Source organism: Variovorax sp. 54 (assembly GCF_002754375.1).
GTDB lineage: Bacteria > Pseudomonadota > Gammaproteobacteria > Burkholderiales > Burkholderiaceae_C > Variovorax.
The window spans coordinates 6594984-6642361 of the sequence record NZ_PEFF01000001.1; the positions used below are offsets into that span (position 1 = coordinate 6594984).

The window sequence follows — 47378 nt, forward strand, 5'->3', positions numbered from 1 at the left end:
GGTGTTCCTGACGGTGAACGCGGGTGCACGCCCGGTCGGTGCGGCGCTCGGCGGCCTGGTCGGTGCGATGTGGGGCGAACCGGCCTGCCTGCTGCTGGCGCTCGCGGGCTTCGTGCTGCAGGCTGCGATCATCTTCGGCTCGCGCATCGCGGGGCTGCAACGGCTGCCGGTGCCAGCGGCCTGAACACTCCCGCTCAGAACAGCGAACGCGTTCCGCTCGGCGTGGCGCCTTCGATGTCGAGCATGCGCAGCTTGGTCAACGCACCGCCGCCCGCCGAAAAGCCGCCCGGCTTGTTGCCCGCGGCCAGCACGCGATGGCATGGCACGACCGGCGCGAAGGGGTTGTGGCCCATGGCCTGACCGACCGCGCGCGAGAGGCCTTTATCGCCAAGCTCTTCGGCCACCTCGCCGTAGGTGCGCGTCTGCCCCGGCGGAATGCGCCGCGCGATCGCGTAGACGCGCTGATGGAATTCGGACACGCCGCGCATGTCGAGCTCGATGTCGCACAAGTCGTCGGTCGCACCTTCGAGCAGCGCCTGCACGCCTGCGATGGCGTGCAGCGCACGCTCCGACGGTGGCGCTTCCTCCAGCTCGGGAAAGCGCCGGTGCATGCGCGCACGCGTCGCAGCTTCGCCCCGCTCTTCAGGCAGTTGCACGCCGACCAGACCCTGCGGCCCCCAGGCCAGCGCACAGGCGCCGATGGCGGTCGGGAACAAGGCAAAGCCGGATTCGACAGGGGATGCGGCAGTCATCGAAGCATTGTGATTCAAGGTTGAAAAACGAGGCACGGGCAAGCGCGCGAAGCCCTCTTCCGCAGAAGAGAAAAAGTACCAGCCAAACACCCCGAAATACCAGACTTTCACTCCGCGCTTCGAGGCGTTTCCGCTCATCGTTTCGAACGGACCGAACGTCGGTCAGACGTTGTCGGGCATGTGCATCGGCCACTAGTCTCCGCACCGAACCTGTGAGTCGAAATTCTTAAAAAACCAGGGAGGCCTATGGGCATGAGACGACGCGATTTTTCGCGGGAGGCGCGGCTGCGCGAGCAACTCGGACTGACGGCCATCGAGTTGATGGTCACGATCGCAATCCTGGCGATCCTGATCGGGATCGCGGCACCGTCGATGACGCGCTTCATCGTGCAGTGGCGCCTTGCCAACGCCGTCAACGCGCTGACCGGTTCGTTTCGCATCGCGCGCACCGAAGCCATCGCGCGAGCGCGGCCGGTTGTCATCTGCCAACTGGGTGCAGGCACCGCCACCGCTTGCGCAACCGGTGCAGGCGCCAAGAACCTCGCGGATGGCTGGATCGTCTTCGTCAACAACGACCGCGACGCCACCTCGGACTATTCCGGGTCAACGGGCGACGAATTGCTGCTTCGCCAGGATGCGCTACCGGGCATCGCGAACATCGCGAACTCGGGACGCTTTGTCTTCCTGCCCAACGGCCTGATGCAGTCGGGCGCCGCCGGCATTCAGTTCGATGCAACCGGCCTCAAGGCGGCCGACAACCCACCGTGGATGCAGAAGATGCTCTGCATCAGCAGGGTCGGCCGCATGCGTTACCCAACGGACGGCACCGATTGTTCCGGTGCTAGCAACGAATGAAACCCAACCTCCACTGCATACAGCGAGGCGCCACCCTCATCGAGGTGCTGGTCGCCATGGTCATCCTGTCCGTCGCCCTGTTCGGCATGGCGGGGCTGACCTCGGCGGCCCTCAAATACAACCAGTTCTCCCGCATGCGCGCCACCGGCCTGAGTCTGGTGAATGACTACGCGGAGCGCGCCCGCGCCAACCTCGCCGGTTTTGCCGCCTACGCCCACGCCAAGGCCTACAACGCAAGCGTGCGCGAGGCTGCAGCCAAAGATCCCACATCAGCGCCGGACATCTGCAAGGTCGACACCTCCGTGCCCGCCAATCCGATCAACAACTGCGGCGCGGCCATCGCCAAGTACGACCAGTTGCAGTGGCTTACCAACGTCGCCAACCGCCTGCCGGGAGGCACTGCGTACGTCACCGCCGACCTGACCGCAGCCCCCTCGGGCGTGAAAGGCCTGCCCGCCACGCGCATGCTGAACGTCTGGCTGATCTGGAGCGCCATCGAGGAAGGCGCCGGCTTCGGACCGCAGGGGCCGCTGCAGCAGTTCTGTCCCGCCGGTGCCAACATTGCAACCGGGGCTTCGGTGAACTGCATGTACTTCCGGATCATGCTATGAGCGCCGCCTTCGTTTCTCCCGCATGCGTGCGTCACCGATCCAGCGGCTTCACGCTGATCGAGCTGATGGTCGCTTTGACGCTCGGGCTGGTGATCCTGGCCGCGGCCCTGTCTGTCTTCGCAACCTCCAGCCGAAGCAGCCAGTTGTCGGAGCTCGAGACGCAATTGAACGAGGACGGCATCCTCGCGCTCAACCTGATCCAGCAACAGCTCAAGCAGGCCGGCTACTCGCAGCAACTCATTCCGAGTAACGGCGCGACGGTCATGGGCAACTATGCCGGTCCCGCCGTGCGCGGTTGCGACGGCGGATTCACCGACGCTGGGGTTGCCTTCGACAAGCTCTCGTGCGTCACAGGCAATGGCAGCGATGCCATCGCCATCCGCTACGAAGCCAACATCGACAACACCATGCCCCAGCTCACCGCCTCGACGCTGGCGACGAACTGCCTGGGCAACGCCATCAACGCCGCGACACCGACGCAGGTGAGCCCGCCCCCCACACCGGCCCCCGGCACGTTGCCGCCGGGCAACTACACGCTGGCCGACAACCGCTATCTGGTGACGGTGGCGAACACGGCCCCCATGCTGTCTTGCCGCGGCATGGAGAAGGGCAATGCCGGGAATGCCGTCGGCACCTCGCAGCCGCTGCTCGCCAATGTCGAAAGCATGCAAATCCTCTACGGCGTCGCCAGCCTCCCCAGTGCCGAACTCGCGGCCACCTACGACCCGATGCGGCATCAGATCGTCAACTACCTCGATGCCTCCGGCGTCGACCTCCTGCCCACCACTGGCGTGCTGGCCGACAACACCGAAGACCGCTGGAGCCGCGTGCTGAGCGTGCGCGTGTGCCTGCAGATGCGCAGCGACCGGCCCGTGCGCGACGCGCCCGTCGGTGGCCTGACCTACAAGCAATGCGACAACATCGACGCGACACGTACCGACGGCTACCTGCGCAAGACCTACACCACCACGGTCCTGCTGCGCAATCGCCTGATCGCGCCGTGAACATGACGCACGCCCTCTCTTCTCCGAGCCGCACCGCTGGCAGCCCGCGCGAGCGCGGCGTGGTGCTGATCGTCACGCTGATCTTGCTCGTGGTCCTGTCGTTGCTGGGAACTTTTGCGATCCGCAATGCCACGCAAAGCGAACGCAGCGTCAACGGTATCCGCTTGGCTGAAGTCGCCCGTGAGGCCGCCGAGACGGCGCTGCGCTTCTGCGAACAGGTGGCCATCTTCGACGGCGACGGCCAGGACTACACCCCCTACGCCTCCACCGGCATGCGCGCCAAGATCATCGCCACCACCATCGGCTCCGAGTTCGACCCTAAGGCCGAATGGCGCAAAAGCGCCAGCTGGACGAATAGCAATGCCATCAAGGTTCCGCCCGCCTACTTCACGAACGGCGGCGCCAACAGCGACGCGCAGCCGCTGCGCATCGAACCGCGTTGCGTGATCCAGAGGATCCAAACCAATGGGACGCCCACGCTGACCGGCTACCTGATCACCGCCCGGGGCTTTGCCAACAACGCCGAGTTCGACGGCTCGACCGGGAAATCCACGCTAGGCGCTGAAGCATGGCTGCACTCCGTGCTGACGAGCGACAAATGACCTCATGTCCCTTCTTCACATGACACACCCACGTTCCATTTCCCCACGCTCCGGCCGCGGCTTCACGCTGATCGAAGTCATGGTCGTCGTCGCGATCGTTGCCATCCTGGCGGCCATCGCGATGCCGAACTACCAGGAGTACGTGCGGCGCTCCAAACGCGTCGAGGCCCAGGGCGTGCTGATGGAGGCTGCGCAGTTCATGCAGCGCTACTACTCGGCCAACGACCGCTACACCCTCGCGTCGGGTCAGACCACCGCACAGACCGAGCAAAAGAGCAAAACGGGAAGCCTACTCCCCACGGCCCTGCAGCAGTCGCCCCAGTCAGGCACGCCCAACTACACCATCGCCGTCTTCGCCAGCGACGACCCGCCTGCCTACACCCTCCAGGCCACCCGAACCGGGAGCATGAGCGGCGACCGATGCGGCATGTTGACCTTGAGCGGCCAGGGCACCCGGGGCGTGAAAGACCAGGCCACAGGCCTTGGGGCTGCGGATTGCTGGAAATAAGCCGCACATGCCTCACCCCATGAAGCCCCTCCTCCGAACGTCAGGAAAGATCGCATGACCACCACGCGCCAGACTCTTGTTCCGGCCTCCGCCACAGCGTCGCACATGTTGCGGGCGTTCGTCGGCCTTGCTGCATTGGGTGCTGCGCTACTGCCCTTCGGCACCGCACTCGCAGTGACTGCGCCAAGCCAAGGCCCGCTCTACAACGCCGTGCTAGGCGCCAAGCCCAACCTGATGTTCGTGCTCGACAACTCCGGGTCGATGGCGTTTGAATTTCAGGAAGGCTATTCAGTTGTCGACGACTGTCCAAAAACCGGGACAGTTTGCGAGGGCAAATATGGTTGGTATTCCATGCGATCGAGTGATGTCAACAACCAGTATTACAACCCATCCATCACTTATCTCCCTCGAATCGAGCCAAATGGAGATAAGAAAATCAATGAAATCGAATTCGTTGAAAATCAGTCATCCAGGATATTTGGCTACTATGTAGCAGAAGCAAAATACAAATGGTCTGACGTAAGATATATTCCACTGTATACGGTTTATTCTTCTAATGCCTCCATTCCCAGCGGCAGCAAGTTTACCTATTTCCAATGCAGCCAGGGAAATTGCGCAGACTCATCAAAAAGAACAGTTGTTAATCTCACCTATCCAGCCAGCGCCGAAATCTTTCCTGCTCCGGCCGGGCACAAACGAACGGATTGCATAGAAAATACAAAGGGCTGCACGGCCGGTGAAGAAATAAAAAATGTTCTTAATTGGTACAAATGGTATCGAAGTCGCGCGCTGGCAGTGGGCACCGCAGTGGGGCAGGCAATGCAAAGCTACGACAATAAATTTCGAATCGGATACTCTCAATACAATCAAATTGACTTCAAAAACGAAAAAAGCGAAAGGGCAACCGACATCGTCCGCGGGGTTCGCTACTTCAAAGACGAAAATGAAGCTGACAAGAAGTGGAAAACACAGTTTTACGACTGGCTCTACGGAATAGTTCCAATCTCGGACACGCCGAGCCACAACGCCTTGTTTCTGGCCGCCGATTATTACGATGGCAATCGCAATTCTGCCCGAGGGAATCCGTGGAAAAATGATCCCACAAGCTCAGACCCAACTGACGACAAGAACGATTTAAGCTGCAGGCGCGCTTACGCCATCATGTTGTCCGATGGCGCATGGAATCTTGGCACATCATTGAACGACGATAAAAAATATGCCAGCATTCAAGGGGGAATTTACAGTCGAAATCCACCAAGCAATGAAACCAATTTTCAATTTGACCCCAAAGGTGCCACGGGTTTCGATAGCGCAAATGACGCCATTCGATTGAAAGCGCGGAACCTCTATATTCCCTACGGCGACGAAGGAGTCAGCAGCTACGGGCTTGCCGACCTGACTGCCTATTATTTTTGGCACAAGGACTTCTCCAGCACCCTGCCCAACAACGTTCCCGTCGTGGACAGCCAGCATAACCCCACGTTTTGGCAAAACATGACCACCTACACCATTGGCTGGGGGTTGACGCCATCCGGCAATCGACCGGGTGCGACGACGGGCCTGACCTGGAACCAAATAGAAAAATACAACAATGATTGGCTCGCCGGCAGTCAGGTGACGAAGCCTCAGTGGGCCGTCGGAAACCTGAACCTGGAGAAATCGGCCGCCGCCGATGCCCGACGCGTCGACGACTTTGTCCGTGCCGGCTTCACCGGCGGCGGTCGCGCCTACAGCGTGTACTCGGGCGACGACATGCGCCGAGCCCTGGACAACGCGCTGAGCAGCATGGTCGGTTCCGGCAATGACGCGGGCGCAGCGGTGTCGGGCAACAGCAATGAATTCCAGACGCTGGCAGGCCAGTACAAGTACACGACCGAGTATCAGACGGCAGACAACAGCGGTGACGTCAAGGCCTTCCAACTGGACGCCAACGGCAATGTGGATGCCAACAAGCCGACGCCGGCTTGGTCCGCCAATGCCAAGATGCCGGCGGTGGACAAGCGGGCGATCTTCACCTTGTCGAACTACGACCCCGACGCGCCCCGCAACGCGTTGCGCACGGCGCTGACCTGGGGCACCCGGCTGGACAGCCTGCCAGCCGACCTCAAGACTCTGCTGAACAAGGACACGCTGCAGCCGCCTGACGAGCGCTTCATCCGCTACATGCTGGGCGATGACCCGCAGAAGAATACGAAGGGCACGGTCTACCGGCTGCGCAAGCAGCCCATCGGTGCCTCGGTCAACTCGCCGCCGGTGTTCGTGGGCGGGCGCATCGACATGGGCTACAACACCTACGGGTCTGTCGACGGCAAGGGCTCTTATGCAGCCTACAAGACAAGGAAGACCACGCTGCCCCCCACCATCTTCGCGGCCACCAACAACGGCAAGGTGCACGTGCTGGACGCGGGCCGGAACGCCGCCACGGCCGGCACTGAGCTGGCCGAGTTCATGCCCAAGGGCGCCATGGCTTCGCAGATCGACCTGGCGAATCCGAATTTCCGATTCCGCTACACGCTCGACGGACCACTGGTAGAGCACGACGTGTACGACAAGCCCGCCCCAAGCGCGGACGCAAGCTGGCGCCAATTGGTATTCGGCACGGGCGGGCGCGCGGGCCCTTTCATGTACGGCCTGGAGTCGCCCATGAACGCCGCCGACCGGACGCCGACCCTGAATCACTTTCTTTGGGAGGTGAACAACAAGGCCATCGGCTACGCCGATCTGGCCCACATCACCAACAACCCTGCCGCCGGCCAACTGGACGACGGCACCTGGGTCATGTTGACGGGCAGCGGCCACTACCCGGAAGCCGGCAAGCAGGTCGGGCTGTATGTGGTGGAGGCACTCACCGGCAAGCTCAAGAAGTTCATTCAACTCCCCGCCAGCTACGGCGGCGACGCTACAGGCGGCAACCGCGGCCTGGGCGGCGTGGTTGCGGTGCGGGACACCACCCGCCGCATCGTGGCGGCCTACGCCGGCGACGCCAACGGCAACCTGTGGCGTTTCGACCTGCGAAGCGCCAAGCTCACAGCATCCATTCCCAGGCTGCTGTTCACTACGCCGGAGGGCAAGAAGCAGCCCATCTACGCCGCGCCGACATGGCAGGTTCATCCCGGCGACGGAAAGGCCTGCACCTACAGTGCCACGTCTCAGTGCGGCGCCATCGTGGTGGTCGGCACGGGCATCCTGCTGGACGAAGGCGACCTGACCATGCCGGCCACGAAGCAGGCGCTCTATGGCATCTGGGACCAGACACCGATCGGAGGCGACGACAAGGCCGGGGCCATCCCGGTCAGCGTCGAGAATCTGGTGACACAGACCCTCGATCCAGTAATCAAGTCTGGGGCCGGAATCGAAAAGGGGAAGAACTTCTACCAACTCAGCGCGAATGCCGTCGACTGGACAAAGAAGAATGGATGGCTGCTGAACCTCGGCACGATCACCTACCCCGGCGCGATGGAGAACGGCGAGCGCGTGGTCGGCGACTTGGCCAACCTGGGCAGCAGCGTGATCGTCTCGTCCTTCCTGCCTGAAGACAAGAAGCAAGGCATCGAGTCCTGCACGGCCACGGGCAGCCTGCCCAACATCATCTATGTGCTCGACGCTCTTACCGGCAAGAACAAGAACTCCTTCGATGTCGATGCCAACGGCACCTTCGACGCGTATTCGGCCGTCTCGATCCCCGGCGGCGGTTTCACGCGCGGCAACGTGAATTCGCGCAACATGATCGGCCAGCCCAACGAAGGCCAGCCCGACGGCAAGCCCAGGAGCAGTTGCACCAACGAAACCGGCTACCTTACCGGCGTGGGCGGCACGCAGAGAGTCGGCGATGGCTGCCCGCCGGATTCCCGGGCTTGGCGCCGCAGTTGGCGCCAGGTGGTTTCTCCGCCCTTCTGACACGAACCCGGGGTGAGCGGCGCTGCCAACGCCGCCAATCTCAAAGCATCATGTGCCGCGCCAGCAGCACCGCCACATGCACCGCCTCGCGCTGCGCCCCATCGCCAATCTGGTGCCGGCAGCTCGTGCCGTCGGCCACGACGATCGCATCGGGCCTGGCGCGGATGGCGGGCAGCAGGCTCGCCTCGGCCATCTGCATCGACACCTCGAAGTGGCTCGCTTCGTAGCCGAAGCTGCCGGCCATGCCGCAGCATGAGCTCTCGATCAGCTCGGGCTCGGCGCCCGGAATCAGCTTCAGCACCTCCATGATCGGGCTCACCGCGCCGAAGGCCTTCTGGTGGCAGTGGCCGTGCAGCAGGATGGGCGCGGTGGCGGGCTTCAACGCGAGTTCGAAGCGGCCGGCCTTGCGTTCGCGGGCGATGAACTCCTCGAACAGCAGCGCCTGCTTCGCGACGACTTGCGCCTTGTCGCCGAAGCCCATCACCAGCGTTTCGTCGCGCAGCGTGAGCAGGCACGAGGGCTCGAGCCCGACGATGGGAACACCCGCCTGCGCCAGCGGCAACAGCGCGTCGATCAGCGCCCCGGCGCGCACCTTCGCTTCGTCCACCATGCCGCTGACCAGGAAGGTCCGGCCGCAGCAGTGGTGCCCGCCGCCCTTCTCCACCGTGTGCAGCGCATAGCCTGCGGCGTGCAGCACGCGCGCGGCCGCAAAGACGTTCTCGCTTTCGAAGGTGCCGTTGAAGGTGTCGACGAACAGCACGGCGACCTTTTCGCCGCGCGCCGCAGCAGCCAGCACCGAGGTCTGATCGGAAAACAACCCCGCCGCCACCATGTCCTTGCCGCGCCAGAAGGTGTCGGTGCGCCATTCGGGCAGCGAGCGCTTGGCTGAAAAGCCCAGCATCTTCTCGCCCAGCCATGCCGCACCCGGCACGCGGTTGCGCAGGTTCAGCAGCCAGGGCATGCGGCTCGCGCGGTGCGCGTAGTCGGGCATGTAGGCGACCAGCCTGTCTTTCAGCGTGTGGCCGTGGCGCTTCTTGTAGTGGTCGAGAAACTCGATCTTCATCTTCGCCATGTCGACGCCGGTCGGGCAGTCGCGCTTGCAGCCCTTGCAACCGACGCACAGGTCCATGGTGTCGTGCATGGCCTCGCTGGTGAAGGCGTCGGCGCCGAGCTGGCCCGACAGCGCCAGGCGCAGCGTGTTGGCACGGCCGCGCGTCAGGTGCTGCTCGTCGCGCGTCACGCGGTAGCTCGGACACATGGTGCCGGCGTCGAACTTGCGGCAGTGGCCGTTGTTGTTGCACATCTCGACGGCCTTCGCGAGGCCGCCTGTGCTGTCGCCGCCGGTGCCAGGCGCGGTGGTCAGCTCGGTCACGGGGTCGGCGTTGACGTTCCAGCCCGACCAGTCGAGCACCGGCTTCAGTTCGATGCGGCGGTAGGGCTTCGGCGCCGTGGGCGGCGCAAAGCGGAACAGCGCGCCGTCGTCCATGCGCGGCGGGTCGATGATCTTGCCGGGGTTGAACAGCCCGATCGGGTCGAGCTGCTGCTTGATCGCGCGAAAGGCCTCGTTGATCGCCGGCCCGAACTGCCATTCGATCCATTCGCCCCGGCAGAGCCCGTCGCCGTGCTCGCCGCTGAACGCGCCCTTGTACTTGCGCACCAGCGCGCTGGCCTCTTCGGCAATGGCGCGCATCTTGGCGCCGCCGTCGGCGCGCATGTCGAGAATCGGCCGCACATGCAGCGTGCCGACCGAGGCGTGCGCGTACCAGGTGCCGCGGCTGCCGTACTTCGCGAACACCTCGGTCAGCCCGTCGGTGTATTCGGCCAGGTGCTCGAGCGGCACGGCGCAGTCTTCGATGAAGCTCACGGGTTTGCCGTCGCCCTTGAGGCTCATCATGATGTTGAGGCCGGCCTTGCGCACTTCCCACAGGTTCTTCTGCCGCGCGTCGTCGGCCATCTCGACCACGCTGCCGGGCAAGCCGAGGTCGCCCATCAGCTCGACCAACTGCTTCAGCTGCGGCAGCAGCCCGGCCTTGTCGGCGCCCGAGAACTCGACCAGCAGGATGGCGGCCGGCTTGCCGATCAGCGCCGTTTCCACCGTCGGCTTGAAGGCCGGGTTGGCCAGGCTCAGCTCGATCATCGTGCGGTCGACCAGCTCCACCGCCGTCGGCCCGAGCTTCACGATGTGCTGCGCGGCGTCCATGGCCGCATGGAAGGTCGGGAAGTTCACGATGCCCAGCACCTTGGCGCGCGGCAGCGGCGCGAGCTTGAGCTTCAGGCTGCGCGTGTAGGCCAGCGTGCCTTCGGCGCCGATCAACAGGTGCGCGAGGTTCACGCTGCCGTCGGCGGTGTAGGGCCGCTCGCTCTGGTTGTCGAAGATGTCGAGGTTGTAGCCCGCCACGCGGCGCATCACCTTGGGCCAGTGCTGCGCCATGGCGTCGCGGTGCTCCTGCGCCAGCCCGTGCACGAACTGCGCAATGCCCGCTGCGCGCGCGCCGAGCGTGGTCACCGGACCGAACTCAACCAGCTCGCCACTCGACAGCCACGCGCTCGCGCCCAGCACGTTGTGCACCATGTTCCCGTAGGCGATGGAGCGCGAGCCGCAGGAGTTGTTGCCCGCCATGCCGCCCAACGTGGCCTGCGCGCTGGTCGACACGTCGACCGGGTACCAGAGCCCGTGCGGCTTGAGCTGTGCGTTCAGGTGGTCGAGCACCAGTCCGGGCTCGACCGTCGCCGTGCCCTCTTCCACGTTCACATCGAGCACCTTGCGAAAGTGCTTGCTGTTGTCGATCACCAGCGCCGCGCCCGTGGTCTGGCCGCATTGGCTGGTGCCGCCGCCGCGTGCCAGCACCGGCACCTTCAGGTCGCGTGCGATGTCGATGGCGGTGGCGATGTCGCGCTCGTTCGTCGGCACGAAGGCGCCGACCGGCGTGATCTGGTAGATCGACGCGTCGGTGGCGTAGCGCCCGCGCGAACCGTCGTCGAACAGCACCTCGCCCTGCGTGTCGGTGCGCAGCCGGCGCGCCAGCAGTTCGCAGGTGTCGTTGGGCGGAAGAACGGTTCCGGCTGGCTGCATGTGGCTGGCGGGGTCGATGCGCATGGTGGGTGCTTAGCTCGCGTTGTTGCTCGTGGTCTTGCTCTTGCTCTTGGCAGCGGGATAGATCTGGCCGGCGCGCAGCAGCTCCAGCACGGTGTCGCGCTTGCGCAGCACGTGTGCCGTGAGCACCTTGCGCATGGCCTGCGCGTCGCGCGCGGCCAGCGCCTGCACCATCTGCTCGTGCTCCTCGACCGCGTGCTGCCACTTGGTCTCGTCCTGGTTGGTGCGAAAGCGCAGCGACTGCACGCGGGCGTTGATCGAGCGGTAGGTGTTCGACAGCACCGGGTTCGCCGCCGCGTCGTTGATGGCCGTGTGGATGCGCGCGTTCAGGCTGTAGTAGCCCGACAGGTCGCGCCGCGCGAAGCAGGCCATCATTTCGTAGTGCAGCGCGCGCACCTCGGCCAACTCTTCGTCGGTGATGCGCTTGGCCGCCAGCTCGCCCGACATGCCCTCGAGCATCGCCAGCACCTCGAAGGTGTTGAGCACGTCGGCCTCGGTGAGCTTCACCGCCACCGCGCCGCGGTTGGGCAGCAGGTCGACCAGCCCTTCGGCCGCAAGCAATTTGATGGCCTCGCGCAGCGGCGTGCGCGACACGTTCAGTTGCAGGCACAGCTCGCGTTCGTTGAGCTTGGCGCCGGGCGCAATGCGCCCTTCGACCAGCATGGTGCGCAGGCGCGACGCGACCTGGTCATGCAAGGCCAGCCTGGAGATTTCGATGATTTCAGCGGTCATGTGGTGTTCCCTTGCTTGCATTTTGAATGCAAAAAATAGGCACCACAACCTTGCTTGATAGGTGTAAACCAGCATACATAAATGAATTTTGAATGCAAAACTAGCTTCAAAAGGAGAGCCCATGCTGCAACTCGACATCCATCCCACCGGCCGTCACTTCCTCCAGATTCCCGGCCCCAGCCCGGTGCCCGACCGCATCCTGCGGGCCATGAGCCTGCCCACCATCGACCACCGCGGACCCGAGTTCGGCACGCTGGGTCTGAAGGTGCTCGGCGGCATCAAGGAGATCTTCAAGACGAAGCACCCGGTGGCGATCTATCCCGCGTCGGGCACCGGTGCATGGGAGGCCGCGCTCGCCAACACGCTCAGCCCCGGCGACCACGTGCTCATGTACGAGACCGGCCACTTCGCATCGCTCTGGCAGAAGATGGCCACGCGCCTGGGCCTGTCGACCGAGTTCCTCGCCTACACCGGCACCGACACCCACCTGCCCAACGCGCCCAGCTGGCGCCGCGGCGTGCAGGCCGAGCTCATCGAGGCGCGCCTGCGCAAGGACACCGAGAAGAAGATCAAGGCCGTGTGCGTGGTGCACAACGAAACCTCCACCGGCGCCACCTCCGACATCGCTTCGGTGCGCAAGGCCATCGATGCCGCCGGCCACCCCGCCCTGCTGCTGGTCGACAGCATCTCGGGCCTGGCCAGCGCCGACTACCGCCATGACGAATGGGGTGTCGACGTCTGCGTGAGCGGCTCGCAAAAGGGCCTGATGCTCCCGCCCGGCATCAGCTTCAACGCGCTCTCGCCGCGCGCCCTCGAAACCGCCAAGCACGCCAAGCTGCCCAAGGCCTTCTGGGCCTGGGACGAGATCGTCGAGATGAACAAGGACGGCTACTGGCCCTACACGCCGAACACCAACCTGCTCTACGGTCTGTCTGAGTCGCTCGACATGATCCTCGGCGAAGGCCTGGACAACGTGTTCGCGCGCCACCAGCGCTGGGCCGCCGGCGTGCGCGCTGCGGTCAACACCTGGGGCCTGCCGATCCAGTGCGCCGACCCGGCCGTGTACTCACCCGTGCTCACCGGCGTGATCACGCCCGAAGGCATCGATGCCGACGCCGTGCGCCGCCTGATCCACCAGCGCTTCGACCTCTCGCTGGGCACAGGCCTGGGCAAGCTCAAGGGCCGCATGTTCCGCATGGGCCACCTGGGCGACAGCAACGACCTGACGCTCGTGGCGATGGTCGCGGGTGTCGAGATGGGCATGAAGCTCAGCGGCATCAAGCTGGCGGGCAGCGGCGTGCAGGCAGCGATGGACTATTTCGCGAGCCACCCCGCCGCACCGGTCGGCCTGCAAAAAGCAGCCTGAGCTCGACGCGCAGAACCTCACGCCGGCCGCAGCGCATCGCTCGAACGATGCGGCGGCCCCCACCCTGCCGGGCCCGCGCAAGCGGCTCCCGGCACGCATCGGATTCCCCAACCGACGGAGACAAAGAAGATGCAAAGACGTTCCCTGATCCAGGCCGCCGCCGGCGCGGCCGCCACGCTGGGCGTGCCCCGGCTGTTCGCGCAGGAGTGGCCCACCGGCCCCGTGCGCATCGTGGTGGGCTTTCCACCCGGCGGCGGCACCGACGCGCTGGCACGCGTGGTCGCGCAGAAGCTCACGATCATGTGGGGCCAGCAGGTCATCGTCGAGAACAAGGGCGGTGTCGCCGGCGTGCTCGCGGCCGACTACGTGGCGCAGCAGCCCAGCGACGGCAGCACCCTGCTCATGGCCCACATCAACAGCCACGCGCTCGCGCCCAGCCTGCAGCCCAAGCTGCGCTACAACGTGGAGCGCGACTTCGTGCCGATCGTGCTCGTGGGCGTCACGCCCAACCTGCTCATCGCCAACCCGGCGCAGAAGGCCCTCAGCGTGAAGGACATCGTCGCCGCCTGCAAGGCCGCGCCCGGCTCCGTGAGCTTCGGCTCCGCCGGCGCGGGCTCGGCGCAGCATCTGGCGCTGGAGATGTTCAAGCTGCAGGGCGGCGTCGATGCGCTGCATGTGCCCTACAAGGGCAGCGGCCCGCTGCTCGCCGACCTCATGGGCGGACAGATCCAGTACAGCTTCGAGACCATGACCGCCGCCACGCCGCACGTGAAGAACGGCCGCGTGCTCGCCGTGGCGCAGACGCGCACCAAGCGCGCCAAGGGCCACCCGAACGTGCCGACGATGCAGGAACAGGGCTTTACCGGTTTCGAGGCGACCACCTGGTACGGCCTCGTCGGCCCCGGCAAGCTGCCACCGGCCATCGCACAGAAGGTGAACCGCGACGTCAACACCGTGCTCGCGATGCCTGACGTGCAGGAACGGCTCGACACCTACGGCGCGGAAGACGGCGGCGGTTCGCAGGACAAGTTCAAGCAGTTCATCAACACCGAGATCGCCAAGTGGGCGAAGGTCGTGAAGGACGGCAAGGTGCAGGTCGAGACCTGAGGGCTGTCGTTCGGGGCGACGCTCCCGCCGACGGGGCACCTTGCTCCGCGAATGTCCTCCGGCCTGCAGCCTCCCCCTTGATTTCGCTGCGCAAGGCACCCCATCGACGTGAGCGTGTTCAGTGCGGTTGTTGATCGACCAGAACAACGACCGCGCTCGGTGTGCGCAGGACACTGGATGCTTCCCGCAGCGAAATCAAGGAGGAGCCGAAGGCGGGGGACATTCGCGGAGGGAAGTACCCGGTGGCCTGGGCACGCGCCCTGAACAAACACCCAAAGAACCTGAGAAGATTCCAAGAATGACGCCCGACCAAAAAGCCCTCACCGAAGCCCTCATCGCCGCACGCCAGGCCAACCGCACGCTCGACGCCACGCCCTGGACCGACGCACTGCCAGACGCAACGCAAGCGTACGAAGTGCAGGACGCCGTAGCCGCAGCCCTCGGCTGGTTCGACGGCGTCCCGAAGACCTGGAAGTCCGGCGGCGGCTCCCGCAGCGCCACGCTCACGCACGCTCCGCTGCCCACGTCCGGTGTGCGCCAGAGCCCCGCCAACTTCAGCGACCTCACATTCCACACCCCCGGCATCGAAGCCGAGATTGCACTAAGGCTCGGCCAGGACGTCACACCCGCGCAAGCCGCCGCACTCGACCACGACAACGCCGCAGCGCTCATCGACGCCATGGCCGTCTCCGTCGAAATCGTCGATGCCCGCTGGCAAGACCTGGCCGCCACACCCGCCTTGCTGCGCCTGGCCGACTCGCAGGTGCACGGCGCACTCGTGCTCGGCGACTGGCAACCGTACGCCGCCGTCGACTGGGCCTCGCAGCGCTGCGAAACCAAGATTGGCGATGCAGAAACGGTTGTGCGCGAAGGCACGCATCCGCTGGCCGATCCGGCGTGGCTGCTGCCGATCTGGCTGCGCCACCTCACGCGCCATGGCCAGACCGTGCCCGCCGGCACCGTCGTCACCACCGGCTCCTGGGTCGGCGTGCTGCCCTGCCGCCGCGGCGATCAGGTGAGGGCAGAGTTCCCCGGCATCGGCGCCGTGCGCTTGAGCGTGTAACGCCCGCCGCCCACACCCGAGCACGCCACCAGAAAGTCGAGCACCGCCCGCACCCGCGCGGGCAGCGTGCCGGCCTTGCCGATGTACACCGCGTGGATCGGCTCGATCTCGCCCGGATTGAACTCTTCGAGCAAGGGCACCAGCCGGCCGGCATCGATGTCGTGCTGGATGTGATACAGCGACAACCGCGCCGCGCCCGCCCCCGCAATCGCCAGCTGCCGCAGCGTCTCGCCATCGCCCGCGCGCACCGGCCCTGCCACCGGCAGCATCACCATGCGGCCATCGACGCGCAGCGGCCAGTCGGGCGTGTTGCGCCGGTAGCTCCAGCCCAGCCGGTTGTGCGCCTCCAGCTCCTGCGGCGTGCGCGGCGTGCCGTACTTCGCCAGATAGTCCGGCGCGGCCACGATCGACTGGCTGGTTTCGCCCAGGCGCCGCGCCACCAGGTCGGACGACGGCAACTGGCCCCAGCGGATCGCGATGTCGGCGCGCTCGTCCATCAAATCGACGATGCGGTCGGTCAGCGCAATGTCGAGCGTGATCTGCGGATGCATCTCGAGCAGGCGCGGCACCAGCTGCACCAGCTTGTGATGCCCGAAGGACACGCTCGCGTTGATGCTCACCCGCCCGCGCGGCGCCGCACCGGCCGCGGCACAACGCTCGGCCTCGTCCATGTCGGCCAGCACGCGCGTGCTGCGCTCGTAGAAATGCAGCCCCTCGGGCGTGAGCTGCAGCTTGCGCGTGGAACGGTGCACCAGCTGGATGCCCAGGCGCAGCTCGAGCCGCGCCACCAGCTTGCTGATGGCCGAAGGCGTCATGTCGAGCAGCCGCGCCGCCGCCGAAAAACCGCCCGCCTCCACCACCTGCACGAAGGCCTCCATTTCGCCGGAGCGGTTGACATCGATGCGCGGCATGGGCTTCCTTTACTGTGACTTCAATTCACAAGTGCATGTACTCGCGGCATTCTAGTCACCGAGTCCGATTGTCCGCACAGTACAGGCATCATGCCCATCGCTCTTCTTGCCCTCACCGCCGGTGCCTTCGGAATAGGCACCACCGAATTCGTCATCATGGGCCTGCTCATGCAGGTGTCGACGGATCTTCAGGTTTCCATCACGGCCGCCGGCTTGCTGATTTCGGGCTACGCGCTCGGGGTCGCGGTCGGCGCGCCCGTGCTCACCATCGCCACCCGCAAGCTGCCGCGCAAGACCGTGCTGCTCGCGCTGATGGCGATCTTCACGCTCGGCAACCTCGCCTGCGCGCTCGCGCCCAACTACGAGATGCTCATGGCCGCACGCGTCATCACCTCGCTGGCGCACGGCACCTTCTTCGGCGTCGGCTCGGTGGTCGCCACCGGCCTCGTGGCGCCCGAGCGCCGCGCCTCGGCCATCGCGATCATGTTCACCGGCCTCACCGCCGCCACGCTGCTCGGCGTGCCCGCCGGTGCGTGGCTGGGCCTGCAGTTCGGCTGGCGTTCGGCCTTCTGGGCCGTGACGGTGATCGGCGTGCTCGCGCTCGTGGTGCTCGCCGTGTTCGTGCCGCGCGTGAAGGGCGAGGTCAAGCCCGCGCCGCTGCGCGAAGAGCTGGCCGTGCTGGCGCGCCCGCAGGTGCTGCTCGGCCTGGCAATGACGGTGCTCGGCTTTGCCGGCGTGTTCGTGGTGTTCACCTACATCCAGCCGCTGCTCACGCAGCTCACCGGCCTGTCGGAATCGGCCGTGTCGCCAATCCTGCTGGTGTTCGGCGGAGGCCTGGCCGTCGGCAACATCCTCGGTGGCAAGCTGGCCGACCGCGCACCGATGGCCGCCGTGCTCGGCACGCTGGTGGCGCTGGCCGTGGTGCTCGGCGCGATGCAGTTCACCATCGGCACGCCGTTCACCGCCGTGGTGTTCGTCGGCCTGCTCGGCGTGGCCTCGTTCGCGACCGTGGCACCGATGCAGCTGCGCGTGCTGGAGAAGGCTTCGGGCGCGGGCCAGAACCTGGCGTCGAGCCTCAACATCGCGGCCTTCAACCTCGGCAACGCACTCGGCGCCTGGGTCGGCGGCGTGACGATCGACCATGGCCCAGGCCTGCGCGCGCTGGGCTGGGTGGCTGCGCTGCTCACGCTCGTGGGCCTGGCGATTGCACTCTGGAGCCGTTCGCTCGACCGTCGCGCACAGAAGACCGGTCAGCTGTCCGCCGACGGTGCCTCGGCACGGGCCTGACCCGATACACCCCGCAAGCGGCGCGAGAAGAACGAAAGGATCTCGTCGCGCGCCGCGATCGTCGGCTGGCCTGCCTCGTCGATCAGGTGCGCCGTCACCACGCTGTGTGGGCTTGCCACCACCTGCGAGAAGAACGAAGGCAGGCCGCGCGTGTTGGCCGCGCTGTCGGGCAGCACGCGGGCTAGGAATCGGTCGCCCAGTGCGTCTGCATACGCCGCGAAACGCTGGGCCCGGCAGAAGCGGTCGCCCTCGAAACGGTAGGCCATCACGGTCAGGTCTTCGCGCTCCAGGCGTTGGCGCACCTGGGCGATCTCTTCCTGAGAAATCTCGATGCCGCCGGGGTTGTCCAGCGGCAGCGACGGCTGCGACAGCACAGGCGCCAGCACCGCGGGCTCCAGCATCATGGTGAGCGCGAAGTTGCCGGTGAAGCACATCCCGATCGCACCCACACCCGGCCCGCCGCATTCCGCGTGCGCCAACCGCGCCAGCGCGCGCAGCCACTGCGTCACCGAGCTCGAGGCGTTGCCCGCGAAGGCGCGGAACTCGGCACTCACGCAGGCGCGCTGGAACACGGCCTTGCCCTCGTCCGCGTCCGGCACGGCGCCGTCGCGACCGAACATCGACGGCATGTAGACCGTGAAGCCGGCCTCGCGCACCCAGCGGGCGAAGCGCGCCACGTGCGGGCTGATGCCCGGCATCTCGGTCATCACGATCACCGCCGGGCCAGTGCCGGCCACGTAGACCGCCTTGGTGGCGCCGTCGAGCGTGATCTCGCGGCGGGTGAAGTCGTCGAGCGGATCGGTCCTGTCCATGGGCTGCGTCATGGTCGAAATCCAGAAGGTTGAGGTGGCTGCCATTGCACCCGGTGCGGCGCTAGACTGCCAGTGTCCGTTTAGACATTGATCAGGCTATTTCAGCCATGCAAGATTTCACCGTTCTCGTCCTTCCGGGCAGCTTCGGCACCAGCACCGCCGTCACGCTCGACGTGCTCGCCGCAGCCGCCACGCTCGCACCGCGCCACAAGATGCCCCGCCCCACCTGGCGCGTGGTGTCGCCCGACGGCGGCATGGTGCCCCTGAGCAATGGCCTGCAGATCGACACCCTCGCCATGCCCCGCCGCGCGCGCACCGACGGCTCGACGTGGATCGTTCCCGGCCTTGGCGTCGACAAACCCGCCGACCTTGCACTGCGCCTGACCGACGACAACGCCCGTGCCGCCATCGACGCGGTGCGGCGCCATGCCGCGCGCGGCGGCGCGGTGGCGGCTTCGTGCTCGGCCGTGTTCCTTTTGCAGGCGGCCGGCCTGCTGCACGCGCGCCGCGTCACGACCTCGTGGTGGCTCGCGCCCGAGCTGCGCCGGCTCGAAACAAATTGCCTCGTCGACGCCGACCGCATGGTCTGCGCCGACGGGCCGGTCAGCACGGCGGGCGCGGCCTTCGCGCAGTCCGACCTCATGCTCCATCTGCTGCGCACGCGTTTCGGCCCCGCACTGGCCGAGGCCGTGAGCAAGGTGCTGCTGATCGACGGCCGGCAGGCGCAGGCCCCGTTCGTCGTGCCGTCGATGCTGTCCAACGGCAACGAACTGATTTCGCGCCTCACGCAGCGCATCGAAGCTGCGCTGCCCACGCCGCCCAGCGTGGCCGCGCTGGCCGACGAGTTCGCAATGTCGCAGCGCACGCTGGCCCGGCGCGTGCGTGCCGCCACCGGGCTGGGCGCGCTGGCGCTGGTGCAGAGCGTGCGGCTCAACCGCGCTCGCATGCTGATCGAAAGCAGCCGCATGACCATCGACCAGGTCGCGACGCAGGTCGGCTACGAAGACGCCACGGCGCTGCGGCGGCTGATGCGCAAGTCGGCCGGCGCGCCGCCGAGTCGCTTCCGGTCGGCACTGCAGACGGCGTGACGTGGCTGTCGCAGAATGCGCCGCACCATGACCCGTCCGCCTGTCACCGTTCGTCCCGCCACCGCAGCTGATGCACACGCGCTCGCCGCGCTGGCGATCCAGGTGTGGCTCGACACCTATGCGACCGACGGCGTGAACGAACTGCTCGGACGCTACGTGCTGTCGACCTTCACGCCGGCCGCGTTCGCTGCATGGGCTGAGGCCCCCGATGCTGCACTGCGGGTCGCGCAGGTCGATGGCCATCTCGTCGGCTACGCATTGCTGCAGTTCGGCGCCGCGCAGCCACTGGTGCCGGGCTGCGACACCAAACTGCGCACGCTCTACGTGCAGTCACCGTTTGCGCGCAGCGGCGTCGGGTCGATGCTGCTGCGCGAAGCCCGCAGCGCCGCCCACGCACGCACAGGCAGCGACGGCCTGTGGCTCACGGTGAACGTGAAGAACCTGCGCGCCTGCGCGTTCTACGAAAAGCACGGGCTGGCCGTGACGGGACTGACGCAGTTCGTGCTCGGCGACGAACGGCACGACAACCACGTGATGGCGACTCCGCCCCATTGAGCGCGCAGCTGATCAGCCCAGCGGCAGTTCGATGCTCGCCGCCAACGGCACCTCCGTGATGCGCTCGCTGCTGGCCACGACCACGGCCCGCCCTGGCTGCGCGATGCGCCGCTCGATCGCCTGCCACAGGCCGTGGATCGAACGCGCATCGAGCGCGCCCACCGGGTCGTCGAGCAGCACCACAGGCCGGCCCGACGCGAGCGCGGCGGCCAGCCCGACCTTGCGGCGGGAGCCGGTCGACAGCATGAACATCTGCTTTTCGAGGTGCGGCGCGAGCGAGAACGCCTCGACAAGGCGCAGCCACTCGGCCTGGTCGAAGCCCGCGTCACCCTCGCCCAGCAAGGCCGTGCAGGCCTGCGCGCTGAGCTGATCGAAGCCTTCCGACGCCGGCTCGCAGAAGAAGACCTGGCGCCGGTAGGCCTCGGGTTCGGCGTCGAGCGCCACGCCGGCCGCGCGCAGTTGCCCGGCCGACGCAGGCTGCTGGCCCGCCAGCACGCGCAGCAAGGTCGACTTGCCGCTGCCGGTGTCGCCGTACATCAGCGTGACGCCCTCGCCGACGGTGGCAGACCAGCCGTTGGCCAGCGCGGGCTGGTCGGGGTACGCGAAGTGCAGGTTCTGAATCTCGAGGAGGGGGGGAGCTATGGAAAGCCTCATGCGGAATTTGTATCTGTAACGCTAGACTGAACGCCATTTGTAACTGCGCCCGCCGCGAGTCGGGCAGGACAGGAAACAACGCTGTGAGTCTCTCCGATCTTCTGGGCAGCGCCTGGCAGGCCCTGCACACCGCATCGACCCCCGACGAAACGCCCGCCGCCGACGACGGCCTCGACGACTGCATCCTCTTCTTCGCATGGGGCGACGGCACGACGCAGGCACGGGTGCTGTCCGCCCGTGGCAAGACCCTCGAAGAAGCTTGGGCGCAAGGCACGCAGGCACTCGAAGCGCAAGCCACCGGCGTGCCGCGCGACCTGCGCGTCGACTGGGTCCGGCGCATGCGCCCGCTGCATTGGGGCGCGTTCAAGGCGGCCCTGACGTCCCCCGCCACCGAAGGCCTGGCCTTCGACGCGCGATGCGACACCGCCCTGCTCGCTCCGCAGATCGACAGCCAGCGCCACCAGCTTCTGAACGCCCCGACCGACGACGACACCACCGTCTGGGCCTTCCAGGCCCGCGCGGTGCATGTGGACGCCAGCGGCGCGCACGCCATCGCCACCGACGGCCACCGCGAGCGGCAGTCCATCGACGCGCCCTTGCTGCGCTGCATGATCGCCGCCGGCGCCGACCATCTCGCCGCACGCGTGCAGGCCGACGGCGCGTTCGCCCCGAACCCGTCCGATGCAGACGCACCCAGCGCCGCAGACCATGCCCGCGCTGTGCACGCGCTGCTGGACGCCTGGGACCCAGCGCAAGCTGAAACCCGCCAGGCCGCGATCCATCGCGCACTCACGCGGCTGACACGCACGCTGATCCGTCCGGCCGCGCTGCCCAACGGCACGCACGTCGCCTGCCTCATGGAGCCTGCGACCGACGACACCTCTCTCGGCGCCAATGCCGCCTGCATCGGCGCGCTGGTGCGCTACACCGAGCTGAGCCGCGACCGGCGCTACCTGCCCCTGCTCGACCAACTCGCACGCGCCGTGCTGCACATGCAGGACCCGGTCTCCGGCCGCTTCGCCCGCGCGCTGCACCATCCGTCGATGGCGGTGAAGACCGAAGCGTCCGGCGACGCGCATGAAGACGACGAGGCCCTCGTCGCGCTGCTGCGCCTGTACGCCCTCACCGGCAACCGCCGCTGGTTCGGCGCCGTCGAGAAAGCCTTCGAGCACTTTGCCGCCGCCGGCTACGCCAACGCCCAAGACCATGCGCTGTGCCGCGCCACGAGTGCACTCACGCGCTACCGGCCCGAACCACGCTACTTCCAGTTCGGCCTGCAGAACCTGCACGCCTCGCTCGATGTCGCGCTCGCGCAGAGCACTGCATCGCCGGCGCTGCCGGCCCAGTTGGTAGCCGGGGCCGAACTGGCCGCTCGGCTCGACGCCAGCCCCGCGCAGCAGCCGCTGCTCGACGGGCTCGACCGCAGTGCTTTGCACCGCGCGCTGATGCACAGCATGCAGCGCCTCGCCGACAGCCACGCAGGGCCCGAGCGCGCAATGTTCTTTGCGCAGCCGGCCGCGATCGAAGGCAGCTTCTTCGGCGACACGGCGCAGGCGCTCGCCGACGCCACGGCCGTTCTGAAACTGCTGCAGTCGCCCGCCGGTGCGCCGCTGCGCGACGAGGCTCTGGCCGACGCGGTCCGCACCGCCGCGCGGCAGCCGCGCCCTGAGGCAGTGCTCGACGCCGTGCCACGCGATGTCCGCTTCACCTACCCGCTGACGCTGGGCCCGCTGCGCCTGCTCGGTGCCCGCGTCCGCCCGCGCGAGCAGATCGGCCCAGGCCCGGTGACCGTCGAAACCTGGTGGCAGGCCGACGCGCCCGTCGACACCGACTGGCGCCTGGACATCGGCGCGCGCCCCGCCACCTGCGTCACCGCGCCGGCCTGGGGCCTGTCGACCGGCCATGCGCCCTGCCATGGCCGCCATCCTGTCAGCCAGTGGGTGCCGGGCAAGGTCTACCGCGACGTCCACACGTTGCGCCCGCCGCTCGCCACGCGGCTGTACGACGCCGACATGCAGATCGAGGCCGGGCTGATCGGTCCTGATGGTCGTCGCGTGGAGCGCCTGCGCATGCAGCGCTTCTTCGATTTCATCCTGCAGGAAGGCAAGGCATCGCCCGCGCCGATGTGGCGCTTTCCGCCGGTGCCGCGCTACAACATCGTCGCGCCCGAAGCGTTGCCGCCCGACCAGCCCGGCGAGCCGCGTCAGACCTGGAACGCCGCGCAGATCGAAGCCGTGACAGGCGGCAGATGGCACGTCGCCCCGCCGCCGGGCTGGTTCATTCGCTCGCTCACGCGCGGCGAAGGCCACACGCCCATGGTGCCGTCGCCCACGATGTTCGTCGCCTCCGACTACTGGACGCTCGCGATCCACGAACGCTTCGGCGACAACGAGGGCGAGCGCAACTGGGACTGGTCGGAGTCGGTCGCACGCATGCAGCCCACGCTGGCCGGCGCCATGCTGCGCAAGCCCGTGCCGGGCCTGGCGCCCGACTTCCCGGTGCTGCTGGTCGACGACCCGATCCAGGCGCTGGTCGAGCTGGGCATTGCCGCGCGCGAACGGCTGCAGGGCAAGGTCATCGGCATCACGGGCAGCGCAGGCAAGACCTCGGTGTGCCACATGCTCGACCATGCCTTCGCGCCCACGCACACCCGTGTCGCGACCATCGACAACTACAACTCGCGGGTGGGCATGCTGTCGATGCTGGCCAATGCGCCCGCGCAGACCGACCTGGTGATCCTGGAGGTGGCCGTCAGCGCGATCAACGCGGTGGACTACCAGAACATCAAGCGCGTGCGGCCCGACCTGGCCGTGCTCACGAACATCACGGCCTCGCACCTGGGCGAAGGCGAGACCGTGTTGGACGTCGCGCGACGCAAGGCCAACATCTTCGAAGGCATGCAGCCCGGCGCCTGCGCCGTGATCTGCACCGACACCGACCATTTCGACTACCTCGTGGAGCGTGCGCGGGCGCGTGAGCTGCGCGTGCTGACCTACGGCAGCGCCGCATCGGCCGACTTCCGGCTCGACGCCCACGATCCGGCCACCGGCCACGTCCGCGCCAGCCGCCCCCACAGCGACGGCCAGCGCTTCGAATACACGCTCGGCGCCAAGGGCCGCCACATGGCCGTCAACAGCCTCGTGTGCTTCACCGTGGCGCATGCGCTGTCACTCGACAGCGGGCGCGTGCCCGAGCAGCTGGCCTCGTTCGCCGCCGTGAAGGGGCGCGGCCAGGAGCTGTCGTTCACGCTCGACCACAAGCGCTTTCGCGTCATCGACGAGTCGTACAACGCGAACCCGCTGTCGATGACGGCGGCGCTGGCCTCGCTGGCCGACCAGTCCGACGAACAGGGCCGCAAGCTGCTCGTGCTCGGCGACATGAAGGAGCTGGGCGACGACACGCAGCGCCACCACGATGCGCTCGTCGAGCCCATCGTCCAGTGCCACCCGGCGCGCGTGTTCCTGCTGGGCGAGTGCATGACGCGGCTGCACGAACGCCTCGCCGCCGCCTTGCCGCAAGGCGCCACCGTGCAGGCCTTCGACACGCTGGAGGCGCTGGAGCGCGCACTGCTCGAACAGGTCGCCACCGACGACACCGTGCTCTTCAAGAGCTCCAACGGCACGGGGCTGTGGCAGATCGTGCGCACCATGACCGAGCGGCAGGAAGAAGAGAAGGAAAAAGAGCAGCAACAACAGGCACGCCGCGCGCGCGAACGCGCGGCAGCGGCGGCTGCTGCTGCTGCGGCAATGCCGAAACCGCCCGCGCTCCCCCCCATGCCCCAGCCGCCCGCCGTCGTGATCCGGCGCACCGGTTCGCCGGCGGAGAGCGCGCAACCCACGCCGAGCTGGGTGCTGTACGACCTCACGCACGACCGGCTGCTGACCCATCAGCCTTCAGAACACAGCTTTGTGCCCGCCTCGCTGTCGAAGCTGGTCACCGCCGCGCTGGTCGAACAGAAGCTGCGCGACGACCGGCTCGACCGCCATGCCGAAGCCGTGCAGGTGCCCGTCGACCCCGTGCCCGCGCGCGACGATCCGTCGGCCGCGCTGTATGCGGCCGGTGCGCCGCCGCTGCCCGTGCATCGCCTGCTCGAAGCGGCGCTGGTCGTGTCGTCCAACAAGGCGGCGCTCACGCTGGCGTCGTGGCACAGCGGCGACTTCGACAGCTTCGTCGCGGCGATGAACCGCCAGGCGCAGGCCTGGGGCATGCACGACACGCACTTCGCCTGCCCCGCCGGCCTGGTGCGCACGGCGCGCACCACCGCGGTCGACATGCTCACGATGGCGCGCCACGTGCTGCGCGACTTTCCGTCGGTGCTCGAGATGGCCGGCAAGGACCGGCTCGACGGCGTGTCCGCCGAAGCCCCGAGCACCAACCTGCTGCTGGGCCGCGTGCCCGGCGTGGACGGCCTCAAGACCGGCTCGCTGCCGGGCCTGGGCTCACACCTGATCGCCACCGCGCAGCGCGACCAGCGCCGGCTGGTGTCGGTCGTGCTCGGCGCACCGGATCGCCAGACCTGTGCGCGGCTGTCGGCGTTGCTGTTGCAGCGTGGGTTCGAGACGCCGGCGGCGCCGGGGCTGCAGTAGGCCGCTGCGGCAAGGAGAGATCGGCCGCCGGCGCTTGCTACATTTCACGGCCGACGTCCCCTCTTCAATTCGCTCGAATTTCAATGAATCTTGTTGCCGCTGTGTGCCCCCAATGTTCTGGCGCCCTTGAAATTCCAGCAGAGCGGGATTTCGTGACATGCCAGTACTGCGGGATCGACATCATAGTGCGCGAGCCCGCACGGCCAGCGCACTACGTTCAGTGGGTTCAGCCCGCAGCGCAGCCGCCCGCCAATGCGGCGAATCTCAAACGGCTGGGCGCGATTGCGGTGGCTGCAGGCAACTATTCGGAGGCCTGCGAGTATTTGGATCGCGCGCTGGAGATCGATCCTGGCGATGTCGAAATTTGGCTCAGCAAGGCGTATACGCTGGGCCTGGACAGCCGGCCCCTTCATCTTCGACTGCGGGAAATGCTCGAGGCATTTCACGGTGCGCGCGCAGCAGCCGCGCCTGAGCGTCAGGCCGCCTTGCTGAAAGACGAGGTCTCGAAGACCAAGGCCCTGATGTTTCCGCTCCATGCCGCCTCGAAAGAGCTGCTGCGTGCTGCCCCGTCATCTTCCGCGTGGGAAAGCTATGTGCAGCAGTGCGCGCACTACCTCGCCGCCGCGAATATCGTGCACCGCCGCGTGCCCGACGATGTGGAAATCATCGAGTTCGTGATCGAGGTGTGCAGGGACAACATCGAGGGCCTCTATGGCGCCAGCACCAGCGAAGGCTACTGTGCGGTGGACGACGCGACGGAGAAGCAGTTGCGCGAAATCATGGAGGGCTACAGCGCAAAGCTGGCGGTGTTCAAGCCAGGCTATGAATATCCGATGGTGCAACGCGCCGGGAAGCAGTGCTTCATCGTGACCGCCACGATGGGCGACCCGACGCACCCGGCGGTCGTGCTCCTCAGAGTCTTCAGGGACGAACATCTGGTTCGTTTTTCGGTCGGGCGCGCTTTCATTGCCTGGTACTGGAGGCGCGGCCCGGCACTCGCGCGACAGGTCGCCAAGTCGAAGGCCCGGAGAAGCGCTGCCTATGTCCTCGTGGTTGCGCCTGCGGTTGCATGTGTCAAGGCATTCAATCGTTGCAAGACCCGATGAGTGGGGCCATCGAATGCCAGAGCCACGAATGCGCCTTTGCACCTGCCTGCGGCCGCTCGCATTGATTTGCGCGCTCCGTCTTAGCCGCCAGGGTGGCTAGTTGGCAGACGGTGGGTCACGCAGCGTCAAGCGAACCTCATGTTCCATCCGATACAGGCAGGCCTGAGCGAACGCCAGACGAATCACGGTCGACTCGGGCGCCGTGGTCAGGAACAGATAGCCCGGCCCCGCCCGCATTGGCATCAGGGTCATCTGTCCGTCGCGGATTTCGTGCACGACCGTCATGTCTCCCGTGCTCTCGCCGACCTTGCCCAGCGCCGCCAGATCGTCGCGCGTGATGCAGACAACGGACGTGTCGAACTCCGCCAGCATCCTCGTTCGATAGTGAGGCTGTGAGCCGTGCAAGACATCCACCGACGCGAAGCCGATGGGACTCCCCGGCAAAGGCTTGAGGCGCCCGAAGCGGTGCGTCAAAGACGCCATGTCGCCCTCGAGTTCCAACCCCAGCCGTCGGGTCCGTTCCGGAAACGGGGTTTCGGTGTCCACCAGAAAACGGCGATAGCTTTGGACCACCGACGCGGCATCTTTCGGCGCCGTGGCGCATCCAGTCATCGACAGCAGCAATGCCACGACAGCCAGCGGCAGCTGGCGCGGGAATTTCATGTCGCCAAGCCCAACGGCTGCAACCCCTTCACCCACTCGAACACCGCCGCCACATTCGGATCATCGCGCCGCGCCTGCGGGCACACGAGGTAGAACGGCGAGCCCTGCAGCACCGGCCCGAAGGGCCGCACGAGGTTGCCCGCGCGCAGTTCGTCGGCGATGAGTGCCAGGCCCATCAGCGCCACGCCCTGCCCCTGCAACGCGGCCGAGACGGTGTGGGTTTCGTCGGAGAACACGGGGCCGGCCGTCACGTCGAGGCCGGGCACCTGCGCCACCTGCTGCCATGCGGCCCAGGTGCCCGGCTGGGTCTTGCTGTTCGGCACCGCGAAATGCAGCAGCGTGTGCTTCACGAGATCGGCCGGGCGACGCAGCTTGAGCGCGGGGCTGCACGCCGGCGCGAAGACGGTGTCGAACAGCTTCTCGGCCACGAGGCCCGGCCACTGGCCCTTGCCGTAGCGGATGGCGACGTCGGCCGTGAGACCGTCGAGCGGCACCGCGTCGTGCGAGGCGTGGATGCGCAGGTCGAGCCGGGGGTGCGCCGCGCGCAGCGCACCGACGCGCGGCAGCAGCCAGCGCGCGGCCACGGCGGGCGTGGTCGACAGCGTGATCGCGCTGCGCTCGGGCGGCGCCCGCAGGCGCGCGATGGCCTGCGCCATGGCGCTGAACGAATCGCTGAGCACCGCCTGCAGCTCGCGGCCCTGCGGGGTCAGCACGAGCTGGCGCGGCTGGCGCACGAACAGCGGCACGCCCAGCGAGTCTTCGAGCTGTCGCACCTGGTGGCTGATGGCCGTGGGCGTGACCGACAGCTCGTTCGCCGCGAGCTTGGCGCTGCAATGGCGCGCGGCGGCCTCGAAGGCGCGCAGCGAAGCCAGGGGCGGCAGGGAATGCAGGAGGGCCATGGTGTTCGGCGTGGCGAATAGATGAATTCAGTTTTCCGCAGCGAGAAAAATTCGTCGTTTGTCCGGCTTCGGATGCTTCGATAGATTGGGAACCGTGTCAAGCAGACAGCTGAATTTCCTTCATCCAACCGAGGACCACGCCATGACCACCACCACCCTGCTCCACATCGATGCCAGCCCGCGTTCCGGCCGTTCGGGCGCGGTCGTCCACGGCTCGCATTCGCGCCGTCTGAGCCACCACTTCGTCAGCACCTGGCAGGCGGCGCGCCCGCAGGACGAAGTGATCTACCGCGACTTCGGCACCGCGCCACCGCAGGCGATCACCGGCGACTGGATCCACAGCGCCTTCACGCCCGTCGAAGCGCGCGAGCCCTGGATGCACGAGGTGCTGGCCGAGAGCGACACCTTCATTGCCGAGCTGCGCCGCGCCGACGTGATCGTCATGGGCACGCCGATGTACAACTACAGCGCGCCGGCCACCGTGAAGGCGTGGATCGACAACATCGTGCGTGTCGGCGAGACCTTCGACATGGACCCGAGCCTGGACGATCCCTACGTGCCGCTGCTGGCCGAGCGCCCGCGCCGCACCGTGCTGCTCACCGCGCACGGCAGCAGCGGCTTCGCGCCCGGCGGCGTTCAGGCGCATCTGAATTTTCTGGTGCCAGGGGTGAAGGCCGCGTTGGGCCTGCTCGGGCTGCACGAGGTGCACGACATCGCGGTCGAGCACGCGGAAGACCGCGGCGATCTGCTGGACCGTTCGATGGCCGAGGCGCTGTCGGGCATCGAGCAGCTGGTGCGCGACCTGCAGGCGAAGGTGCAGATCGGCTGAAGGCGGCCCGCGACGGGCCGCCTCATCGGGAAAAGATCAGGCTGAACGCAGCTGTTCGCGCAGCTTCTGGCCGATCTCGGGGCGCTCCAGGAACGGGTCGGCCGGGTTGGTGATCGACACGATGTTCTCCATGCGACTCTTCACGTTGCCCAGCGCCTTCGGGTGGCTGAACACGTAGAACTGGTTGTCGCTGATGGCGTCGAACACCTTCGCCGCGACTTCGGCGGCCGTGATCTTGCCGCTGCTCACCGCCTTGTTGCTCATGGCCTGGCCGATGAGCTGGCTCTTGGTGAGCTCGGTGTCCTTCGGTGCGTTGGGGCGGTTGCGCTCGCTGCTCGTGATGCCGGTGGGCACGAAGTACGGGCACAGCAGGCTGGCGCCGATCTGGTCGGTCACCAGGTTCAGGTCCTGGTACATGGTTTCGGTCAGGCTCACGACGGCCGCCTTGGCCGCGTTGTAGATGCCCATGTTGGGCGGCGTGAGCAGGCCCGCCATGCTGGCGGTGTTGGTGATGTGGCCGCGGTAGCTCGGGTCCTTGGCGGCGGCCTCGAGCATCATCGGCGTGAACAGGCGCACGCCGTGGATCACGCCCCACAGGTCGACGCCCAGCACCCATTCCCAGTCGGCCACGGTGTTTTCCCACACGAGGCCACCGGCACCCACGCCCGCGTTGTTGAACACGAAGTGCGGCGCACCGAAGCGCTCCTTGACGGCAGCGGCCAGCGCTTCCATCTGGGCCGCGTCGGACACGTCGACCTTGCGCGCCAGCACTTGGACGCCCAGGGCCTCCATCTCGGCCTTGGCCTTGTCGAGTGCGTCCTGCTGCACATCGACCAGCACGAGGTTCATGCCGCGGGCGGCGCCGATGCGCGCGCATTCGAGGCCGAAGCCCGAGCCTGCGCCGGTGAGTACGGCGGTCTTGCCCTTGAAGTCCTGGATCATTTGCCGGTGTCCTTGTCTCTGACGTTGAAGCGGAAGCCGCTATTGAAATACGGAACGCGCGCCGGCGCAGTCACGAAGGTGCCCCGACTCACGCTCACATCGGGCGTTTTCAGGCCTCTGCTTTTTTCAACACGTAGCCAATGCGCGGAAAGTGCACATGCACCCTGCCCGTGCGCTCGCTGTTGCGCTCCAGCGTGTAGTGCGTGCGCGTGGCGGCCACCAGGAGGCCCGGCGTCTCTTCGAGGCCGAAGCTCTCGGCGCGCAGCGTGACGGCGCTGCCCAGCGGAATGCCGTGGTCGTCCTGGAAGGTGCTGTCGGTCAGCAGCGTGTGCGGCGTGGCGGCCTTGGCGACGGCGATGGCTTCGTCGCTCGAGAACTTCGACGACGTGCCGTGGCCGATGGCCGCCATGCGGTCCATCCAGTCGAGCACCGCGGGCGTGAGCTCCAGGATGCCCTTCACCGCGTCGATGCGGCGCGTGTACCAGAGCGGGTGGTAGGCCGAGAAGTCGGCAATGCTGGGTACTTCGCCGAGCAAAAAGGGCTTGTCGTCGAGCATGTCGGACAGGCGGCGCAGGTACGACTTGTAGGCGCTGGTGGCGTCGGCCGGGCGCAGGCGCGTCATGTTGCCGGCGCTCATCTTGCCGCGGTCTTCGCCGAAGGCCTTGATGGCTTCGGGCGGTGCCTTGGCGAACACTTCGGCGGCGCCCTTGGGCTGCAGATTCCAGGCCATCGCGGCCCAGAACAGCGAGGTGTCGGCCCACTGCGCGAGGATGCGCGACATGCCCTTCTCGGGCTCGGGGTAGAGCGTGGGTTCGGGCTGCAGGTGCTCCAGCACGTCGGCGATGAGCGCGCTGTCGCAGTACATGTCGGCACCGATCTGCAGGAACGGCGTCTTGCGGTAGCCGCCCGTGAGCACCTCGACGTCGGGCTTGGGCATGATCGGCGGAATGAAGACCGACTTCCACGGCAGCTTCTTGGCGCCGAGGATCAGCCGCACCTTTTCCGAGAACGGCGAGGTGGTGTAGTGGTGAAGGATGAGGTCGGCCATGGTGTCTTTCGTGGAGGTGTTCTTGTGGGTGGTCAGCGCGGCTGCGCGCGCTGGATGATCGAATCGAAATCGGTGCCCGCGCCCAGCGTGCCGAAGGCCTGGCCCCAGTCGCCGCCCAGGCGCGAGGCGCAGAAGGCGTCGGCCACGGCGGCGGGTGCGGTCTGCACCAGCAAGGCGGCCTGCACGGCAAGCGCCACGTCTTGTGCGAGGCGGCGTGCCTCGGTCTCGGAGGCCATGGCCTCGATGCGGGCGGGCAAGGCGTCGGCCAGGCGGTCGAGTGCGGCTTGCTGGCCCCGCGCCGGCGCCAGTTCGTGCGCCAGCGCGGCCACGGCGTCGCCCTTGCGCAGGCCGCGCAGCAGGTCGAGCGCCATGATGTTGCCGGCGCCTTCCCAGATGGAATTGAGCGGCATCTCGCGGTAGATGCGCGCCATGACGCCCTCGCCGCCCTCTTCCACGTAGCCGTTGCCGCCCAGGCACTCCATGGCCTCCTGCGCGAAGTGGCTGCCGCGCTTGCAGATCCAGAACTTGGCGACCGGCGTGAGCAGGCGCGCCATCAAGTTCTCGTGCGCGTCGGATTGCCGGTCGAAGGCCCGCGCGAGGCGGATGGCCAGTGCGGTGGCGGCTTCGCTTTCGAGCGCGAGGTCGGCCAGCACGTTCTTCATGAGCGGCTGTTCGATCAGCGGCTTGCCGAAGGCGTGGCGCTGCGCCGTGTGGTTCAGCGCGATGCCCAGCGCCTGGCGCATGAGGCCGCTGGTGCCGAGCGAGCAGTCGAGCCGCGTCATCGTGCCCATCTCGAGGATCTGCGGAATGCCTCGCCCCTCCTCGCCCACGAGCCAGGCGCTGGCGCCATGAAACTCGACCTCGGAACTCGCGTTGGCCTTGTTGCCGAGCTTGTCCTTCAGACGCTGGATGTGGACGGCGTTGCGCGTGCCCTTTCCCATCCAATCCGGCAGCACGCGCGGCAGGAAGAAGCACGACAGCCCGGCCGGCGCCTGCGCAAGGATCAGGAAGGCGTCGCACATGGGCGCCGAGAAGAACCACTTGTGGCCGGTGATGGCGTAGCGCTCGCCCCAGGCGTCGCTGCCCTCTCGAACAGCCTGCGTGGTGTTGGCCCGCACGTCGGAGCCGCCCTGCTTCTCGGTCATGCCCATGCCCATGGTCACGCCGGGTTTGTCGCGCAGCGGCTTGAGCGCGGGGTCGTACCAGAGGCTGGCGAGCTTCAGGCCCCAGTCGGCATGCACGCCCGCGTTGCCGCGCAAGGCGGGCGTGACGGCGTAGGTCATCGAGACCGGGCACAGCACCGACGGCTCCAGCTCGGTGAAGAGCATGAAGCCCGCCGCGCGCAGCACGTGCGGCGACGCGGACGTGCCCGTCCACGGCGTGCCGTGCAGGCCCGCACCCACGGCGGTTTGCATCAACGCGTGGTAGCTCGGATGGAACTCCACCTCGTCGATGCGACGGCCGAAGCGGTCGTGCGTGTGCAGCTGCGGCGTGTGGATGTTGGCCAGCCGCGCATGCGTCTGCATGGCGGCCGAGCCGAGGATGGCGCCCAGCTCGTGCAGCTGCGTGGTCTGCAGCGCGGGCGCGTTGAACGTCAGCGCATCGCGCAGGGGGCGGTTGGTGTCGAAGAGGTTGTAGTCGACCAGCGGCGCGGGCTGGTTGAAGACCTCGTGTGTCGTGTCCATGACCGGCCTCCTTGCCGTGCGTTTCAGTGCATCAGATCAGCTTGACGAGTTGCTTGCCGAAATTCTTGCCCTTGAGCAAACCCAGGAAGGCCTCAGGGGCAGCTTCGATGCCCTGCGCCACCGACTCGCGCGGCTTGAGCTTGCCCGTGCCCACCAGCGTGCCGAGTTCGGTCAGCGCCTCGGGCCACACCTCCATGTGCTCGCTGACGATGAAGCCCTCGATCTTCAGGCGGTTGATGAGGATCAGCGCGGGGTTCGCGAGCGGCAGCGGCTGGCCGTCGTAGCCGGCGATCATTCCGCACAGCGCCACGCGCGCGAAGGCGTTGGTGCGCAGCAGCACGGCGTCGAAGATGTAGCCGCCGACGTTCTCGAAGTAGCCGTCGATGCCGTTCGGGCAGGCTTCCTTGAGCGCGGCGCTCATGGTCTTCACGTCGGGGTGCTGGCGGTAGTCGATGCAGGCGTCGAAACCGAGCTCGTCGGTCACGTACTTGCACTTGTCGGGGCCGCCCGCAATGCCGACCACGCGACAGCCGCGCGCCTTGGCCAGCGCACCGAAGGCGCTGCCCACGGCGCCGCTGGCGGCGGTGATGACGACGGTTTCACCGGCCTTGGGCGCGATGATCTTCACGAGGCCGTACCAGGCCGTCACGCCGGGCATGCCGACCGCGCCGAGGTAGTGCGACAGCGGCACGTGCGTGGTGTCGACCTTCTTCAGCGCGCCGGGCTGCGAGCCATCGACCACGCTGTATTCCTGCCAGCCGCCGAAGCCGACGACCTTGTCGCCCACGGCGTACTTCGGGTGCTTGCTCTCGACCACTTCGCCGACCGTGCCGCCCTGGAACACCTGGCCCACGGGTTGCGGCTGCGCGTAGCTCTTCGAGTCGTTCATGCGCCCGCGCATGTACGGGTCGAGGCTCATGTAGTGGTGGCGCACCAGCACCTGGTTGTCGGCGAGCGCGGGCGTCTCGACAGTCACCAGCTTGAAGTTGCTGGCAACGGCTTCGCCCTCGGGGCGGTTGTCGAGGTGGATCTGCTTGTTGGTGGGCATGAAAGTCTCCGGGGGAATGGGGTGTCAGTCGGTCAGTCGGTGGAAGGCGGACGCATCGCGTTCGCGCTCGCGGGGCCGGTCGGCAGCCGGCGCTTCACGTACTTGAAGGTGCCGGTGGCATGGGCGCACACGCGCTCCTGCTCGTCGTAGATCTTGGCTTCGGTGAAGGCCAGCGTCGCGGTGCGATGCAGCAGCGTGCCGCGCGCATGCAGCGGGCCGACCGACGGTTGCATGAAGCTGGTCTTCATCTCGATGGTGACCACGCCGGTCTCCGGCGTCACGCTGCGCGCAGCGGCCGCCATGGCGATGTCGAGCAGCGTCATGCAGGCGCCGCCGTGCGTCACGTCGAAGGTGTTCAGGTGCTCGGGCTTGGCCGTGTACAGGATCTCCGATTCACCGCCCTCGAACTTCGTGAGCTCGAAGCCGAGGTGGCGCGCGAACGGAATCTGGGTCGTGTACGAGCGGATGTTGATGTCGCTGGACGTTTCGGGCGAATCGGACATGTCAGGCCGCACCCAGCACCACGCTCACACCACCGTCGACGGCGATCCATTGGCCGGTGATGTGCTTGCCGGCGTCGCTCGCGTACAGCAGCGTCAGGCCCTTCAGGTCTTCGTCGTCGCCCAGGCGGCCCAGCGGCGCCGAAGCGGCCATGTGCTCTTCGCCCAGCGACTTGATCAGGCCGGCCGCCATCTTCGTCATGAAGAAGCCCGGGCAGATCGCGTTGACGTTGATGTTGTACTTGCCCCATTCGGCGGCCAGCGTCTTCGTGAAGCCGATCACCGCGGTCTTCGAGGTGTTGTAGGCCAGCGTCTGCATGCCGGGCGGGTTGCCGTTCAGGCCCGCGATCGACGCGATGTTGATGATGCGACCGCGCTTCTTCGGGATCATGTAGCCGTTGGCAACCTGCTGCGCGAGGATGAAGTAGCCGCGCACGTTGAGGTTCATCACCTTGTCCCAGGCCTCGACCGGGTGGCTCTCGGCGGGCGAACCCCAGCTGGCGCCGGCGTTGTTGATGAGGATGTCGATGCCGCCCATGCGCTGCAGCGTTTCGTCGGCCAGGCGGCGGGTGTCTTCTTCCTTCGAGCAGTCGGCGGCGATCCAGCGTGCGTCGATGCCGGCGGCCTGCAGCTCGGCGGCGGCCTGCTCCAGGTCTTCGGCCTTGCGCGAGCTCAGCATGATCTTCGCGCCGGCTTCGCCGAGCGCGTGGGCCATCTGCAGGCCCAGGCCGCGCGAGCCGCCGGTGATGAGGGCGGTCTGGCCCGTGAGGTCGAACAGTTGTTGGGTGGTGCGGACGGTCATGGGTTATCTCCGGTGTTCTTTGAAGGGGTCGGTCAGATTTCGTAGTCCATGCACTGGCGGGCTTCTCGCACGGCGCCGATGAAAGGCTTCAATGCCACGTGCTGCGGATGGTCCGCATAGGCCGCCAGTGCGGCGGAGTCGGTGAATTCCGAGTTGAGGATCAGGTCGTAGGTGGCCTCGAGCCCGGGCTGGGCAATGACGACCTCGAAACGGTGCGTGCCGGGCGAGAGCGTTGCGCAGGCGTCGAGCAGCGCCTTGGCCTTGAGCAGGTTGGTCGCCTTGTCGGCGCCCTCGGCGTGCTCCTTGAACTTCCACATCACGATGTGCTTGAGCATGGTCGGGTCCTTGCCTTGTTGTTTACTTGAGCCGCGAACGCACGTAGATGAGCACCACGCCCACTGCGGCGATCACGCCGCCGGGCACGGCCATCGACCAGCCCAGCGCGGGCTCGGTGCGGCCCGTGGCCACCCCCAGGATCACGAGAAACAGGCCGCCGTAGATCAATATCCAGATCCACTTCTCGAGCCGCGCATGCGGCTTGGGTGGTGTCGGCGTCGGGGCGGCGGGCGGGGGTGAGTTCGGGGCGGCGTTGGCCATTGTCAGAAAGCGTCCTCGGGCAAAGCGGTACAGGTCGGGTCACGGCTCTCCACCACGTTGAGCCAGGCACCGATTTTCGGCAGCTCGTAGTGGAAGAAGTAGTCCGTGGCGCCGATCTTGCCAGCTGTTACCGCCCTCTCCTTCTGCGCGTCGATTTCCAGGGCCCGCAGGGCCACGTCGAGCCAGAGCCAGGCCAGCACCGTGTGGCCGAAGGCCTGCATGTAGGGCACGGCGTTGGCCAGCGCGTCGGCCGGGTCGCCGGTGGACCAGGCAGCTTCGGTGGCGCTGCCGATGCGCTGTAGCGCGGCGCCCAGCGCCTTGGCGTGCGGCGCCAGCGCGGGCACCTTGGCGGCGCGGCCGATGGTCTCGGTGACGCGGCCGGCCAGCAGCTGCAGGCCGCGGCCTTTTTCCATGAGCACCTTGCGGCCCAGCAGGTCGGCCGCCTGGATGCCGTGCGTGCCCTCGTGGATCATGTTCAGGCGGTTGTCGCGCCAGTACTGCTCCACCGGAAAGTCGCGCGTGTAGCCATAGCCGCCGTGCACCTGGATCGCCAGCGAATTGGCCTCCAGGCACCACTCGCTGGGCCAGCTCTTGGCGATGGGCGTGAGCACTTCGAGCAGCAGGCGGGCGTCGTCAGCCGTCTGCGCATCGCCGGTCTTCTGCGTGTCGACCAGCCGGGCGCAGTACAGCTCCAGCGCCAATGCGCCCTCGCAGTACGCCTTCTGGGCCAGCAGCATGCGGCGCACGTCGGCGTGCTCGATGATGCGCACCTGCGGCGCGGCCGAGTCCTTGACGACGGCGGCGCCGGCCGCTTCAGGCTTCTTCACCAGCCGGCCCTGCGGGCGGCTCTTGGCGTAGTCGAGCGAGGCGTAGTAGCCGGCCATGCCGAGCATGGTGGCGGCGGTGCCGACGCCGATGCGGGCCTCGTTCATCATGTGGAACATGCAGTGCAGGCCCTTGCCGGGCGAGCCGACCAGGTAGCCCACCGCGCCGGCCTTGCCGCCGACCGGGTACTTGCCTTCGCCGAAGTTCAGCAGCGTGTTGGTGGTACCGCGCCAGCCGAGCTTGTGGTTCAGGCCGGCCAGCGCCACGTCGTTGCGCTCGCCCGTGAGTGCGCCCTGCGTGTCGACCATGCGCTTGGGCACGATGAACAGCGAAATGCCGCGCGTGCCCGGCACCAGCTTGCCGTTCTCGTCGGGGATCTTGGCGAGCACGATGTGCACGATGTTCTCGGTCAGCTCGTGGTCGCCGGACGAGATCCACATCTTGTTGCCGGTGAGGCGGTAGCGCGGGCCCAGCGGGTCGCTCTGAAAGTCGGTGCCATCCGGCACCGCACGCGTGGCCACGTCGCTCAGCGACGAGCCGGCCTGCGGCTCCGACAGGCACATGGTGCCGGCCCAGCGGCCCGAAAATTCGTTCTTGGCGAACACCTCTTTCTGCATCTCGGTGCCGTGCACCATGAGCAGGTTGGCGTTGCCGCTGGTGAGCATGTTCGAGCCGATGCTCACCGAGGCCATCGCGAAAAAGCTGTTGGCCGCCGCCTGCACCGTGTAGGGCAGCTGCATGCCGCCGATCTCGTAGTCTTGCGCGGCGCTCATCATTCCGGACTCGACGAAGGCCTTGTGCGCGTCGTGCGTGGCCTGCGGCAGGATGACTTTCTCGCCATCGAAATGCGGCTCCTGCGTGTCGACGGTGCGGTTGAACGGCGCGTACTTTTCGCGCGCAATGCGCTCGCAGGTGTCGAGCACGGCGTCGAAGGTCTCGCGCGAGTGGTCGGCAAAACGCTCGCTCTGGTTGAGCTTCTCGGCGTCGAGCCAGTCGTAAAGCAGAAAGTCGAGGGTGGGACGCAGGCTCATGGTGATGTCTTCTTCAGGCTACGACTTCGCGGGTGACGAAGTCTTCTTCTTCGGGGAATCGGGCAGCGTGGCGATGGTGCCCTGCGCCAGCGCGCAGAGCTTCTCGGTGCCGTCGTCGGCCACCGCCACCACCTCACAGGTGCACACGGCCTGCGAGCTGCCGGTGTGCACGGCCCGGGCGCGCGCAATCAGCCGCTGGCCGATGGCGGGCCGCACGTAGTTGATCTTGAATTCGGAGGTCACGACCGGCACGCGCAAGGCGCTGCCGCCCGCAAAGGTCAGCGCGTTGTCGGCCATGTAGCTCACGATGCCGCCATGGGCGAAACCGTGCTGCTGCTTCAGCTGCGCGGTGAGCGGCAGCTGAAGCTCGGCATGGCCCGGTGCGAGCGCGTGCAGCTCGGCGCCGATCAGCACGCTGAAGGGCTGCGCGGCGAGCACGCTGCGCCCATATTCCAGGACGGCTTCGGGCGAGACCTCCTGGTCCGGACCAAAGCCGGACATGGTTACAGGACCTCGAACACGCCCGCAGCGCCCATGCCGCCGCCGATGCACATCGTGACCACGACCTTCTTGGCGCCGCGGCGCTTGCCTTCGATGAGCGCGTGGCCCGTGAGGCGCTGGCCGCTCACGCCGTAGGGGTGGCCGACAGCGATGGCGCCGCCGTTCACGTTCAGGCGGTCGCCCGGGATGCCCAGCTTGTCGCGGCAGTAGATCACCTGTACCGCGAAGGCTTCGTTCAGTTCCCACAGGTCGATGTCGTTGACCGTGAGGCCCAGGCGCTTGAGCACCTTCGGAATGGCGAAGACCGGGCCGATGCCCATTTCGTCGGGCTCGCAGCCGGCCACGGCGAAGCCGAGGAAACGGCCGATGGGCGCCAGGCCCTTCTGTTGTGCGTACTTCTCGTCGACCAGCACGCAGGCACCGCCGCCGTCGGAGAACTGGCTGGCGTTGCCGGCCGAGATCAGGCCGCCGGGCATGGCCGGGCGGATGCCGCTGATGCCTTCCTTGGTGGTGCCGGGACGGATGCCTTCGTCGTTCTCGATCGTGACTTCCTTGGTGCGCAGGCCCATCACGGGGTCGGCCACGCCGGCCAGCACGGTGATGGGGGCGATTTCGGCCTTGAAGAGGCCCGCTTCGAGCGCGGCGGTGGCACGCTGCTGGCTTTGTGCGCCGTACTCGTCCATGGCGTCGCGGCCGATGTTGTAGCGCTTGGCGACCTGCTCGGCGGTCTGCAGCATGTTCCAGTAGATCTCGGGCTTGTGCTTCACGAGCCACGGGTCGGCCAGCATGTGCGTGTTGGCTTCGTTCTGCACGCACGAGATGCTCTCGACGCCGCCGGCCACGTACACCTCGCCCTCGCCCGCGATGATGCGCTGGGCGGCGGTGGCGATGGTCTGCAGGCCCGACGAGCAGAAGCGGTTGATGGTCATGCCCGAGGTGGTGACCGGCAGGCCGGCGCGCAGTGCGATCTGGCGCGCGATGTTGGAGCCGGTGGCGCCTTCAGGCGTGGCGCAACCCATGATGACGTCGTCGACCGAGGCCGGGTCGATGCCGGCGCGCTGCACCGCGTGCTGCACGGCATGGCCGCCCAGCGTGGCGCCGTGCGTCATGTTGAAGGCACCCTTCCAGCTCTTCGCGAGCGGCGTGCGGGCGGTGGAAACGATGACGGCGCTGGTCATGGTGAGGTCCTTTGAAGATGGAAGGGAAAAGAGGGAGAAGACGGGGTCGTCATTGCGCCGGAGCAGCGTTCGTGTTGCTCAGGAGCTGGTGATAGAAGCCGATCATCTCGCCGTAGTTCGAGATGGCCAGGCGTTCGTTGTTGCCATGAAAGCGCGCCAGGTCCTCGCTCTTCACGCGGAACGGCGAGAAGCGGAAGACGGCGTCGCTCACGAGGCTGAAGTGGCGCGAATCGGTGGCGGCGGTCATGAGGCCGGGCGCCACCACGGCGTCGGGGAAGCTCTGGCGCACAGCCTGCTGGATCGCGCGGTAGCCGGTGCTGTCGGTCGGCGACACGGGCGACGGCTCCGAGTTGCCGGGGTACTGCTTGATCTTGATGTCGTCGTTGGCCAGCGTCTTGCGCAGGTGCGCCTCGACGCTCGCGATGCTGTCGCCCGGCAGGATGCGGAAGTTGACGGCGGCCTCGGCGCGGCCGGGCAGCACGTTGTCCTTGTTGCCGGCGCGCACGATGGTCAGCGCCGTGGTCGTGCGCAGCATGGCGTTGCTGCTCGGGCTCTTCTCGAGCTGGCCGCGCACCAATGATTCAGTGAGCCACAGGTTGGAGAGCATCACGCGGTTGACGCCGCTCATTTCGGGCGCGAGCGCACCGAACATCTGGCCGGCCACGCCCTGGATGCCGCCGGGCATCGGGTTGGCTTCGAGCCGGGCCAGCGCGGCGCTCATGCTGCCGATGGCGCTGTGTTGCGGCGGCATCGACGAATGGCCGGGGGCGGTGTCGAGCGACAGGAAGAAAGTGCCGTAGCCCTTCTCGGCCAGGCCGATGAGCGCCGCGGGCTTGCTCAGGCCGGGCAGCACGCCGTCGAGCACCAGCAGGCCTTCGTCGAGCACCCAATCGAGGCGCACGTTGCGCGACTTGAGCAGTTCGGCGATGGGCAGCGCGCCGCGCAGGCCGCTCACCTCTTCGTCGTCGCCCATCACCAGGTAGACGGTCTGCTTCGGCTTGAAGCCGGCGCCGATGAGCAGCTCGATGGCTTCCATCTGCGCGAAAAGATTGCTCTTGTTGTCGAGCGTGCCGCGGCCCCAGACGAAACCGTCCTTGATCTCGCCGGCGAAGGGGTCGACCGTCCAGGCTTTTTCAGTGCCGGGGGCGATGGGCACCATGTCCTGGTGCGCCATCAGCGCGATGGGTTTGGCGGACGGGTCGGTGCCGGTCCATGCGTAGAGCAGCGCCTTGTTGCCCACGACTTCCTTCTTCAGGGTGGCGTGGACCTTGGGGTACTGCTGTTCGAGGTAAGCGTGGAGCTTGTCGAATTCGGCCGCGTTGGCGGCCGAGTCGTCCATGCTCGACACCGTGCGGAACGTGATCGCCGTCGACAGCCGTTTGGCGGCGGCCTGCAGGTCGATGTCCAGCTTGGGTGCGGGCGCCACCGCAAGTTGTTGCGATGGCGTGGTCCAGGTCTTGACCGCCACAGCCGCCACGAGTGCCAGGAGCACCAGCAGCAGCCCGAGGAAGATGCGTTTCAACATGGGCGGTCTTGATCCTGGGTTCAGTTCAGTCTCAGCTGAAGGACTTGCCTTCGGCCACCAGCTTCTGGATCAGCGGTGCGGGCTGCCAGAACTCGGCGTCGTCGCGCGGGTTCAGCGCAAAGCGCTTCATCGTCTCGGCCACGTTGTACAGGCCGACCTGCGAGGCGTAGTGCATCGGGCCACCGCGGTAGATCGGGAAGCCGTAGCCGGTGAGGTACACCATGTCGATGTCGCCCGACTTGGAGGCAATGCCGTCTTCCAGGATGTGCGCGCCTTCGTTGACGAGGGCGAACACCAGTCGCTGCACGATTTCCGTGTCGGAGATCTTGCGCGGCGTGATGCCCAGTTCCTTGCGGTGGTCCTCGATCATCTTGTTGACGAGCTCCGACGGAATGGCGTCGCGCTTGCCGGCCTGGTAGTCGTACCACCCTGCCCCGGTCTTCTGGCCGAAGCGGCCCAGTTCGCAGAGCTTGTCGGCGGTGCGGCTGTACTTCATGTCGGCACGCTCGGTGGCGCGGCGCTTGCGAATGGCCCAGCCGATGTCGTTGCCGGCCAGGTCGCCCATGCGGAACGGGCCCATGGCAAAGCCGAACTTCTCGACGGCCTTGTCGACCTGCTGTGGCGTGGCGCCTTCGTCCAGCAGGAAGCCGGCCTGGCGGCTGTACTGCTCGATCATGCGGTTGCCGATGAAGCCGTCGCACACGCCCGACACGACGGACGTCTTCTTGATCTTCTTGCCGATGGCCATCACGGTGGCCAGCACGTCCTTGGACGTGGCCTTGCCGCGCACCACTTCGAGCAGCTTCATCACGTTGGCCGGGCTGAAGAAGTGCATGCCGACCACGTCTTGCGGACGGTCGGTGAACGAGGCGATCTTGTCGACGTCGAGCGTCGAGGTGTTCGAGGCCAGGATGGCGCCCTTCTTGGCGACGCGATCGAGTTCCTTGAAGACCTTTTCCTTGACGCCGATTTCTTCGAACACGGCTTCGATGATGAGGTCGGCGTCCTTCAGGTCGTCGTAGCTCAGCGTGGTGCTCAACAGCGCCATGCGTTGCTCGTACTTGTCCTGCTTGAGCTTGCCCTTCTTGACCTGGGCTTCGTAGTTCTTCTTGATGGTGGCAATGCCGCGATCGAGCGCCTCTTGCTTCATCTCGAGGATCTTGACGGGGATGCCCGCGTTCAGGAAGTTCATCGAGATGCCGCCGCCCATGGTGCCGGCGCCGATCACGCCGACGGCCTTGATGTCGCGCTTGGGCGTGTCTTCGGGCACATCAGGAATCTTGCTCGCGGCGCGCTCGGCCATGAACAGGTGGCGCAGGGCCAGCGATTCGGGCGTGAACATCAGCGCGGTGAACAGACGGCGCTCTTCGGCCATGCCGTCGTCGAACTTCATCTTGGTCGCGGCCTGCACGGCATCGACGCACTTCAGCGGCGCGGGGTAATTCTTCGACATGCCGCCGACCATGTTCTTCGCGAACTGGAAGTAGGCATCGCCTTGCGGGTGCTTGCACGGCAGGTTGCGCACCAGCGGCAGCTCGCCACCCTTGGCAGCGACCGACTTGGCGAACTCGACGGCTTCGTCGAACACCGATTCGGCCGAGGCGGCCAGCTTGTCGAACAGCTTCTGGCCCGGCAGGCTGGCGAGCAGCTCGCTCTTCACCGGCTCGCCGCTGACGATCATGTTCAGGGCGGTTTCCACGCCGAGCACGCGCGGCAGGCGCTGCGTGCCACCGGCGCCCGGCAGCAGGCCGAGCTTGACTTCAGGCAGCGCCACGCTGGTGCCGGGTGCGGCCACGCGGTAGTGGCAACCCAGGGCCAGCTCGAGGCCGCCGCCCATGCACACCGAGTGGATGGCTGCGACGATGGGCTTGGGAGAGGCTTCGAGCGAGAGGATCACGCTCAGCAGGTTGGGCTCTTGCAGCGCCTTGGGCGTGCCGAATTCCTTGATGTCCGCACCGCCCGAGAACGCCTTGCCGGCACCGGTGATGACGATGGCCTTGACGGCGTTGTCGGCATTGGCCTTGGACAGGCCGTCGGTGATGCCGATGCGTGTCGAGAAGCCGAGACCGTTGACCGGCGGGTTGGTCAGGGTGATCACGGCGACATCGCCGAGCACTTTGTATTCAGCCGTCATGCTGCGTTCCTTGGTGTGTGAAGAAAAAGAAGAAAAAGCACGAGTGTTCTTTTTCGAGGATTCTAGGCGTTTTGCGCGACGCAACAATGGCACGCAGTCGCTGTCGGGACAAGGGGAATCCGGGGCGTAGCCCGGACTCCCGGCTGGATCAGACCTCCAGCCACTCCCGACGTGTATTGCCGTCTGCGCGCAGGCTGTCGGGCGTTCCGTCGAACACGATGCTGCCGTGGCCCATGACGAGCGCGCGGTCCGAAATCTGCATCGCGATGGTGAGCTTCTGCTCGATGAGGAGCACCGAGATGCCCTTGTCCTTCAGCGTGCGCAGGTACTGCCCCACCAGCTCGACGATCTTGGGCGCAAGGCCTTCGGTGGGCTCGTCGATGATGATCAGGTCGGGGTCGCCCATGAGCGTGCGGCACAGCGTGAGCATCTGCTGCTCGCCGCCCGAGAGCACGCCGGCCTCGGTGTGCTGGCGCTCCTTCAGGCGCGGGAACATGGTGTACATGTCGTCGAACTGCCAGCGGCTGCCCTTGCCCGTGCCCTTCTGCCCCAGCAGCAGGTTCTGGTGCACCGTGAGCTTGGGGAAGATCTCGCGGTTCTCGGGCACGTAGCCGATGCCCATGTGCGCGATCTCGTAGGCCTTGCGACGCAGGATGTCGCCGCCCTTCCACTGCAGCGTGCCCTCGGCGTGCACCAGGCCCATGATGGCCTTGGCAGTGGTCGAGCGGCCCGAGCCGTTGCGTCCCAGCAGGGCCACGATTTCGCCCGGGCGAACGTCGAAGGAAACGCCATGCAGCACATGGCTCTTGCCGTAGTAGGCGTGGATGTCGTGAAGCTTCAGCATGTCAGTGTCCCGCCCCTTGCGCATCGGCAACCGAGGAGCCGAGGTAAGCCTCCTGCACGCGCGCATTGGCGCGCACGGCGGCCGGCGTGTCGAAGGCGATGACTTCACCGTAGACCACCACGGCGATCTTGTCGGCCAGCCCGAAGACCACGCCCATGTCGTGCTCCACCGTCAACAGCGTCTTGCCGACGGTGACGTGCTTGATGAGCGAGATGAAGTGCGAGGTCTCGGTCTTGCTCATGCCGGCCGTGGGCTCGTCCAGCAAGATGACGCCGGAGCCGCCGGCAATCGTCACGCCGATCTCGAGCGCGCGCTGTTCGGCATAGGTGAGGTTCACCGCATGCACGTCGCGCTTGCGCTCCAGGCCGATCTGCTTGATGAGCTCTTCGGTGCGCGCGTTGGCGTCGTCCAGGTTCGAGAGAAAGCGCAGGAAGGTGTACTTGTAGCCCAGGCTCCACAGCACGCCGCAGCGCAGGTTCTCGAAGACGCTGAGCTTCGGGAAGATGTTGGTGATCTGGAAGCTGCGCGACAGCCCCAGGCGGTTGATTTCGTAAGGCTTCTTGCCGTCGATGCGCTGGCCGTTGAGCAGCACCTCGCCGCTGGTGGGCGTGAGCCGCCCGCTGATCAGGTTGAACAGCGTCGACTTGCCCGCGCCGTTCGGTCCGATCACGGCGATGCGTTCGCCGGCCTTCACCGCCAGGTCCACGCCACGGATGATTTCGGTCTTGCCGAAATTCTTGCGCAGCGCCTTCAGTTCCAATGCGTATTGCGCGCTCATTTACGCCGCCTCCCGACGTTTGATTTCTGCTTCGATCTCTTCCTGCGCCTGCCCCCAGACCCGCACGAAGCGGCGCCGGGCCACCTCGAGCACGGCCAGGCCGATGGCCAGGATCGCAATGGCGCCGAGCCAGCTGCTCATGCCCGCCGTGTTCAGCATGGTGCCGAAGAACTTCAGGTCCGGGCCCATCGCCGCGTTGAGCTGGATGTGATAGATCATCTCGATCAGTGCAGCCGCACCGATGACGACCGGCACCAGTGCCACGGCGAGCGCGGCGTACAGGCCCCAGAAGCGGTTGAACTTGCCGAACTTGGCCACGCGCAGGTTCATCATGATCAGGCTGGCGATGCCGCCGGGGGCGAACATCACCATGAACACGAACACCAGGCCGAAGTACAGCTGCCAGGCCTTCGACAGTTCGGACAGCAGGATCGAGGCGAACACCAGCAGCACCGCGCCGATGATCGGACCGAAGAAGAACACCGCGCCGCCCAGGAAGGTGAACAGCAGGTAGCCGCCCGAGCGGATGGCGTTCAGGCTGTCGGCCGCGTTCACGATCTCGAAGTTGATCGAGGCCAGGCCGCCGCCAATGCCGGCAAAGAAGCCCGCGATGATGAACGCGAAGTAGCGCACGCGCTGCGTGTTGTAACCGATGAACTCCACGCGCTCCGGGTTGTCGCGCACCGCGTTCAGCATGCGGCCCAGCGGCGTGCCGGTGAAGGCATACATGAGCGCAGTGCACACGAAGCAGTACACGGCGATCAGGTAGTACACCTGGATCTGCGAGCCGAAGTTGAAGCCGAAGAAGGTCGGGCCGTACACGCGGTCGGTGGTGATGCCGCCCTCGCCGCCGAAGAAGCTGGGGAACATCAGCGCCATCGAGGCCACGAGCTCGCCGATGCCCATGGTGATCATGGCAAAGGTGGTGCCCGACTTCTTGGTGGTCACGAAGCCCAGCAGGATGGCGAAGAACATCCCCGCCAGACCGCCGACGAGCGGAATGAGCACCAGCGGAATCGTCGGGCCGCCCTTGGTCGCCAGGTTCATCGCATGGATGGCGATGAACGAGCCCAGGCCGGTGTAGACGGCATGGCCGAAGCTCAGCATGCCGCCCTGCCCCAGCAGGATGTTGTAGCTCAGGCAGATGATGATCAGGTAGCCCATCTGCGAGAGCATCGTCAGCGCCAGGCTGCTCTTGAACAGCAGCGGCGAGATGATCAGCACCAGCGCGAACAGCGCCCAGATCAGGTAGCGCCCGATGTTCCAGGGCTTGAAGCGGTAGTACCGCGTCGGGGTCGTCGGGGAAGTGGTGGTTGCGGTGGTCATGGTGTCAGTCCTCCCGGGTGCCCAGAAGACCCTTCGGGCGGAAGATGAGGATCAGCACGAGGAACAGGTACGGCAGAATCGGCGCGACCTGCGAGATCGTGAGCTTGAGCAGCTCGTAGCCGAAGGTCTGGTCGGTCACGGCCACGCCCAGGGCCTGCAGCGCGGTGGCCATCGACTGGTCCAGCGCGACCGCGAAGGTCTGGATGATCCCGATCAGCAGCGACGCCAGGAAGGCGCCCGCCAGCGAGCCCATGCCGCCGACCACCACCACCACGAAGATGATGGTGCCAACCGAACCGGCCATGGCCGGCTCCGTGACATAGGTGTTGCCGCCGATCACGCCCGCCAGGCCGGCGAGCGCGGCACCGCCGCCGAACACCAGCATGAACACGCGCGGCACGTTGTGGCCCAGCGCCTCGACCATGTCGGGGTGCTTCAGGGCCGCCTGGATCACCAGGCCGATGCGGGTGCGCGTGAGCAGCAGCCACACGGACACCAGCATCAGCATCGCCACCAGCATGATGAACGAGCGCGACTTGGGGAACTGCGTGCCGTACAGCGTGAAGAGCGGGCCCTGCAGCGCTTCGGGCAGGCCGTAGGGCACGGTGGAGCGGCCCCAGACCAGCTGGACCAGCTCGAGGATGAGGTACGAAAGACCGAAGGTCACCAGCAGCTCGGGTACGTGGCCGAACTTGTGGACCCGGCGCAGGCTGTAGCGCTCGAAGGCCGCACCCAGTGCACCCACCAGCAGCGGCGACAAAATGAGCGCCGGCCAGAAGCCGACGAGGCCCGACAGGGTGTAGGCGAAATAGGCGCCCAGCATGTAGAAGCTGGCGTGTGCAAAGTTGAGCACACCCATCATGCTGAAGATCAGCGTAAGGCCAGAGCTCAGCATGAACAACAGCAGGCCGTAGCTGACGCCGTTGAGCAGTGAGATGACGAAGAATTCGACGTTCATCGGTCTTCCGTGTCGGTTGAAAAAGAAAGAGGCCCGAGTGTTGAAGTCGGGCCTCGACCGGTCAGTGAGTGATCAGCAGGCGATCAGGAGGCGCCGCCGGGTCGCTTCATCTGGCACGAGGTGGGCGTGCTCGAGACGTAGGGCTCGTAGTACTTGACCGGTGCCAGCGTGTAGCCGGTGTTTTCCGGGCTGTACGGGCTCTTCGCGTCGGCCTTCTGCCAGCGCGTGATCCACAGGCCCTGCTGCAGCTGGTGGTCGGACTTGCGCATCTCGACGTCGCCATTGAAGCTCTTGAACTTCATGCCTTCCATGGCGGCGGCCACCTTGACGGGGTCGGTCGACTTGGTGCGCACGAAGGCTTCGGCGAGCATCGCGTACACGGTGTACGGCGACGTCGTGTACAGGTCTTCGTTGAAGCGCTTCTTGAACTCGTTCATCATCGGCGCGATCGGGCCCGGCGCGTTGTAGTGGCTGTAGCCCACCATGTAGACCTTGCCGTCCGAGGCCGCGCCCATGGCGGTCGGCGTGCCGTTGGTCACGGCGTAGTAGGTGTAGAACTTGACGTTCAGGCCCGCGTCGTTGGCCGACTTGATGAGCAGCGCGAGGTCGGAACCCCAGTTGCCGGTGATGACCGTGTCGGCGCCCGACGCCTTGATCTTGGCAATGTAGGGCGCG

42 protein-coding genes (1 of these 42 only partly in view) are annotated in these 47378 nt (G+C 66.7%); 16 read left to right on the forward strand and 26 right to left on the reverse strand.

Annotation, left to right across the window (positions count from 1 at the left end; translation table 11 throughout):
* A protein-coding gene (locus CLU95_RS30255) for an MFS transporter (protein ID WP_099797004.1) crosses the window boundary here: on the forward strand, window positions 1-184 show its final stretch. The gene continues 1037 nt to the left of window position 1, outside the view; only the last 184 of its 1221 coding nucleotides appear in the window; its start codon lies off the left edge, out of view; its stop codon occupies window positions 182-184.
* A 10-nt stretch (window positions 185-194) separates the two neighbouring features.
* On the opposite strand, the gene CLU95_RS30260 is transcribed toward CLU95_RS30255, so the two are convergent.
* Entirely contained in the window at window positions 195-752 is a 558-nt protein-coding gene (locus tag CLU95_RS30260) for a methylated-DNA--[protein]-cysteine S-methyltransferase (RefSeq protein WP_099797005.1), read from the reverse strand.
* A 252-nt stretch (window positions 753-1004) separates the two neighbouring features.
* Here CLU95_RS30260 and CLU95_RS30265 point away from each other — a divergent pair, with 252 nt between their 5' ends.
* From CLU95_RS30265 to CLU95_RS30290, 6 genes are read left to right on the forward strand one after another with little or no spacing between them, the layout of a single operon-like run.
* A complete protein-coding gene (locus CLU95_RS30265) occupies window positions 1005-1607 on the forward strand; it encodes a GspH/FimT family pseudopilin (RefSeq protein WP_099797538.1) in 603 nt (200 codons plus the stop codon).
* The gene (pilV, locus tag CLU95_RS30270; RefSeq protein ID WP_099797006.1) at window positions 1604-2218 is read left to right on the forward strand and encodes a type IV pilus modification protein PilV; all 615 of its coding nucleotides are present in this window, start codon (window positions 1604-1606) and stop codon (window positions 2216-2218) included. The genes CLU95_RS30265 and pilV overlap by 4 nt, the downstream gene beginning before the upstream one ends.
* Entirely contained in the window at window positions 2215-3222 is a 1008-nt protein-coding gene (locus tag CLU95_RS30275; protein ID WP_099797007.1) for a PilW family protein, read from the forward strand. Before pilV ends, CLU95_RS30275 begins: the two co-directional genes overlap by 4 nt.
* Before the next feature lie 2 nt (window positions 3223-3224).
* Window positions 3225-3824, forward strand: a complete 600-nt coding sequence (locus CLU95_RS30280) for a PilX N-terminal domain-containing pilus assembly protein (protein ID WP_257214778.1) — start codon at window positions 3225-3227, stop codon at window positions 3822-3824.
* 19 nt (window positions 3825-3843) lie between these two features.
* Window positions 3844-4332 carry a type IV pilin protein gene (locus CLU95_RS30285; protein ID WP_180288708.1) on the forward strand — a complete coding sequence of 163 codons (489 nt, stop codon included), beginning with the start codon at window positions 3844-3846 and terminating at the stop codon, window positions 4330-4332.
* A gap of 54 nt (window positions 4333-4386) precedes the next feature.
* Window positions 4387-8229, forward strand: coding sequence for a pilus assembly protein (locus CLU95_RS30290; RefSeq protein WP_257214779.1), 3843 nt, complete (start codon window positions 4387-4389; stop codon window positions 8227-8229).
* 40 nt (window positions 8230-8269) lie between these two features.
* Here CLU95_RS30290 and CLU95_RS30295 read toward each other — a convergent pair whose 3' ends face one another.
* Window positions 8270-11326, reverse strand: coding sequence for an FAD-binding and (Fe-S)-binding domain-containing protein (locus CLU95_RS30295; protein WP_099797009.1), 3057 nt, complete (start codon window positions 11324-11326; stop codon window positions 8270-8272).
* 9 nt (window positions 11327-11335) lie between these two features.
* Window positions 11336-12055 carry a GntR family transcriptional regulator gene (locus tag CLU95_RS30300; RefSeq protein ID WP_099797010.1) on the reverse strand — a complete coding sequence of 240 codons (720 nt, stop codon included), beginning with the start codon at window positions 12053-12055 and terminating at the stop codon, window positions 11336-11338.
* A gap of 121 nt (window positions 12056-12176) precedes the next feature.
* On the opposite strand from CLU95_RS30300, the gene CLU95_RS30305 reads away from it, so the two are divergent.
* The 3 genes from CLU95_RS30305 (at window position 12177) to CLU95_RS30315 (ending at window position 15591) form a co-directional block, all read left to right on the forward strand.
* A complete protein-coding gene (locus CLU95_RS30305; RefSeq protein WP_099797011.1) occupies window positions 12177-13421 on the forward strand; it encodes a pyridoxal-phosphate-dependent aminotransferase family protein in 1245 nt (414 codons plus the stop codon).
* 129 nt (window positions 13422-13550) lie between these two features.
* Window positions 13551-14528: a Bug family tripartite tricarboxylate transporter substrate binding protein gene (locus CLU95_RS30310; RefSeq protein WP_099797012.1), complete on the forward strand. Its 978-nt coding sequence runs from the start codon at window positions 13551-13553 to the stop codon at window positions 14526-14528.
* 298 nt (window positions 14529-14826) lie between these two features.
* Window positions 14827-15591 carry a fumarylacetoacetate hydrolase family protein gene (locus tag CLU95_RS30315; RefSeq protein WP_099797013.1) on the forward strand — a complete coding sequence of 255 codons (765 nt, stop codon included), beginning with the start codon at window positions 14827-14829 and terminating at the stop codon, window positions 15589-15591.
* On the opposite strand, the gene CLU95_RS30320 is transcribed toward CLU95_RS30315, so the two are convergent.
* A complete protein-coding gene (locus CLU95_RS30320) occupies window positions 15540-16502 on the reverse strand; it encodes a LysR substrate-binding domain-containing protein (RefSeq protein ID WP_099797014.1) in 963 nt (320 codons plus the stop codon). The genes CLU95_RS30315 and CLU95_RS30320 overlap by 52 nt on opposite strands.
* Window positions 16503-16592: 90 nt before the next feature.
* Here CLU95_RS30320 and CLU95_RS30325 point away from each other — a divergent pair, with 90 nt between their 5' ends.
* Window positions 16593-17789 carry an MFS transporter gene (locus CLU95_RS30325; protein WP_099797015.1) on the forward strand — a complete coding sequence of 399 codons (1197 nt, stop codon included), beginning with the start codon at window positions 16593-16595 and terminating at the stop codon, window positions 17787-17789.
* Here CLU95_RS30325 and CLU95_RS30330 read toward each other — a convergent pair.
* Entirely contained in the window at window positions 17753-18613 is an 861-nt protein-coding gene (locus tag CLU95_RS30330; protein ID WP_099797541.1) for a dienelactone hydrolase family protein, read from the reverse strand. The genes CLU95_RS30325 and CLU95_RS30330 overlap by 37 nt on opposite strands.
* A gap of 95 nt (window positions 18614-18708) precedes the next feature.
* Between CLU95_RS30330 and CLU95_RS30335 the strand changes: the two genes are divergently transcribed.
* Together CLU95_RS30335 and CLU95_RS30340 are read left to right on the forward strand one after the other, a co-directional pair.
* Window positions 18709-19689: a GlxA family transcriptional regulator gene (locus CLU95_RS30335; protein ID WP_099797016.1), complete on the forward strand. Its 981-nt coding sequence runs from the start codon at window positions 18709-18711 to the stop codon at window positions 19687-19689.
* Window positions 19690-19716: 27 nt separating this feature from the next.
* Entirely contained in the window at window positions 19717-20244 is a 528-nt protein-coding gene (locus CLU95_RS30340) for a GNAT family N-acetyltransferase (protein ID WP_257214780.1), read from the forward strand.
* 12 nt (window positions 20245-20256) lie between these two features.
* Here the strand turns inward: CLU95_RS30340 and CLU95_RS30345 are convergent, their stop codons facing one another.
* Entirely contained in the window at window positions 20257-20898 is a 642-nt protein-coding gene (locus tag CLU95_RS30345) for an ABC transporter ATP-binding protein (protein ID WP_099797018.1), read from the reverse strand.
* 83 nt (window positions 20899-20981) lie between these two features.
* On the opposite strand from CLU95_RS30345, the gene CLU95_RS30350 reads away from it, so the two are divergent.
* Both CLU95_RS30350 and CLU95_RS30355 read left to right on the forward strand, forming a co-directional pair.
* The gene (locus tag CLU95_RS30350; protein WP_099797019.1) at window positions 20982-25484 is read left to right on the forward strand and encodes a Mur ligase family protein; all 4503 of its coding nucleotides are present in this window, start codon (window positions 20982-20984) and stop codon (window positions 25482-25484) included.
* 83 nt (window positions 25485-25567) lie between these two features.
* Window positions 25568-26590, forward strand: coding sequence for a CFI-box-CTERM domain-containing protein (locus tag CLU95_RS30355; protein ID WP_143606074.1), 1023 nt, complete (start codon window positions 25568-25570; stop codon window positions 26588-26590).
* A gap of 96 nt (window positions 26591-26686) precedes the next feature.
* Here CLU95_RS30355 and CLU95_RS30360 read toward each other — a convergent pair whose 3' ends face one another.
* Both CLU95_RS30360 and gcvA read right to left on the reverse strand, forming a co-directional pair.
* On the reverse strand, window positions 26687-27253 hold the full coding sequence (locus tag CLU95_RS30360) for a hypothetical protein (RefSeq protein WP_099797021.1): 567 nt from the start codon (window positions 27251-27253) through the stop codon (window positions 26687-26689).
* Complete coding sequence (gene gcvA, locus CLU95_RS30365; RefSeq protein ID WP_099797022.1) at window positions 27250-28152, reverse strand: transcriptional regulator GcvA; 903 nt, start codon at window positions 28150-28152, stop codon at window positions 27250-27252. The genes CLU95_RS30360 and gcvA overlap by 4 nt, the downstream gene beginning before the upstream one ends.
* Window positions 28153-28294: 142 nt before the next feature.
* On the opposite strand from gcvA, the gene CLU95_RS30370 reads away from it, so the two are divergent.
* The gene (locus CLU95_RS30370; protein ID WP_099797023.1) at window positions 28295-28981 is read left to right on the forward strand and encodes an FMN-dependent NADH-azoreductase; all 687 of its coding nucleotides are present in this window, start codon (window positions 28295-28297) and stop codon (window positions 28979-28981) included.
* A 36-nt stretch (window positions 28982-29017) separates the two neighbouring features.
* Here the strand turns inward: CLU95_RS30370 and CLU95_RS30375 are convergent, their stop codons facing one another.
* The 18 genes from CLU95_RS30375 to CLU95_RS30460 all read right to left on the reverse strand — a co-directional run.
* Complete coding sequence (locus CLU95_RS30375) at window positions 29018-29923, reverse strand: SDR family oxidoreductase (protein WP_099797024.1); 906 nt, start codon at window positions 29921-29923, stop codon at window positions 29018-29020.
* 109 nt (window positions 29924-30032) lie between these two features.
* Window positions 30033-30971 carry a glutathione S-transferase family protein gene (locus tag CLU95_RS30380; RefSeq protein WP_099797025.1) on the reverse strand — a complete coding sequence of 313 codons (939 nt, stop codon included), beginning with the start codon at window positions 30969-30971 and terminating at the stop codon, window positions 30033-30035.
* A gap of 32 nt (window positions 30972-31003) precedes the next feature.
* The gene (locus tag CLU95_RS30385; RefSeq protein WP_099797026.1) at window positions 31004-32656 is read right to left on the reverse strand and encodes an isovaleryl-CoA dehydrogenase; all 1653 of its coding nucleotides are present in this window, start codon (window positions 32654-32656) and stop codon (window positions 31004-31006) included.
* Window positions 32657-32687: 31 nt separating this feature from the next.
* Window positions 32688-33704 carry an NADP-dependent oxidoreductase gene (locus tag CLU95_RS30390; RefSeq protein WP_099797027.1) on the reverse strand — a complete coding sequence of 339 codons (1017 nt, stop codon included), beginning with the start codon at window positions 33702-33704 and terminating at the stop codon, window positions 32688-32690.
* A gap of 32 nt (window positions 33705-33736) precedes the next feature.
* Entirely contained in the window at window positions 33737-34207 is a 471-nt protein-coding gene (locus tag CLU95_RS30395) for a PaaI family thioesterase (RefSeq protein ID WP_099797028.1), read from the reverse strand.
* 1 nt (window position 34208) lies between these two features.
* The gene (locus tag CLU95_RS30400; protein ID WP_099797029.1) at window positions 34209-35006 is read right to left on the reverse strand and encodes an SDR family oxidoreductase; all 798 of its coding nucleotides are present in this window, start codon (window positions 35004-35006) and stop codon (window positions 34209-34211) included.
* A gap of 32 nt (window positions 35007-35038) precedes the next feature.
* Entirely contained in the window at window positions 35039-35341 is a 303-nt protein-coding gene (locus CLU95_RS30405; protein ID WP_099797030.1) for a Dabb family protein, read from the reverse strand.
* Window positions 35342-35363: 22 nt separating this feature from the next.
* A complete protein-coding gene (locus CLU95_RS30410; RefSeq protein ID WP_099797031.1) occupies window positions 35364-35603 on the reverse strand; it encodes a hypothetical protein in 240 nt (79 codons plus the stop codon).
* Window positions 35604-35605: 2 nt separating this feature from the next.
* Complete coding sequence (locus tag CLU95_RS30415; RefSeq protein WP_099797032.1) at window positions 35606-37459, reverse strand: acyl-CoA dehydrogenase; 1854 nt, start codon at window positions 37457-37459, stop codon at window positions 35606-35608.
* Window positions 37460-37477: 18 nt separating this feature from the next.
* Window positions 37478-37960 (reverse strand): PaaI family thioesterase, encoded by a 483-nt coding sequence (locus CLU95_RS30420; protein ID WP_099797033.1) that lies wholly within the window; start codon window positions 37958-37960, stop codon window positions 37478-37480.
* A gap of 2 nt (window positions 37961-37962) precedes the next feature.
* A complete protein-coding gene (locus CLU95_RS30425; protein ID WP_099797034.1) occupies window positions 37963-39138 on the reverse strand; it encodes an acetyl-CoA C-acyltransferase in 1176 nt (391 codons plus the stop codon).
* A 49-nt stretch (window positions 39139-39187) separates the two neighbouring features.
* On the reverse strand, window positions 39188-40663 hold the full coding sequence (locus CLU95_RS30430) for a M20 family peptidase (RefSeq protein ID WP_099797035.1): 1476 nt from the start codon (window positions 40661-40663) through the stop codon (window positions 39188-39190).
* Between the two features lie 31 nt (window positions 40664-40694).
* Window positions 40695-42797, reverse strand: coding sequence for a 3-hydroxyacyl-CoA dehydrogenase NAD-binding domain-containing protein (locus CLU95_RS30435; protein ID WP_099797036.1), 2103 nt, complete (start codon window positions 42795-42797; stop codon window positions 40695-40697).
* Window positions 42798-42945: 148 nt separating this feature from the next.
* Window positions 42946-43641 carry an ABC transporter ATP-binding protein gene (locus tag CLU95_RS30440; protein WP_099797037.1) on the reverse strand — a complete coding sequence of 232 codons (696 nt, stop codon included), beginning with the start codon at window positions 43639-43641 and terminating at the stop codon, window positions 42946-42948.
* A gap of 1 nt (window position 43642) precedes the next feature.
* The gene (locus CLU95_RS30445) at window positions 43643-44419 is read right to left on the reverse strand and encodes an ABC transporter ATP-binding protein (RefSeq protein ID WP_099797038.1); all 777 of its coding nucleotides are present in this window, start codon (window positions 44417-44419) and stop codon (window positions 43643-43645) included.
* On the reverse strand, window positions 44420-45745 hold the full coding sequence (locus CLU95_RS30450; protein ID WP_099797039.1) for a branched-chain amino acid ABC transporter permease: 1326 nt from the start codon (window positions 45743-45745) through the stop codon (window positions 44420-44422).
* 4 nt (window positions 45746-45749) lie between these two features.
* A complete protein-coding gene (locus CLU95_RS30455; RefSeq protein WP_099797040.1) occupies window positions 45750-46703 on the reverse strand; it encodes a branched-chain amino acid ABC transporter permease in 954 nt (317 codons plus the stop codon).
* A gap of 83 nt (window positions 46704-46786) precedes the next feature.
* Window positions 46787-47378 (reverse strand): ABC transporter substrate-binding protein (locus CLU95_RS30460; protein WP_180288709.1); only part of this gene is annotated, 592 nt, incomplete at its 5' end.

Excerpts from the sequence above, each read along its gene's own strand:
- CLU95_RS30410 (WP_099797031.1), bottom strand. The coding sequence starts at position 35,603 with ATGGCCAACGCCGCCCCGAACTCACCCCCGCCCGCCGCCCCGACGCCG.
- CLU95_RS30385 (WP_099797026.1), bottom strand. The coding sequence starts at position 32,656 with ATGGACACGACACACGAGGTCTTCAACCAGCCCGCGCCGCTGGTCGAC.
- CLU95_RS30400 (WP_099797029.1), bottom strand. The coding sequence starts at position 35,006 with ATGACCGTCCGCACCACCCAACAACTGTTCGACCTCACGGGCCAGACC.
- CLU95_RS30425 (WP_099797034.1), bottom strand. The coding sequence starts at position 39,138 with ATGACCAGCGCCGTCATCGTTTCCACCGCCCGCACGCCGCTCGCGAAG.
- CLU95_RS30275 (WP_099797007.1), top strand. The coding sequence starts at position 2,215 with ATGAGCGCCGCCTTCGTTTCTCCCGCATGCGTGCGTCACCGATCCAGC.
- CLU95_RS30300 (WP_099797010.1), bottom strand. The coding sequence starts at position 12,055 with ATGACCGCTGAAATCATCGAAATCTCCAGGCTGGCCTTGCATGACCAG.
- CLU95_RS30305 (WP_099797011.1), top strand. The coding sequence starts at position 12,177 with ATGCTGCAACTCGACATCCATCCCACCGGCCGTCACTTCCTCCAGATT.
- CLU95_RS30325 (WP_099797015.1), top strand. The coding sequence starts at position 16,593 with ATGCCCATCGCTCTTCTTGCCCTCACCGCCGGTGCCTTCGGAATAGGC.
- CLU95_RS30345 (WP_099797018.1), bottom strand. The coding sequence starts at position 20,898 with ATGAGGCTTTCCATAGCTCCCCCCCTCCTCGAGATTCAGAACCTGCAC.
- CLU95_RS30330 (WP_099797541.1), bottom strand. The coding sequence starts at position 18,613 with ATGACGCAGCCCATGGACAGGACCGATCCGCTCGACGACTTCACCCGC.
- CLU95_RS30370 (WP_099797023.1), top strand. The coding sequence starts at position 28,295 with ATGACCACCACCACCCTGCTCCACATCGATGCCAGCCCGCGTTCCGGC.
- CLU95_RS30390 (WP_099797027.1), bottom strand. The coding sequence starts at position 33,704 with ATGCCCACCAACAAGCAGATCCACCTCGACAACCGCCCCGAGGGCGAA.
- CLU95_RS30415 (WP_099797032.1), bottom strand. The coding sequence starts at position 37,459 with ATGAGCCTGCGTCCCACCCTCGACTTTCTGCTTTACGACTGGCTCGAC.
- CLU95_RS30435 (WP_099797036.1), bottom strand. The coding sequence starts at position 42,797 with ATGACGGCTGAATACAAAGTGCTCGGCGATGTCGCCGTGATCACCCTG.
- CLU95_RS30315 (WP_099797013.1), top strand. The coding sequence starts at position 14,827 with ATGACGCCCGACCAAAAAGCCCTCACCGAAGCCCTCATCGCCGCACGC.
- CLU95_RS30420 (WP_099797033.1), bottom strand. The coding sequence starts at position 37,960 with ATGTCCGGCTTTGGTCCGGACCAGGAGGTCTCGCCCGAAGCCGTCCTG.
- CLU95_RS30285 (WP_180288708.1), top strand. The coding sequence starts at position 3,844 with ATGACACACCCACGTTCCATTTCCCCACGCTCCGGCCGCGGCTTCACG.
- CLU95_RS30455 (WP_099797040.1), bottom strand. The coding sequence starts at position 46,703 with ATGAACGTCGAATTCTTCGTCATCTCACTGCTCAACGGCGTCAGCTAC.
- CLU95_RS30310 (WP_099797012.1), top strand. The coding sequence starts at position 13,551 with ATGCAAAGACGTTCCCTGATCCAGGCCGCCGCCGGCGCGGCCGCCACG.
- CLU95_RS30450 (WP_099797039.1), bottom strand. The coding sequence starts at position 45,745 with ATGACCACCGCAACCACCACTTCCCCGACGACCCCGACGCGGTACTAC.
- CLU95_RS30395 (WP_099797028.1), bottom strand. The coding sequence starts at position 34,207 with ATGTCCGATTCGCCCGAAACGTCCAGCGACATCAACATCCGCTCGTAC.
- CLU95_RS30265 (WP_099797538.1), top strand. The coding sequence starts at position 1,005 with ATGAGACGACGCGATTTTTCGCGGGAGGCGCGGCTGCGCGAGCAACTC.
- CLU95_RS30440 (WP_099797037.1), bottom strand. The coding sequence starts at position 43,641 with ATGCTGAAGCTTCACGACATCCACGCCTACTACGGCAAGAGCCATGTG.
- CLU95_RS30360 (WP_099797021.1), bottom strand. The coding sequence starts at position 27,253 with ATGAAATTCCCGCGCCAGCTGCCGCTGGCTGTCGTGGCATTGCTGCTG.
- CLU95_RS30290 (WP_257214779.1), top strand. The coding sequence starts at position 4,387 with ATGACCACCACGCGCCAGACTCTTGTTCCGGCCTCCGCCACAGCGTCG.
- CLU95_RS30295 (WP_099797009.1), bottom strand. The coding sequence starts at position 11,326 with ATGCGCATCGACCCCGCCAGCCACATGCAGCCAGCCGGAACCGTTCTT.
- CLU95_RS30280 (WP_257214778.1), top strand. The coding sequence starts at position 3,225 with ATGACGCACGCCCTCTCTTCTCCGAGCCGCACCGCTGGCAGCCCGCGC.
- pilV (WP_099797006.1), top strand. The coding sequence starts at position 1,604 with ATGAAACCCAACCTCCACTGCATACAGCGAGGCGCCACCCTCATCGAG.
- gcvA (WP_099797022.1), bottom strand. The coding sequence starts at position 28,152 with ATGGCCCTCCTGCATTCCCTGCCGCCCCTGGCTTCGCTGCGCGCCTTC.
- CLU95_RS30405 (WP_099797030.1), bottom strand. The coding sequence starts at position 35,341 with ATGCTCAAGCACATCGTGATGTGGAAGTTCAAGGAGCACGCCGAGGGC.
- CLU95_RS30355 (WP_143606074.1), top strand. The coding sequence starts at position 25,568 with ATGAATCTTGTTGCCGCTGTGTGCCCCCAATGTTCTGGCGCCCTTGAA.
- CLU95_RS30430 (WP_099797035.1), bottom strand. The coding sequence starts at position 40,663 with ATGTTGAAACGCATCTTCCTCGGGCTGCTGCTGGTGCTCCTGGCACTC.
- CLU95_RS30380 (WP_099797025.1), bottom strand. The coding sequence starts at position 30,971 with ATGGCCGACCTCATCCTTCACCACTACACCACCTCGCCGTTCTCGGAA.
- CLU95_RS30335 (WP_099797016.1), top strand. The coding sequence starts at position 18,709 with ATGCAAGATTTCACCGTTCTCGTCCTTCCGGGCAGCTTCGGCACCAGC.
- CLU95_RS30260 (WP_099797005.1), bottom strand. The coding sequence starts at position 752 with ATGACTGCCGCATCCCCTGTCGAATCCGGCTTTGCCTTGTTCCCGACC.
- CLU95_RS30445 (WP_099797038.1), bottom strand. The coding sequence starts at position 44,419 with ATGAGCGCGCAATACGCATTGGAACTGAAGGCGCTGCGCAAGAATTTC.
- CLU95_RS30340 (WP_257214780.1), top strand. The coding sequence starts at position 19,717 with ATGACCCGTCCGCCTGTCACCGTTCGTCCCGCCACCGCAGCTGATGCA.
- CLU95_RS30320 (WP_099797014.1), bottom strand. The coding sequence starts at position 16,502 with ATGCCGCGCATCGATGTCAACCGCTCCGGCGAAATGGAGGCCTTCGTG.
- CLU95_RS30375 (WP_099797024.1), bottom strand. The coding sequence starts at position 29,923 with ATGATCCAGGACTTCAAGGGCAAGACCGCCGTACTCACCGGCGCAGGC.